Origin of the sequence: Flavobacterium amniphilum (assembly GCF_023634845.1) — a bacterium.
In the GTDB taxonomy this organism is placed as follows: domain Bacteria; phylum Bacteroidota; class Bacteroidia; order Flavobacteriales; family Flavobacteriaceae; genus Flavobacterium; species Flavobacterium amniphilum.
This window is the reverse complement of record NZ_JAMLJL010000001.1, coordinates 288,356-346,026: the sequence shown is the minus strand read 5'-3', so window position 1 is coordinate 346,026 and position 57,671 is coordinate 288,356. Positions and strand designations below refer to the sequence as shown.

44 protein-coding genes and 1 riboswitch (2 of these 45 running past the window's edge) are annotated in these 57,671 nt (G+C 38.8%); of the genes, 25 read left to right on the top strand and 19 right to left on the bottom strand.

The annotated features are described in order from the left end of the window. Window positions 1–862, top strand: the 3' portion of a protein-coding gene (locus NAT51_RS01500; protein WP_250594364.1) for a saccharopine dehydrogenase family protein. It extends 491 nt beyond the left edge of the window; only the last 862 of its 1,353 coding nucleotides appear in the window; its start codon lies off the left edge, out of view; it ends in the stop codon at window positions 860–862. A 45-nt stretch (window positions 863–907) separates the two neighbouring features. Here the strand turns inward: NAT51_RS01500 and NAT51_RS01495 are convergent, their stop codons facing one another. Then, window positions 908–1,516, bottom strand: a complete 609-nt coding sequence (locus NAT51_RS01495) for a tRNA (guanine-N1)-methyltransferase (RefSeq protein WP_250594362.1) — start codon at window positions 1,514–1,516, stop codon at window positions 908–910. A gap of 314 nt (window positions 1,517–1,830) precedes the next feature. Here NAT51_RS01495 and NAT51_RS01490 point away from each other — a divergent pair, with 314 nt between their 5' ends. Further along, window positions 1,831–2,301 carry an Lrp/AsnC family transcriptional regulator gene (locus NAT51_RS01490; RefSeq protein ID WP_250594360.1) on the top strand — a complete coding sequence of 157 codons (471 nt, stop codon included), beginning with the start codon at window positions 1,831–1,833 and terminating at the stop codon, window positions 2,299–2,301. An 86-nt stretch (window positions 2,302–2,387) separates the two neighbouring features. On the opposite strand, the gene NAT51_RS01485 is transcribed toward NAT51_RS01490, so the two are convergent. From NAT51_RS01485 to fumC, 3 genes are all read right to left on the bottom strand, one after another. Then, window positions 2,388–3,086 (bottom strand): zinc metallopeptidase, encoded by a 699-nt coding sequence (locus tag NAT51_RS01485; RefSeq protein WP_250594358.1) that lies wholly within the window; start codon window positions 3,084–3,086, stop codon window positions 2,388–2,390. A 345-nt stretch (window positions 3,087–3,431) separates the two neighbouring features. Then, the gene (leuS, locus tag NAT51_RS01480; RefSeq protein ID WP_250594357.1) at window positions 3,432–6,254 is read right to left on the bottom strand and encodes a leucine--tRNA ligase; all 2,823 of its coding nucleotides are present in this window, start codon (window positions 6,252–6,254) and stop codon (window positions 3,432–3,434) included. A 153-nt stretch (window positions 6,255–6,407) separates the two neighbouring features. After that, window positions 6,408–7,793 (bottom strand): class II fumarate hydratase, encoded by a 1,386-nt coding sequence (fumC, locus tag NAT51_RS01475; RefSeq protein ID WP_250594355.1) that lies wholly within the window; start codon window positions 7,791–7,793, stop codon window positions 6,408–6,410. Between the two features lie 148 nt (window positions 7,794–7,941). Between fumC and NAT51_RS01470 the strand changes: the two genes are divergently transcribed. From NAT51_RS01470 to NAT51_RS01445, 6 genes are all read left to right on the top strand, one after another. Beyond that, window positions 7,942–8,817, top strand: coding sequence for a cell division protein FtsX (locus NAT51_RS01470; protein ID WP_250594353.1), 876 nt, complete (start codon window positions 7,942–7,944; stop codon window positions 8,815–8,817). A 72-nt stretch (window positions 8,818–8,889) separates the two neighbouring features. Beyond that, window positions 8,890–9,123: a DUF3098 domain-containing protein gene (locus NAT51_RS01465; protein WP_250594499.1), complete on the top strand. Its 234-nt coding sequence runs from the start codon at window positions 8,890–8,892 to the stop codon at window positions 9,121–9,123. Between the two features lie 74 nt (window positions 9,124–9,197). Further along, a complete protein-coding gene (locus NAT51_RS01460; RefSeq protein WP_250594351.1) occupies window positions 9,198–10,007 on the top strand; it encodes an undecaprenyl-diphosphate phosphatase in 810 nt (269 codons plus the stop codon). Window positions 10,008–10,014: 7 nt separating this feature from the next. Next, entirely contained in the window at window positions 10,015–10,752 is a 738-nt protein-coding gene (locus tag NAT51_RS01455; protein ID WP_250594349.1) for a ceramidase domain-containing protein, read from the top strand. Between the two features lies 1 nt (window position 10,753). Next, window positions 10,754–11,473 (top strand): tRNA pseudouridine(55) synthase TruB, encoded by a 720-nt coding sequence (gene truB, locus NAT51_RS01450; protein ID WP_250594347.1) that lies wholly within the window; start codon window positions 10,754–10,756, stop codon window positions 11,471–11,473. Then, complete coding sequence (locus NAT51_RS01445) at window positions 11,463–12,077, top strand: hypothetical protein (protein WP_250594345.1); 615 nt, start codon at window positions 11,463–11,465, stop codon at window positions 12,075–12,077. Before truB ends, NAT51_RS01445 begins: the two co-directional genes overlap by 11 nt. Before the next feature lie 19 nt (window positions 12,078–12,096). Here NAT51_RS01445 and NAT51_RS01440 read toward each other — a convergent pair whose 3' ends face one another. After that, window positions 12,097–12,720, bottom strand: coding sequence for a thioredoxin family protein (locus NAT51_RS01440; RefSeq protein ID WP_250594343.1), 624 nt, complete (start codon window positions 12,718–12,720; stop codon window positions 12,097–12,099). A gap of 67 nt (window positions 12,721–12,787) precedes the next feature. Between NAT51_RS01440 and NAT51_RS01435 the strand changes: the two genes are divergently transcribed. The 10 genes from NAT51_RS01435 to NAT51_RS01390 all read left to right on the top strand — a co-directional run bounded on the left by NAT51_RS01435 (window position 12,788) and on the right by NAT51_RS01390 (window position 20,894). Beyond that, window positions 12,788–13,345, top strand: coding sequence for a DNA-3-methyladenine glycosylase I (locus NAT51_RS01435; RefSeq protein WP_250594341.1), 558 nt, complete (start codon window positions 12,788–12,790; stop codon window positions 13,343–13,345). Window positions 13,346–13,615: 270 nt separating this feature from the next. Then, window positions 13,616–13,712, top strand: a riboswitch (TPP riboswitch). 68 nt (window positions 13,713–13,780) lie between these two features. Further along, entirely contained in the window at window positions 13,781–13,987 is a 207-nt protein-coding gene (gene thiS / locus NAT51_RS01430; RefSeq protein WP_250594497.1) for a sulfur carrier protein ThiS, read from the top strand. A 204-nt stretch (window positions 13,988–14,191) separates the two neighbouring features. Then, complete coding sequence (gene thiC / locus NAT51_RS01425) at window positions 14,192–16,015, top strand: phosphomethylpyrimidine synthase ThiC (RefSeq protein WP_250594339.1); 1,824 nt, start codon at window positions 14,192–14,194, stop codon at window positions 16,013–16,015. An 86-nt stretch (window positions 16,016–16,101) separates the two neighbouring features. Continuing rightward, entirely contained in the window at window positions 16,102–16,668 is a 567-nt protein-coding gene (locus NAT51_RS01420) for a thiamine phosphate synthase (protein WP_250594337.1), read from the top strand. Further along, complete coding sequence (locus tag NAT51_RS01415; RefSeq protein WP_250594334.1) at window positions 16,641–17,396, top strand: hydroxymethylpyrimidine/phosphomethylpyrimidine kinase; 756 nt, start codon at window positions 16,641–16,643, stop codon at window positions 17,394–17,396. The genes NAT51_RS01420 and NAT51_RS01415 overlap by 28 nt, the downstream gene beginning before the upstream one ends. Continuing rightward, window positions 17,389–18,024, top strand: coding sequence for a thiamine phosphate synthase (locus NAT51_RS01410; protein WP_250594333.1), 636 nt, complete (start codon window positions 17,389–17,391; stop codon window positions 18,022–18,024). The genes NAT51_RS01415 and NAT51_RS01410 overlap by 8 nt, the downstream gene beginning before the upstream one ends. Continuing rightward, complete coding sequence (locus NAT51_RS01405; RefSeq protein ID WP_250594331.1) at window positions 17,999–18,769, top strand: thiazole synthase; 771 nt, start codon at window positions 17,999–18,001, stop codon at window positions 18,767–18,769. Before NAT51_RS01410 ends, NAT51_RS01405 begins: the two co-directional genes overlap by 26 nt. A gap of 2 nt (window positions 18,770–18,771) precedes the next feature. Further along, window positions 18,772–19,884: a 2-iminoacetate synthase ThiH gene (thiH, locus tag NAT51_RS01400; RefSeq protein WP_250594329.1), complete on the top strand. Its 1,113-nt coding sequence runs from the start codon at window positions 18,772–18,774 to the stop codon at window positions 19,882–19,884. 51 nt (window positions 19,885–19,935) lie between these two features. Beyond that, on the top strand, window positions 19,936–20,646 hold the full coding sequence (locus tag NAT51_RS01395; RefSeq protein ID WP_250594327.1) for a HesA/MoeB/ThiF family protein: 711 nt from the start codon (window positions 19,936–19,938) through the stop codon (window positions 20,644–20,646). 29 nt (window positions 20,647–20,675) lie between these two features. Next, window positions 20,676–20,894 carry a VF530 family protein gene (locus NAT51_RS01390; protein ID WP_250594325.1) on the top strand — a complete coding sequence of 73 codons (219 nt, stop codon included), beginning with the start codon at window positions 20,676–20,678 and terminating at the stop codon, window positions 20,892–20,894. On the opposite strand, the gene aat is transcribed toward NAT51_RS01390, so the two are convergent. The 4 genes from aat to NAT51_RS01370 form a co-directional block, all read right to left on the bottom strand. Further along, window positions 20,891–21,532, bottom strand: a complete 642-nt coding sequence (gene aat / locus NAT51_RS01385; protein ID WP_250594323.1) for a leucyl/phenylalanyl-tRNA--protein transferase — start codon at window positions 21,530–21,532, stop codon at window positions 20,891–20,893. The two genes, NAT51_RS01390 and aat, sit on opposite strands and share 4 nt — an antisense overlap. 107 nt (window positions 21,533–21,639) lie before the next feature. Then, complete coding sequence (locus NAT51_RS01380) at window positions 21,640–22,017, bottom strand: DUF3127 domain-containing protein (RefSeq protein ID WP_250594495.1); 378 nt, start codon at window positions 22,015–22,017, stop codon at window positions 21,640–21,642. An 11-nt stretch (window positions 22,018–22,028) separates the two neighbouring features. Continuing rightward, the gene (locus NAT51_RS01375; RefSeq protein ID WP_250594321.1) at window positions 22,029–22,904 is read right to left on the bottom strand and encodes a flavin reductase family protein; all 876 of its coding nucleotides are present in this window, start codon (window positions 22,902–22,904) and stop codon (window positions 22,029–22,031) included. A gap of 54 nt (window positions 22,905–22,958) precedes the next feature. Beyond that, entirely contained in the window at window positions 22,959–23,837 is an 879-nt protein-coding gene (locus tag NAT51_RS01370; RefSeq protein ID WP_250594319.1) for an SH3 domain-containing protein, read from the bottom strand. Window positions 23,838–23,902: 65 nt separating this feature from the next. Between NAT51_RS01370 and NAT51_RS01365 the strand changes: the two genes are divergently transcribed. The 5 genes from NAT51_RS01365 to NAT51_RS01345 all read left to right on the top strand — a co-directional run bounded on the left by NAT51_RS01365 (window position 23,903) and on the right by NAT51_RS01345 (window position 29,494). Continuing rightward, entirely contained in the window at window positions 23,903–25,048 is a 1,146-nt protein-coding gene (locus NAT51_RS01365; RefSeq protein WP_250594317.1) for a sensor histidine kinase, read from the top strand. After that, window positions 25,045–26,157, top strand: a complete 1,113-nt coding sequence (locus NAT51_RS01360) for an NAD(P)/FAD-dependent oxidoreductase (RefSeq protein WP_250594315.1) — start codon at window positions 25,045–25,047, stop codon at window positions 26,155–26,157. Before NAT51_RS01365 ends, NAT51_RS01360 begins: the two co-directional genes overlap by 4 nt. Before the next feature lie 2 nt (window positions 26,158–26,159). Continuing rightward, on the top strand, window positions 26,160–26,906 hold the full coding sequence (gene mtgA / locus NAT51_RS01355; protein WP_250594313.1) for a monofunctional biosynthetic peptidoglycan transglycosylase: 747 nt from the start codon (window positions 26,160–26,162) through the stop codon (window positions 26,904–26,906). Window positions 26,907–27,002: 96 nt separating this feature from the next. Then, on the top strand, window positions 27,003–27,863 hold the full coding sequence (locus tag NAT51_RS01350) for a DUF4349 domain-containing protein (RefSeq protein ID WP_250594311.1): 861 nt from the start codon (window positions 27,003–27,005) through the stop codon (window positions 27,861–27,863). Between the two features lie 2 nt (window positions 27,864–27,865). Beyond that, the gene (locus NAT51_RS01345; RefSeq protein WP_250594309.1) at window positions 27,866–29,494 is read left to right on the top strand and encodes a S41 family peptidase; all 1,629 of its coding nucleotides are present in this window, start codon (window positions 27,866–27,868) and stop codon (window positions 29,492–29,494) included. A 5-nt stretch (window positions 29,495–29,499) separates the two neighbouring features. Here NAT51_RS01345 and NAT51_RS01340 read toward each other — a convergent pair whose 3' ends face one another. From NAT51_RS01340 to NAT51_RS01300, 9 genes are all read right to left on the bottom strand, one after another. Further along, entirely contained in the window at window positions 29,500–29,946 is a 447-nt protein-coding gene (locus tag NAT51_RS01340; protein ID WP_250594307.1) for a GNAT family N-acetyltransferase, read from the bottom strand. 59 nt (window positions 29,947–30,005) lie between these two features. Continuing rightward, window positions 30,006–32,027 carry a LysM peptidoglycan-binding domain-containing protein gene (locus tag NAT51_RS01335; protein ID WP_250594305.1) on the bottom strand — a complete coding sequence of 674 codons (2,022 nt, stop codon included), beginning with the start codon at window positions 32,025–32,027 and terminating at the stop codon, window positions 30,006–30,008. A gap of 105 nt (window positions 32,028–32,132) precedes the next feature. Then, entirely contained in the window at window positions 32,133–33,320 is a 1,188-nt protein-coding gene (locus NAT51_RS01330; protein WP_250594303.1) for a phosphoglycerate kinase, read from the bottom strand. 24 nt (window positions 33,321–33,344) lie between these two features. Continuing rightward, window positions 33,345–34,310 carry a PorP/SprF family type IX secretion system membrane protein gene (locus NAT51_RS01325; protein ID WP_250594301.1) on the bottom strand — a complete coding sequence of 322 codons (966 nt, stop codon included), beginning with the start codon at window positions 34,308–34,310 and terminating at the stop codon, window positions 33,345–33,347. A 41-nt stretch (window positions 34,311–34,351) separates the two neighbouring features. Then, on the bottom strand, window positions 34,352–48,388 hold the full coding sequence (locus tag NAT51_RS01320; protein ID WP_250594299.1) for a T9SS type B sorting domain-containing protein: 14,037 nt from the start codon (window positions 48,386–48,388) through the stop codon (window positions 34,352–34,354). Window positions 48,389–48,495: 107 nt separating this feature from the next. Beyond that, window positions 48,496–51,810, bottom strand: a complete 3,315-nt coding sequence (locus NAT51_RS01315) for a PorP/SprF family type IX secretion system membrane protein (RefSeq protein ID WP_250594297.1) — start codon at window positions 51,808–51,810, stop codon at window positions 48,496–48,498. 1 nt (window position 51,811) lies between these two features. Further along, a complete protein-coding gene (locus NAT51_RS01310) occupies window positions 51,812–53,254 on the bottom strand; it encodes a T9SS type B sorting domain-containing protein (protein ID WP_250594295.1) in 1,443 nt (480 codons plus the stop codon). Between the two features lie 122 nt (window positions 53,255–53,376). Further along, window positions 53,377–54,657 (bottom strand): hypothetical protein, encoded by a 1,281-nt coding sequence (locus tag NAT51_RS01305; protein WP_250594292.1) that lies wholly within the window; start codon window positions 54,655–54,657, stop codon window positions 53,377–53,379. A gap of 48 nt (window positions 54,658–54,705) precedes the next feature. Then, the gene (locus NAT51_RS01300; protein ID WP_250594290.1) at window positions 54,706–55,143 is read right to left on the bottom strand and encodes a hypothetical protein; all 438 of its coding nucleotides are present in this window, start codon (window positions 55,141–55,143) and stop codon (window positions 54,706–54,708) included. A gap of 394 nt (window positions 55,144–55,537) precedes the next feature. On the opposite strand from NAT51_RS01300, the gene NAT51_RS01295 reads away from it, so the two are divergent. Together NAT51_RS01295 and NAT51_RS01290 are read left to right on the top strand one after the other, a co-directional pair. Further along, window positions 55,538–56,686 carry a DNA polymerase III subunit gene (locus NAT51_RS01295; protein WP_250594288.1) on the top strand — a complete coding sequence of 383 codons (1,149 nt, stop codon included), beginning with the start codon at window positions 55,538–55,540 and terminating at the stop codon, window positions 56,684–56,686. A gap of 4 nt (window positions 56,687–56,690) precedes the next feature. Then, window positions 56,691–57,074, top strand: a complete 384-nt coding sequence (locus NAT51_RS01290; RefSeq protein WP_250594286.1) for a DoxX family membrane protein — start codon at window positions 56,691–56,693, stop codon at window positions 57,072–57,074. A 44-nt stretch (window positions 57,075–57,118) separates the two neighbouring features. Here NAT51_RS01290 and NAT51_RS01285 read toward each other — a convergent pair whose 3' ends face one another. After that, window positions 57,119–57,671, bottom strand: partial view of a helix-turn-helix domain-containing protein gene (locus NAT51_RS01285; RefSeq protein WP_250594284.1) — the 3' portion only. Its footprint extends 1,712 nt past the window's final position; only the last 553 of its 2,265 coding nucleotides appear in the window; the start codon falls outside the window, past its right edge — the gene reads right to left on this strand; its stop codon occupies window positions 57,119–57,121.

Below are 57,671 nucleotides of genomic sequence, written 5' to 3'. Positions count from 1 at the left end.
ATCTGACAACAACTTATGGAATTATAAATTCACCTGGGCACCACGTAACGTTGTCTTGGCCGGACAGGGTGGCGCAGCCAAATTCATTCAGGAAGGTACCTACAAATACATTCCCTACAACAAATTATTCAGAAGAACCGAATTCCTTGAAGTGGAAGGCTACGGACGTTTTGAAGGCTATGCCAACCGTGACTCCTTAAAATACCGAAGTGTTTACGGATTGGATGATGCTTTAACCGTTTACCGCGGAACCATCCGCCGTGTGGGTTATTCAAAAGCATGGGATATGTTTGTGCAATTGGGAATGACCGATGACACTTATGTAATCGATGACTCAGAACACATGAGTTACCGTGAATTCATCAATTTATTCCTGCCTTACCATACTACTGATTCGGTGGAAATCAAATTACGCCACCAACTTAAAATCGATCAGGACGATGTCATGTGGGACAAATTGGTCGAATTGGATATTTTCAATCCGGATAAAATCATCGGCTTGAAAAATGCAACACCGGCTCAGGCGCTGGAAAAAATTCTTACCGATGCCTGGACTTTACAGCCTAACGATAAAGACATGATTGTGATGTACCACAAGTTCGGTTACATCCTTAATGGTGAAAAGAAACAGATTGATGCTACCATGGTTTGTATCGGTGACGACCAAACGTATACCGCAATGGCTAAAACCGTAGGTTTACCGGTTGCCATGGCTACTTTACAAATCTTAAACGGCAATATCAAAACCCCGGGGGTTCAACTACCGGTCAGGAAAGAAGTGTACGAACCTATTCTTAAAGAATTGGAAGAATACGGTGTAATATTCCAGGAAAAAGAAGTCCAATACAAAGGATATAACTAATAAATCAAAAAGCCTGTTACAGATAATTGTAACAGGCTTTTTTTCTTAGGAAGGCTTTATGGCGTTCCCCAGCTTTTGCTTGTTGAGCTCGTCCTGTAACTGACGGCTTATCTTTTGTTCTCTTTCAATCGATTTCCTTTTGTAATCTTGGTATTCTTCTTCCAATTCAGCTAAAACACTTTTCGAATGTTGGGTAACAGCATTCGACTTCCTGAATCTGAAGGCAAAAAAAGCAACTGCTCCAATCGATCCCAACAACAATACCGTAAATATCGTACTGAATAGTTTCTGATTGAAACTGATTCCCAAAAAAGTAACCGTTGGTCCTGAATTCGTATAAACCGAAAGCTCGGCATTGGTTTGCTGAAGCTTTGTTTGCAGTGCACTGATTTGTGATTTCTGCTGATTCAAAACCGATTTGGAACTTACCAATTCAGATTCGGTTCTGGAAATCGAACCCAACACATTTTCCTTAAGATTTTCAATCCATTTCTTCTTGACAATTTTCAAATCCCGGTAGCTTTCCGATTTCATTAAAATGTAATCAAACTGCGTTCCTATATTATTTGAAAGTGAGTTTTGTTCTTGGGCGCCAGCCTTAGTGATTCCTATCAAAGCAACCACCAGTAACAGTGTTTTTCGTAATTTATCCATTCCTTTTCAATTTGAGGATTAAACATAGTAGGTTGATAATGAAACGTTAAGAAGTCGTTTTTATTGTTTCATGAAAGAAATACTGTCATTTGTAACTAAAACAAACACTTTACTTATAATCCGGAGTAATTTTGTACATTTATCTGTCAAATTTTGAGTCATGAAAATAAACCACTTACAAATTGAAATTGACGATTTGATATTAAGAGGAAACCCGAGATTGAAAATCGAATTGTATGAAGCGATAGCGAAATAAATGTCCAGTGGACATTCGGTAAATATTTAATTATAAAATTGTTTTTTAATTTATTCCAATGAAAATAAATCACCTACAAATAGAAATTGATGGTATAGACAAAGAAATTCTTCGCTACCTGATGGAAGATGCCCGCAAGCCGATTTTACAGATCGCCAATAAGATCGGAATTTCCGGTGCGGCAATTCATCAACGGCTACGGAAATTAGAAGAAGCCAAAGTGATTTCGGGTTCAAAATTTACCGTAAACAATAAGGTTTTAGGATACAGTACAATGGCTTTTGTAGGAATCTATCTGGACAAAGCGGCCCGGAATCCGGAAGCAGTAAGGGAACTAAAAAAAATACCGGAAGTGCTGGAATGTCATTACACTACCGGAAACTGGAGTATTCTAATCAAAATCATCTGCCGTGACAACGAACATTTAATGAATTTACTGAACACTAAAATTCAGGCAATCGAAGGCGTTTCCAGAACCGAAACCTTCATCTCCCTTGACCAGCAAATTGAAAGACAAATACAGTTATAAAAAACTGAACAATAAAAAATCCCAAATTCCGCACTTCAACAAACTAAGTGACCGGGAATTTGGGATTTGTATTTTATAAATTATTTTTATTCTCTGCGCCCGAAAACCTGCATGGCCCAGTACAACATGGAAGCAACCGCTCCTATTGCAGCTACCAAATAGGTTCTCGCGGCCCATTTCAAAGCATCTTCGGCTCCGGCATACTCTTCCTGACCCAGCATGTTTTTATTTTTCAGCCAGGCCAATGCCCTGTTACTCGCATCATACTCTACCGGTAATGTAATCAGTGAAAAAGCCGTTGCAATTCCCATCATGATCAATCCGATGACAGCTATAATATAACCGAATGATAATCCTTTAGCTGCAATTCCCAATATCAAACCACCCATAATCAGCCATTGTGACAACGTGGAAGAAATCCCTACCAGCGGCACTAATTGTGAACGCATGGTCAGCCAGCTGTACGCTTTGGCATGTTGTACGGCGTGTCCGCATTCATGTGCAGCTACAGCCGCTGCAGCCGCATTTCTCTGGTTGTAAACCGCTTCTGATAAATTAACGGTTTTATCCGCCGGATTGTAATGGTCCGTTAATCTTCCAGGGGTTGAAATTACTTTCACATCATAAATACCATGGTCGCTCAGCATCTTTTCGGCTATTTCGGCACCACTCATACCGTTTCGCAAAGCAACTTTGGAATAATGGTCAAATTTACTTTGCAGCTGTCTACTGACTAACCAACTTACCAATGCGATTCCTCCGATTAATATATAATATCCTAACATCTTTTCAAATTTTAAATTAGACATTAAAACCGCAACAAACTAGTAACCAAGTTATTAAAAAATGACATTTTGTCCTTTAGATTTAACACAATTTTAGTTTGTATACGACAAAACGTCGTTTGTAGTCCATTTTTCACAGGAAAGAATTATCCTGTGTAACTTGACTTCAGAAATCAATTAAAAAGAATATATATGGAAAAAATCAAAAGAAATTACTCCCTCAGGGGGAGAAGTCCAACGAACTAAGGGATTTGACCAAGAAACAAATCCAAAAAACAAAAATCGAAATAGTATAATAAAAAAAGGCAGCTGTTAGAACTGCCTTTTTTTTTATGTATAAAGATATTATCCCACTAAATTGATAATCTTTCCGGGAACAATAATCACCTTATTTGGTTTTCTACCCTGTAATTGGTTTTGGGTTCTCTCATCAGCCATTACGATTTCTTCAATCTGTACAGCTGTTAAATCCAAAGGCAATTTGATCGTGAAACGCATCTTACCGTTAAAAGATACCGGATATTCCTTTTCAGATTCCACTAAGTATTTGGCTTCAAATTTAGGAAACACTACGGTCGAAATCGAACCTTCATACCCCAAAGCACTCCATAGTTCTTCAGCAATGTGCGGCGCATAAGGCGAAACCACTATGGCCAAAGGCTCTAAAATAGCCCTGTGGTTACACTTCTGCTGTGCCAGCTCGTTCACACAGATCATAAACTGTGATACTGATGTATTGAACGAGAAGTTCTCAATGTCTTCGGTTACTTTTTTGATGGTTTTATGCAACGATTTGTACATATCAGCAGTTGGTTCTTCGTCTTTAACAATCAAACCGTTATCGTCAAAATACAAACGCCATAGTTTTTTCAAAAATCCTGAAACTCCGGTAATACCTGCCGTGTTCCATGGTTTTGCCTGCTCAAGCGGTCCAAGGAACATTTCGTATAAACGTAAGGTATCGGCACCATAATCGTTACAGATGTCGTCTGGATTTACTACGTTGTATTTTGACTTGGACATTTTTTCCACTTCACGGCCAACAATGTATTTTCCGTTTTCCAATACAAACTCAGCATTGATATAATCTGAATACAACGGATTAGCTTTGAACTTTTCAATATCCAATTCGTTTGTAATGTCATTAATTACCGATAAATCTGCATGAATTGCATGTACTTTTTCACCAGCAATCAATCCTTTAGAAATTAATTTTTTAGAATCTTCCGTTCTGTAAACAAACGCACTATTCCCCAAAATCATCCCTTGGTTGATCAGTTTCTTGAACGGCTCTTCCGTAGGTGCAAAACCTCTGTCTTTTAAGAATTTATTCCAGAAACGCGAATACAACAAGTGACCCGTTGCATGCTCGCTTCCGCCAATGTATAAATCCACATTTTCCCAGTATTTCAACGCATCGGCTGAAGCAAAATAATCAGCATTGTGTGCATCCATATAACGCATCCAGTACCATGAGCTTCCCGCCCAACCCGGCATGGTGTTCAATTCCAAAGCAAAAACAGTCTTTTCATCGATCAGATCATTGGAAACAACAGTATTGTTTACCGTATCCCAAGCCCAAACGGAAGCATTTCCTAATGGCGGCTGTCCGTCTTCGGTTGGCAAGTATTTCTCCACTTCCGGCAATACAACCGGTAAATGTTCTTTGGCAATCATTTGTGGCATTCCGTTCACATAATACACCGGGAACGGCTCACCCCAATAACGCTGGCGCGAGAAAACCGCATCACGCAAACGGTAGTTTGTTTTCCCTTTTCCTTGCCCGATGTTTTCCAATTCGGCAATGATTTTAGCCGTCGCTTCTTTGTAATTCAATCCGTTCAGGAAATCGGAATTGGCTATAATGGTCGTGTTCTTATCATCAAAAGCGACTTCGGAAACATCCACACCTTCAAAAATATTTTTAATCGTGATATTGAAATGCTTCGCGAATGCATAATCACGTTCGTCACCGCACGGAACCGCCATAACAGCACCTGTTCCATAACCGGCCAATACGTAATCACCAATCCAAACCGGAATGGCTTCTTTCGTGAACGGATGCTCGGCATACGCTCCGGTGAAGACTCCTGAAATGGTTTTCACATCGGCCATACGCTCACGCTCCGAACGTTTTGCCGTTGCTTCAACATAAGCTTCAACGGCTTGTTTTTGGTCAGCAGTCGTGATATTGGCTACCAAATCATGCTCCGGTGCCAACGTCATAAACGTTACACCGAAAATGGTATCAGGACGTGTCGTAAACACTTCAATGGTTTCATTGTGGTCTTTCAGATTGAAAGTTACACTCGCACCAACCGACTTACCGATCCAGTTACGCTGTGATTCTTTCAGTGATTCGGTCCAGTCAATCGTATCCAGACCTTGCAATAAACGTTCAGCATACGCCGAAATGCGCATCGACCATTGGGTCATTTTTTTACGGATCACCGGATGGCCTCCACGTTCAGAAACTCCGTTTACGATTTCGTCATTCGCTAAAACCGTTCCCAATGCCGGACACCAGTTTACCTCAGTTTCTGCCAAATACGTCAAACGGTATTGCAATAGGATTCTTTGCTTTTCTTCTGAAGAAAAACCGTTCCATTCAGCAGCAGTAAATATTGAAATGTTATCGTCACAAACTGCATTCACGGTAGCATTCCCGTCTTTTTCGAAAATAGCCGTCAAAGTCGAAATATCTTCTGCTTTGTCTGTATTGTTGTTATACCATGATTCGAACAACTGGATGAAAATCCATTGGGTATGCTTATAATAATCCGGATTTGAGGTACGTACTTCACGGCTCCAGTCAAATGAAAAACCGATTTTATCCAATTGTTCACGGTAACGGGCAATGTTTTCTTTGGTAGTTTTTTCCGGATGCTGACCTGTTTGGATCGCATACTGTTCAGCCGGCAAACCGAATGAATCATACCCTTGCGGATGCAAAACATTAAATCCCTGATGTCTTTTGTAACGCGCTACGATATCGGAAGCGATGTACCCCAGTGGGTGCCCCACATGTAATCCCGCTCCTGAAGGATATGGAAACATATCCAATACGTAGTATTTGGGTTGATCAGAATCATTCTTGGCAGCAAATGTTTGTTTATCTGCCCAGTACTTTTGCCATTTGGCTTCGATTTGTTCGTGAAAGTATTTCATTTATGGTTTGTAGTTTATGGTTTGTGGTTTGTAGTTCAACACAATGAACTAAAAACCCTAAACAATCAACATTATTTTTGCCGCAAATTTACATTTATTATAAGAAACTGGAAATTTTGAAGGCATTAAGTTTGTGTAAGACAATCAACTGATTTACACCATGTCTTCCGGTTTTACCCAGGCATCAAAATCTTCCGCCGATACATAACCGAGACGAATGGCTTCTTCTTTCAGTGTTGTCCCGTTTTTATGGGCGGTCTGTGCAATTTCGGCAGCTTTGTAATAACCGATTTTGGTATTCAGTGCCGTCACCAGCATCAGCGAATTATCAACCAGTTCTTTAATCCGGGCATGATTGGGTTCAATTCCCTGTGCACAATGTTCATCAAACGATACGCAGGCATCACCCAATAACCTTGCCGATTGCAGGAAATTGGCCGCCATGACCGGTTTGAACACATTGAGCTCATAATGTCCCTGCATGCCGCCAACCGAAATGGCCACGTCATTCCCCATCACCTGAGCACATACCATCGTCAGTGCCTCGCATTGAGTTGGGTTGACTTTCCCTGGCATGATCGAAGATCCTGGTTCATTTTCGGGGATTAAAATCTCGCCTATTCCGGAGCGTGGACCCGATGCCAACATACGGATATCATTCGCAATTTTATTTAAACTGACAGCCAGTTGCTTCAATGCACCATGCGATTCGACTATGGCATCATGTGAAGCCAAAGCTTCAAACTTATTGGGTGCCGTTACAAAAGGATGGCCTGTAAATTCAGAAATATATCCGGCAACTTTTACATCGTAACCTTCCGGAGTATTCAGTCCGGTTCCCACAGCCGTTCCGCCCAAGGCAATTTCAGAAAGATGGGGCAAGGTGTTTTTAAGGGCTTTCAATCCGTAATCCAATTGGGCTGCATACCCTGAAATCTCCTGTCCGAGTGTCAGCGGAGTGGCATCCATCAAATGCGTACGGCCGATTTTCACTATGTTCTTAAACACATCGGCTTTTGCCTGCAGTGTATCCCAAAGCTTTTCAACTCCGGGAATAGTCGTTTCCAGAATCATTTTATAGGCCGCTATGTGCATGCCGGTCGGGAAAGTATCATTGGATGACTGGGATTTGTTCACATCGTCATTGGCTTTGATAAATTGCTCTCCTTCGCCTATTTGATGACCGGCCAGAACCTGGGCACGGTTGGCTATCACTTCATTGACGTTCATGTTACTTTGTGTTCCCGAACCGGTTTGCCAGATAACTAACGGAAACTGATCATCCAGTTTACCCGCAAGGATTTCGTCACAAACAGCGCTGATGGCATCTCTTTTTTCAATCGGAAGTACGCCTAAATCGCAATTGGCATAAGCCGCCGCTTTTTTGAGATAGGCAAAACCTTCAATTATTTCCTTTGGCATCGAAGCCGGATTTCCTATTTTGAAATTATTTCTCGACCGTTCGGTTTGGGCTCCCCAATATTTATCGGCAGGAACCTGTACTTCACCCATGGTATCTTTTTCAATTCTGTATTCCATTTTTCGTTTGTATTGCTTGTTTTTTAATTTTCCGGATATAAAACTTCATATAAAAGTACATTTATTATAAGAATCTCGAAACTTTGGACGTTATTAACTTCATATAAAGAAATTCTTTGTTATTTTTACCCCAAATAATTTATGTTGTATGAGTTCATCTTTTGAAAAATTTCAAAAACGCAGGTTAATTACGTCTTATTTTTCGGTGGTATTGAGTGTCTTCTTAGTACTTTTTATGTTGGGTTTACTGGCTTTATTTGTTGTAAACTCAAGGAAACTGTCAAATGATTTCAAAGAAGGTATTGCCATGTCGGTTTATTTCAAAGACGAAGCTCAGGATACCACTTTACAGAAATTCGGTGACAGCCTGAAAGCGGCAAAATTTGCCAAAACGGTTGATTTCGTTTCAAAAGACCAGGCAGCTAAAACCCACTCCGATATCATCGGGGAGGATTTTATGGAATTCTTAGGGGTAAATCCACTACAAAACTCGTTTGACATTCACATCAAAGCGGCTTATGTGGAAAGCGACAGTATCCTTAAAATCGAAAATAAACTAAGGGAAAATAAATTAATCTCAGATATCATTTACGATAAGGAATTGGTAAAACTGGTGAATGAAAACGTGAAAAAGGCCAGTATGTGGATCTTGATCATCAGTGGTTTCTTAACTGTAATTGCAGTTTTATTGATTAACAGTTCACTGCGTTTATCGATTTATGCCAATCGTTTCATCATCAAAACCATGCAGATGGTGGGTGCTACGAAAGCATTTATCAGAAAACCGTTCATCTGGAGAAGCGTTAAATTAGGAATGATCGGTGGAGGTATTGCCATCATCGCCTTATTAGGGGTTTTATTGTATGTAGACTCTAACTTCCCGAATTTAGGGATTTTAGACGACAAGTTTTCAATAACGGTAATCCTGTTGGGTGTATTCGGTATTGGTGTTTTAATCACTTGGTTGAGTACTCACTTTGCTACACAGCGTTTCCTAAACCTGAGAACTGACGATTTATATTAAAAACAGAAAATGACTCCGGGAACCTCAGCTAACTTTGCCTGTAGCTCCCGGAAACAACATAATTCATATCAGATGGACGATAAAAAACAAGAATTCCTTTTTGGTAAGGAAAACTATAAATTTCTTTTAATAGGTTTGGCTGTCATTGTTTTAGGCTTTGTCCTGATGGCCGGTGGCGGAAGCGACGATCCCAAAGTATTCAATCCTGAGATTTTCAATTTCAGAAGAATCAGACTGGCACCAACAGTTGTCTTAATTGGTTTTGGAATCGTTATTTTTTCCATTTTCAAAAAACCTTTAAAATAATATTCCTTCCAGTCACAGTTTTTTCAATATTTCGATGGTAACCGTGGCTGCTTAATGCAATTACTGACAAAGAAATGGATTTACTGCAAGCTATACTTATTGCCATTGTTGAAGGTTTAACCGAATACTTACCGGTTTCTTCAACCGGACACATGATTTTCACAAGTTCCTATTTTGGCATCCAGGAAGATGATTTTGTAAAATTATTCCAGGTTTCCATTCAGTTTGGAGCCATATTGGCCGTTGTGGTTTTATACTGGAAGAAGTTTTTTGATTTTTCCAAAATGACATTCTTCATCAAATTAGCCTGTGCCGTCGTACCCGCTCTTGTCCTTGGTAAGCTATTTGACGACAAAATCGAAGCGGTATTGGGAAATCCAATTCCAATTGCCATCGTATTGATCATTGGCGGTGTTGTCTTATTGTTTGTGGACCGCTTTTTTCAAAATCCTACCGTTACTTCTGAAGAAGATATCACCGTTAAAAAAGCGGTTACAATCGGTTTCTGGCAATGCCTGGCCATGATGCCGGGAACAAGCCGCAGTGCAGCCTCTATCATTGGCGGAATGCAACAGGGATTATCCCGTCACGTTGCAGCTGAATTCTCATTCTTTCTTGCCGTTCCTACCATGTTAGCGGTTACCTGTTATTCGGTATTTCTGAAAACCTACGAACACAGCCAGATGAAAGGGTACGAATTGATTGTACAGTCAAACGAAACCATCATGATGTTTGTCATCGGTAATATCGTTGCTTTTTTAGTTGCCGTTTTAGCCATAAAATTCTTTATCGGGATTATCAAACAGTATGGTTTTAAACCTTGGGGCTGGTACCGTATTGTAGCGGGTATCGCATTACTGGCTTATTTTTCTTTACACAAATAAAACCCAAATGACAAAACAACAACTGGTCGTTTTGTATGCTGTTTCAATTATAGCGGTTATGGCTGCTTTTTTTCTAAAGCCCATTACACAGGACCAAAATTACCATCAGTTTTCAGACAGCGTTACCCTTTTTTCGGTTCCGAATTTCTGGAATGTAATCTCCAATGTGCCGTTTATCATCATCGGAATCCTCGGATTGGTTAAAATAGTTTCCATCAAAGATTTTAGCCTGAAGACAAATTACATTTGGTTTTTTACCGGGATTCTTTTAACCGGATTTGGTTCGGGGTATTACCATTACAATCCGGATAATACCACTTTAATCTGGGACCGCTTGCCCATGACAATTTCTTTTATGTCGTTCTTATCGGTCATCATCGGTGAATTTATCAATGCAAGTGCAGGAAAGAGACTGTTATACCCAATGCTTATAACGGGGTTACTTTCAATCGCTTATTGGATACTCACAGATGATTTACGCTTCTATGCCCTCATCCAGTTTTTACCCATTTTAGTCATTCTGCTGATCTTGTTTCTTTCCAAAAAAGAACAACGCTATAAAAAGTATTTCTGGCTGATCATTGTTTCCTATGCAGTGGCCAAATTCCTGGAAGGCTATGATACAGCGGTATACCAAATTACGAATGAAATGATTAGCGGACACTCGCTTAAACATCTCGCAGCTGCCTTCGGCCCATTTCTTTTTTATAAATTTGCAGACCGAAAATTCAAACCGGAACACTAAAATGCAGGATATAAACCAATTCACAACCGAAAATATATTAACCGGACAGGTTTTACTGATTGACAAACCGCTGACATGGAGTTCTTTTCAGGCAGTAAACAAATTAAAATACATGCTGAAAAACCGTTTAGGCCTTCCGAAGAAGTTCAAAATCGGTCATGCGGGTACACTCGATCCGTTGGCATCGGGCTTATTGATTGTGTGTACGGGTAAATTCACTAAAAAAATCACCGAAATACAGGCGCAAACCAAAGAATATACCGGAACCATCCATGTGGGCGCCACTACTCCGTCTTATGATTTGGAAACAGCAATTCACGCAACCTTCCCTACGGATCATATCTCTGAAGAACTGATTCACGAAACAGTCAAACAATTCGTAGGGGAAATCGACCAGAAACCTCCTGTTTTTTCAGCAATTAAAAAAGACGGAAAACGGTTATATGAACATGCCCGTGCCGGTGAAGAAGTAGAAATAGCAGCCAGAAAAACAACGATACACGAGTTTGAAATTACCCGTATTGCCTTACCTGAAATCGATTTCCGCGTGCAATGCAGCAAAGGGACATACATCCGTTCGCTGGCATATGATTTCGGACTGGCTTTAAAATCAGGTGGCCACCTCACAGCTTTACGACGGACAAAAATTGGGGATTATTCAGTTGAAAATGCCTTAACTCCGGAACAATTTGACGCCTTAATCCCTAAAAATGAAAAATAAAGTCCTCTTTGCCCTTTTTTTAATCGCTACTGCAACTGTTTTTGCCCAAAAACCGCAAACAACATACACTACAGTCGAACATTACAAGCCTAAAAACGAAAAAGAAACATACGATTCGGGACAGAACAGCGAACGTTTCTTTCATAAATTCGACCTCAATACGTCCATCATCGGAAATACCAAAGCAGACGACCCAAGTACGTCTTACAACGAATCACGCCCTTGGTTTACCCTAAACGGTATCGGATTCAAATATGGTATTGGTGCCCACAAAGACAAATGGGTATCCGTAAGTGCACATACCGGTTTCGACTGGAAAGCTAACGAGCGTTTGGTGGCGGTTCCGGTTTATGGAAACGTGAGTCTCAACCCGTCTGTTAGTGAAGACATGCGTTTGATTTTGCAAACAGGTATCGGACATGGATTTGCTATAGGAAGGGGTAATATGCAGGGATTGTATCAAAGATACGCTTTGGGACTGGAAACAGATAACGAGAATACCGATTTTTCCATATTCGTGGAAGTTTCATCCTATAGATTCCACCTGCACAATGTTCAGGACACCTTACTGTTCAATATCGGCGGTTCTCTCAAAGTATTTTAATAGGCTTTAATCCGGCTATCTATAATTTCTGGTAGATCAGATGCTCCAAATGCTCCATTAAATCGGCTAATTCATTCTGGATACTTAAACCTTTGTCGTTCAGGTACCACATTTGCAGTTCGGTCTTTGCCGTTTCATCCACCACTCCGTATTGTGCCTTATAGCTTTTGATGAGGTGTGTCGCACCTTCCGGTCTTGGACCCCAGGTTGCTTTTACATCGTGTGTCTTGGCATCCAGGACAATTACTTTGGGAACCGATTTGCTGCCGTTTGTCAGGAAAAGATTCATCAGGGCTTCATTCTCGTCCCTGAAAACCAATTTCAGCGTGATTTTATCGCTTACCGAAGCTATCTTGAACAATACCGGAACAATTTGTGCCGCATCACCACACCATCCTTCCGTTAAAGTCAGCCAGATGTATTCCTTTTTTAAGGCTTGTATTTTCCTGATTACATTTTCATCAACATGAATCGTTTTGTCCAAACGGTTCATCCTCACTTCATTCAATTTGCTGTAGTGTAATAATTCTTCAGTCTGTTCATTTCCTGATGATTGGCCTGCCGCTAAAAGATCCGAAACAATTTTACGGTACTCCGGATAGCTGTGGCTGTTCAAAAAGCTGTGTGCAATTTCAGTTTTCATTTCATTAAAAATTTAGTGTAAATTTACGACTAATTCAAAATTCAAACTCTACTAAAAACTATAAAAAATGGAAAAAATACGTTGTGGCTGGTGTGAAAAAGATGATTTATACCGTGATTATCACGATAATGAATGGGGAAATCCCATATATGATGATGCAGCAATCTTTGAATTTTTAGTATTGGAAACCTTTCAGGCCGGACTAAGCTGGTACACCATTTTAGCCAAACGGGAAAACTTCCGTAAGGCTTTTGATAACTTCGATTACAAAAAAGTAGCGGCTTACGATGAGGCTAAAATGGACGCCTTAAAAGAAGATGCCGGAATTATACGTAACGGACTAAAAATCAAAGCTACCGTAACTAATGCGCAGGCTTTTATGAAAGTCCAGGAAGAATTCGGAACCTTTTCCAAATACATCTGGGACTTTGTAAACGGTAAACCCATCGACAACAATCCCAAAGCCCTGAAAGATGTACCCGCTACCACCGAAATATCAGACAAACTGAGCAAGGATCTGAAAAAACGCGGATTCAAATTCGTGGGTTCCACCGTCGTTTATGCCCACATGCAGGCTACAGGTATGGTGAACGACCACATCGAAGACTGCTGGAAAAGAAAATAATAAACACTCAACAGTGCTAAAATTCATCCATTATATTAATGTTTTTGAACCATTGATCAAAGTAAGAGATATAGCGTAGATATAGCACTGTTGTAGCACTGTTGTAGCACTCTTTTAGTACTATACTCACGGGCAAAGGTACTATAATATTCAAGTATAAGATTATCAGGAATTGAAGATAATCCCAACAACAATAAACCACAAACCATAAACTCCTTCAATCTTTTAATCTTTCAATCCTTCAATCTTTTAATAAAAAATCCTACATTTGTCTCGCTTTAGGGGTGTCTGCATCATGCAGGCTGAGATTTTACCCTCTGAACCTGATCTGGTTAATACTAGCGTAGGGAAAAGTAAGATGACTTCATATACAGTGCATTCATGCACGCATTGCAGCCATTCCTAAAGTATTGTTACATACTAAAACCAACAGGAATGGAACTGAAAATCAACAACCAACAGAAACAATTCGACGCAGCAACGCTCACTGTTCAGGCATTACTTGACCTTGAATTCCCCAACAAACAAAACGGTATTGCCCTTGCCATCAACAATTCGGTGATTCCTAAAAAAGAATGGGATACCACTTCCCTCTCCGAAACCGACGATATTCTCATCATCACAGCCACGCAAGGCGGATAATAAGGCTGCCTTCCGGGCTGTCCGCTGCAAGTCCGCAGTCAAAAGCCTCAAAACATGGCCTTGCAAGCCGCTTCCTCCGGTCGCCGCTTTCAAAACCTGTTTTTTACGGCTCTTGCCTTTACGGGCTATCCGCTTCCATCCCGGGCAGAAACCATCACTTTTAAGAACTTATAACTTATCATTCATAACTCATAACTAACCAACATGAATAACGAAGAAAAAATCTCCAGAAAACCCTTTCCCAATTCAACGAAAGTCTACATCGACGGTGAAATCCACCCGATAAAAGTCGCCATGCGTGAAATCACCCTACATGATACAAAACTATCCAACGGAGGTGTCGAAAAGAATCCTCCCGTAACGGTTTATGATACGTCCGGACCCTATACAGATCCAAATGCCGATATCGATGTACGCAAAGGATTGCCCCGCATCCGCGAACAATGGATATTAGACCGTAACGACGTCGAAGAACTAACCGAAATCTCTTCCGATTATGGTAAAAAGCGTTTACATGACGAAAGCTTAAACCATTTACGCTTTGAATACCTGCACAAACCCATGCGTGCCAAAGAAGGGGCTAATGTAACCCAGTTGTATTATGCCAAACAGGGCATCATTACACCGGAAATGGAATACATCGCCATCCGTGAAAACCAACGCATCGAACAATTGGAAACCGCACAAAAGGCCATGCAGTGCCAACATGTGGGAAACAGCTTTGGTGCCAATACGCCCAAAAGCAAAATCACTCCTGAATTTGTACGCAGTGAAGTAGCCGCCGGACGTGCCATCATCCCGAACAACATCAACCACCCTGAAAGCGAACCCATGATTGTGGGACGCAACTTCTTGGTTAAAATCAACGCTAACATCGGAAACAGTGCCGTAACCTCATCCATCGAAGAAGAAGTGGAAAAGGCAGTATGGGCCTGCCGTTGGGGCGCCGATACCATCATGGACTTGTCAACCGGTAAAAACATACACGAAACCCGCGAATGGATTATCCGTAACTCTCCGGTTCCCATTGGAACTGTTCCAATCTATCAGGCTTTGGAAAAAGTAAAAGGAATCGCTGAAGACTTAACCTGGGAGATCTTCCGTGATACGTTAATCGAACAGGCAGAACAGGGTGTTTCTTATTTTACCATTCATGCCGGGGTTTTATTACGCTACATCCATTTAACGGCTAACCGTGTAACCGGAATCGTTTCCCGTGGTGGTTCCATTATGGCCAAATGGTGTTTGTTCCATCATAAAGAAAACTTCTTATACACGCATTTTGAAGAAATCTGCGAAATTATGAAGCAGTATGATGTGGCATTCTCCCTTGGTGACGGTTTACGTCCGGGATCTATCGCTGATGCTAATGACGCTGCCCAATTTGCCGAGTTGGAAACTTTAGGGGAACTGACAAAGATTGCCTGGAAACATGATGTTCAGGTGTTCATCGAAGGTCCTGGACACGTCCCAATGCACATGATCAAGGAAAACATGGACAAACAATTGGAACACTGCGCCGAAGCACCGTTCTACACATTAGGCCCTTTAACCACTGATATCGCACCGGGTTATGACCACATTACCTCAGCCATCGGTGCGGCCATGATTGGCTGGTACGGAACCGCCATGCTCTGTTATGTAACACCAAAAGAACATTTAGGCCTACCGAACAAGAAAGACGTAAAAGACGGTGTTATCACGTATAAAATTGCAGCCCATGCCGCCGATTTGGCCAAAGGGCATCCCGGAGCACAATACCGTGACAATGCACTAAGTAAAGCGCGATTCGAATTCCGTTGGGAAGATCAGTTCAACCTGGCACTGGATCCCGATACCGCAAGGGAATTCCATGATGAAACTCTTCCGGCTGATGGTGCTAAAGTTGCCCATTTCTGCTCGATGTGCGGCCCTAAGTTCTGCTCCATGAAGATCTCACAGGAAATCCGTGATGTGGCTGCCGCTGAAGAAGGTATGAAAGCCAAATCAGAAGAGTTTATTGAAACCGGTAAGGAAATCTATATTTAGATATGAGACAAGAAAAAGAAAGAATTCAAGAGGTAGTTTTCTCTAACTAATCACTCATAACTTATAATTCATAACTCATCATTAAAATGATAGTAATCACAAATCCGGTGGCTGTTCACAATGAAATAAGCATCATCCGTTCCCTTTTTGAAAGTGGATTGGAGTTACTACATATCCGCAAACCTGACTATTCAGAAGCGGAAATGATTTCGTTATTAACAGCCATCGGAAGTGATTTCAACAGTCAGCTGGTTTTACACAGCCACCATCATCTGTCAGGTTCCTTCGGAATAAACCGCTTACACAATCCGGAAGCAGAAATTGAAAAGGCAAATTTCGCCCTTTCCGCTTCAACACATTCAATTGCCGAATTCAATGCTTTGGAAAACAATTATGGCTACGCTTTTTTGAGTCCGGTCTATCCCAGTATTTCAAAACCGGGTTACCATTCGGAAATTAATCTTCTGGAGTCAGTAAAAGAACGGACCAATTTCAACACAAAACTGGTGGCTTTGGGCGGAATATCACAGCAAAACATAACAAAAACATTAAAAGCCGGTTTCGATGAGGTAGCGCTCTTGGGAACTATCTGGAACAGTACAAATCCACTGGAAAACTTTAAACTATGTCAGCAAACCGTCCATTCGTTTTAAGCATCGCCGGATTTGATCCTTCGGGAGGCGCAGGTATATTGGCCGATATCAAAACATTCGAACAGCATCGGGTGTATGGTTTGGGTATTCTCACCGGTAATACCATTCAGACGGAAGACGCATTCTATAGCATACAATGGACCGATTTAGACTTTGTACTGCATTCGATAGATAAACTCTTTGGTACCTACACTATCAAAGCGGTTAAAATTGGCATCGTCCCTTCATTGGATTACTTGAAATACATTATCAAACAAGTCCGGAATCATTCCGCTGAAGTCAAAATCGTTTGGGATACGGTTCTAAAATCAACTACGGAATTTGAATTTGCAACCGTTGAAAATCAATCGGTTTTAATTGATATTTTAAAAGAAACCACTCTGATTACGCCAAATTATGATGAAATCAGACAGTTAAATCCGAATCATTCTTCCATTGAAGAAATGACAACCGAATTGTCAAAATACTCTGCCATCTTACTCAAAGGCGGGCACCATCCCACCGAAAAAGGCACAGATTACCTCTATTCCGGAAATAAAACAACAACATTAAAACCGACAGTCAGTTTCATTGAACAGAAGCACGGTTCAGGTTGTGTACTGTCTTCAGCCATAGCATCTAATCTTGCATTGGGCCTTTCTATTGAAAAGGCCTGTCAACAATCAAAACAATACATTGAAAACTATTTAAACACAAACAACACACTATTGGGGTACCATCATGCTTAGCAAATTACAATACATATCACAGGGAAACTGCTTTGAAGAGCAGACTTATAACATCCGACAGGCTTTAGACCATGGCTGCGACTGGATACAATTACGTTTTAAAAATGCCCGTAAAGATGAATTCCTGGAACTCGCCGATACAGTAAAACTGCTTTGTGACACTTATTCGGCGACATTTATCATCAATGACCATGTCGATATCGCTTATGAAATCAACGCAGACGGTATTCATCTGGGACTAACCGACATGAATATAAAAACAGCCAGGGAAATTCTTGGCGGGGATAAAATAATCGGGGGAACCGCCAACACACTGGAAGATGTTTTACAAAGGGTTGAAGAAAAATGTGATTACATAGGTTTGGGTCCGTTCCAGTTCACCACAACTAAAGATAATCTCAGTCCGGTATTAGGATTGGAAGGTTATGAGAAAGTGGCTTCAAAGCTGACTTCAAAAAGAATCAAAACCCCAATTTTCGCCATTGGAGGAATCCAATTAGAAGATGTAAGACCCATTGTAAAAACAGGTGTTTACGGCGTTGCCGTTTCAGGATTACTGACACAAAACCCACAACTAGTGCCACAACTCAACTCAAAATTATATGACAACATTAAAACTCGCCGATAAAGAATTCAATTCCCGTTTATTTTTAGGAACAGGAAAATTCGGTTCCAACCTACAAATGGAAGAAGCAATTCTGGCCTCCGGAAGCGAATTGGTAACCGTTGCATTAAAACGCATCGATTTAGAAACAGAAACCGACGCCATCTTATCGCACATCAACCATCCGCATATCAATTTATTACCCAATACTTCGGGTGCCCGGAATGCCAAAGAAGCTATTTTTGCAGCACAATTGGCCCGGGAAGCCTTGGAAACCAATTGGCTCAAACTGGAAATCCATCCCGATCCAAAATATCTCCTACCCGATCCTATCGAAACACTGAAAGCTACTGAAGAATTAGCCAAACTTGGCTTTATCATCTTACCCTACATTCACGCTGATCCTGTTTTGTGCAAACGGTTAGAAGATGCCGGAACCGCTGCGGTTATGCCTTTGGGATCACCCATCGGAAGCAATAAAGGATTAAAAACCGAAGACTTTCTGGAAATTATTATTGAACAAAGTAAGGTTCCTGTGATCGTTGATGCAGGAATCGGTGCGCCATCCCATGCAGCCCGCGCCATGGAAATGGGTGCCGACGCCGTTTTGGTCAATACTGCCATTGCTGTTGCCGGAAACCCTAAATTAATGGCAGAAGCTTTTAAAGAAGCTGTCGTTTCAGGCAGAAAAGCCTATGAAGCACAATTGGCGCAAACCATCAACCGAGCGATTGCCTCAAGCCCGTTAACAGCCTTTTTAAACGACTAAACATGAACACTTTTGCATCGGTTTTTGAAAAACACAATTGGGATGAAGTTCAAACCCTGATTTACAGTACAACTTCAAAAGAAATTGAATTAGCGTTAACTAAACGCAAAAGAGATTTAAATGATTTTATAGCACTTATTTCACCGGCTGCACAACCCTATTTGGAACAAATGGCACAGCAAAGTCATCAACTGACCAAAAAGCGCTTCGGTAAAACGATACAGATGTATGCACCGATGTATTTGAGCAATGAATGCCAAAATATATGTACGTACTGCGGTTTCAGCCTTGATAATAAAATCAAACGCAAAACCCTGACCGATAAAGAAATCGAACTGGAAGTGGCTGAACTTAAAAAGGCAGGATTTGACCATGTGCTTCTCGTAACCGGCGAAGCCAATTATACCGTTAACATCAACTATTTCCTAAAAGCAGTGGCACAGATTAAAAATGATTTTGCGAATATTTCTGTGGAAGTACAACCTCTTTCAAAGGAAGAGTATGAGGAATTGCATCAAGTCGGAGTCCATACTGTTTTGGTTTATCAGGAAACCTATCACCGTGATGTGTATAAACAATACCATCCGAAGGGAAAAAAATCCAATTTTGATTACCGTCTTGAAACTCCGGACCGCATCGGTAAAGCCGGCATCCATAAAATTGGACTGGGCGTTTTGTTGGGCTTGGAAGACTGGCGTACGGACAGTTTCTTCAATGCCTTGCATCTGGATTATTTACAGAAAACCTATTGGCAAAGTAAATATTCTGTTTCATTTCCACGATTACGCCCGGCAGAAGGCATCATCGAGCCTAACTTCATCATGGAAGACCGCGATTTACTACAATTGATTTGTGCTTACCGCTTATGGAATGAGGACTTGGAGATTTCAATTTCAACCCGTGAAAATGAAAAATTCCGTGACAATATCATACCAATCGGAGTAACATCAATGAGTGCCGGTTCCAAAACCAATCCGGGCGGTTATGTTGTAGATCCACAATCATTGGAGCAATTTGAGACCAGTGACGAACGGTCGGCAAGTGAAATTGCAGAAATAATAACAAAAAAAGGATACGAACCGGTTTGGAAAGACTGGGACAAAATATACATGTGATAGTTTTAATTCCAATATCAAAATTCCAAAAAACTTAATTAAAAAAACACAATGCTGACAATAACTGATATCTTACGTTACGGAAAACCTATGCTTTTGCCTGAAGTGGGTGAATCCGGCCAACTAAAACTAAAGAATACCAAAGTACTGGTCATAGGAGCCGGCGGATTGGGTTGTCCTGTTTTACAATATCTGGCTACTTCGGGAGTTGGCACCATCGGAATTATTGATTTTGACAAAGTGGAACTGCACAATTTACACCGTCAGGTTTTATATTCCGAAGAATCTGTTGGGTTCTCAAAAGCCGAATGTGCTAAAACAACTTTACAACGTTTGAATCCGAATGTAAACTACCCTGTTTTTAATGAAAAGCTAACGATTGATAATGCAGAAAAGATTCTATCCGGCTTTGATGTAATCGTTGATGGTTGTGATAATTTTACAACACGTTATTTAGTAAATGATACTTGCGTCAAACTCGACAAACCTTTGGTTTACGGAAGTATTTTGAAGTTTGAAGGACAGATGGCTGTTTTTAACCATAAAGGCTCCAAAAATCTCCGTGATATATTTCCACTAGCACCCAACCCCGAAAATGTCCCAAATTGCAGTTTAAATGGTGTTTTAGGCACATTCCCCGGAATTATCGGAACGATGATGGCACAGGAAACATTGAAGTTAATTATGGACTTGCCCGTACTTGAAAACGAATTGGTACTTTTTTCTACACTGAACTGGCAATTCACCAAGTTGAAATTTTAATACCTTTGCATACAGGTAAACCAATTGATATGAGTAAAGATCCGCTACATGGCGTTACATTAAAAACCATCGTTGAAACTTTGGTTGATTTTTATGGCTTTGACACTTTGGAAGAACTCATTCCGATCAATTGCTTTAAAGTAAACCCGTCGGTAAAATCCAGCCTGACTTTTTTGAGAAAAACCGATTGGGCCAGAAAAAAAGTAGAAGAATTATATATCAAAACCTTACCGAAATTAAACGCTTAGGATTGTTCTTTCAGAATATCCAAAAAATCTTCCCGGTCAATTTCACGGCATCCCAAACTGGCCAAATGATCATTATAAACCTGACAATCAAGCAATTTATAGTTATTGGTCTTTAAATATTGTACCAAATACGCAAATGCCACTTTTGAAGCATTACTCACTTTCGAAAACATACTTTCTCCACAAAAAACGTGTTCCATATCCACGCCGTATAATCCGCCAACCAGTTCATGGTTCAACCAGACTTCCACTGATTTTGCCCGTCCTATTTCATGCAGGAAAGTATACGAATCAATCATTTCATCTGTGATCCAGGTTCCGTATTGATCCGGACGGTAAACCTGTTGGCAATTTTCCATGACCTGCTTGAAACATTTGTTCATGGTCACTTTAAAAACTCCTTTATTGATGAGGTTCCGCATATTTTTTGAGGGCTTGAATTCTTCCGGAAACAACACCATGCGGTCAGCCGGACACCACCACATTATGGGATCACCGTCATCAAACCAAGGGAAAATTCCACTTTTATAAGCCAAAAGCAGTCTTTCAGGAGACAAATCGCCTCCAACGGCCAATACGCCTTCTTTTGAAGTTTGTTCTACTGGCGGGAAATATAATTCCTTATCGATTAGGTACATATTCTAAATCTATAAATGCAAAATCCCAAATTTCAATTTTATGCAAAAGCACAATCAATTGAAATTTGGGATTTGAAACTATTTCTTGTAATTCCTTTTAATTCTTATTAGAAAGGAAGATCATCGTGCTCTTCTTCATTGAAAGATGTAGCCGGTTCAAAAGCCTGTGCAGCCGGCATTGGAGGCATTTGTTGCGCAGCCGGTGCTTCTTGCTGTAAACGCTCGATTCTCCAACCTTGAATTGAGTTGAAATATTTAGTTTCACCTTGAGGGTTTGTCCACTCGCGACCTCTTAAATTAATAGAAACTTTAACCTGCTCACCTACTTGGAAGTTATTCAAATCATCCACTTTTGCCTGAGTAAATTCAATCATAATGTGCTGTGGATACTGCTCATCAGTTGTAACCACTAACTCTCTTTTCTTGAATGATGCGCTAACGTCCTGTGTAGGGTTAATTACTTTAATTCTTCCTGTTACTTCCATATTCTCTAAATTTATTGCTTTGCCAATAATACTTTCCATGCGGAAAGTATATCTTGTTTGTTTAAATATTCTTTAGCTAACTGATTGACTTTCTGTCGGTCATCAGCACTCAAAACCGCTTTCACGGTAAAATTTTCCTGGACAAAGATAGCAATTTCTTCTTCAGTTGGCAATGCTTCTATGTTCCCTAACATACCTAAATCATTTCCGTTGAAATCGCTGCTTTTCTTAATAAACTCTGGTATAGAATCTACCCCTACACCCAGTGTTACCAAGGGTTTTGGCACTTCAAACAAACCTTGGTTCGAACGCGAATACCAATTTCCGCCCAGACGTGAAACCAAATCAATTTTATGTTGGTCAATCACACCGTTTTCATCCAAAACATCTTCATTCACGTGTACACGCACCACTTCGCAGATAATCAGGTTTCCGGCACCGCCTTCAGTTCCCAAATGTATAATTTCATTCACTTTACATTCAAATTGCACAGGTGATTCGGCTACACGAAACGGTTTTACAACATCTGAAGGAATTGCGGTTAAACCTGACTTTTCGAATTCGTTGACACCTTCGGCATATTCGGTACTTGATAGTGACATTTGCTGAACAATATCATAATTCACTACATTGATCACTACTTCTTTTGTTGCAATTGCATTTTCCAAAGTGTGCTTGGTTGTGTTTCCCCTCACTCTTCTGGCCGGAGAAAAAACCAAAATTGGAGGATTTGCACTAAATACATTGAAAAAACTGAAAGGTGACAAATTGGGTCTTCCCTGTTCGTCCATCGTACTGGCAAAAGCGATTGGTCTTGGCGCAATGGCACCTTGCAAATAACCTTGTAATTGAGGTGTTGGTATATCTTTTGGTGAAAAACTTTTCATTTAAATCAGATTTTGAACAAAAGTAAGAAAACGATTTTGTTATCGGAAAGATTATTAATCTAACGTTTTTCTGAACTTTTTAAATTTCTGGGTTTTGATTAAAGTTGCCTTTTTACCGTCCCAAGTATAGGTTTCCTTTGATTTTGAAATATCATACAGCTCCGAAGTATCATCGACTGCTTCAGCATCTTCAATGTCTTTGAATATAAAATTTGGCTTTCCTCCCGGTTCTTTGGGAAACAAAAACGTTTCCGAATGGTAAAACACACCGGCATCTCCTACTTCCATTTTCTCAGGCAATTCAATTAATTCTTTGCCATTCCATCCAAAATAAAAGTAATAACTCGGCACGCCACATGCCTCTCCGTTAAAACTGATACGGTAAATATTACTCAGATTGTCCATACCCAAACCGCCTATTGCTTTGCTTTGGAAATAACGGCTCTCAATAACATTCTTTGTAATAACCTTTTCGGCTAGAACTTCATTTTCAGGATTGAGTACAGTTGTAGCGATATGGAAAATATTTTCGGTGTAATTATCTTTGTTTGTCTTTTGTGTTATTTTAGCAATAGTAGTCAAATACCTTTCTTCTCCAACAGATACAAAACCCAATGCCAAAAATCCTTTCCAGATATAACCCAACTTCAAATCTCCTCTTGATGTTCTATATTGTATTTCAGCCCAATTCGTATTAATCCCTTTAATTTTTTGGAGATTTTCGGTAGTCCTAAGAATTTTAACTTTACTTCCCATTTGAAGTGAATCCAAAAGCAATCCGGAAGTACTTGGTTCGCTTCGTATGTAACAATTTTTAACCCCGACAATAGTTTCTTCATTTTCTTGTGGCCAATAGCCACTATGATTAAATTCCTCCTGTGAATAGCTTAAACATTGGCACAACAGAAAAAAGAACATAAGTTTTATTTTCATTGATACTGGTTTTTTACAAAGATAGCAATTGCATTTTTACTATATTTAACCACTCAATTGATTCTATGAATTTTTCAGACAGAAGTAACACCACGCGCTGGATCCTCATACTCGCTTCTTTCCTAATCACTGTGCTGATTTTGTGGAATACCTATACCTTCTTCCAAATATTCAAAAACGAAGAGCGTAACAAAATGGAGCTTTGGGCAACGGCACAAAAAACACTGCAAAATGCCAGTGACAATACCGATGTTGACTTACCCTTACAGATTATCACAAACAATAGTACCATCCCAAATATCCTGACAGATGCAAACGACAGCATTCTGGGTGCCAGTAACATTGATGATGAAATCATCAATGATCCGAAAAAAATAAGAAGGCTTTTAGCAATTTATAAAGGTTCTAATAACAAAATTGAAATTGAGTATGATAAAGGTAAATTCAGATATCTGTATTATGCCAATTCCCCTTTGCTGACCAAATTAAAATATTACCCGATCGCCTTGTTGCTCATTATTTTGCTTTTCGGAGGATTGGTCTACAACTACTACAAAGCCAGTAAAGTCTCTACCGAAAATAAACTTTGGGCGGGTATGGCGAAAGAAACGGCTCACCAAATCGGAACACCGTTATCATCATTGATCGGTTGGCTGGAAATCATGAAAGCCGACAATATTGATCCTGTAATGGTTGAAGAAATCGAAAAAGACATCGATCGCTTACAGCATATAACCGACAGATTCTCCAAAATTGGTTCTGAACCCATACTCGAAATCAAAGATTTGGTTCAGGAAACAAGACATTCTTACGACTATTTGCAATCACGTTTTGCCGGTCAGGTCGAATTTACTTTTACCGCTCCCGATTATGAAATCCCAATACGTGTGAATCACACTCTACATGGATGGACAATCGAAAATCTGGTTAAAAATGCCATAGATGCGATGAGAGGCCGTGGTAAAATTGACATTAGGATCGAAGACGACGGAAAAACAGCCAAAATTAAAGTCACAGATTCCGGAAAAGGAATTCCAAAAAATCAGTTTCGGACCATATTCGAACCCGGTTTCACAACCAAAAAACGAGGTTGGGGACTCGGTCTTTCCTTAACCAAGCGTATTGTAGAAGAATATCATAAAGGAAAAATTAAGGTTTTGCATTCAGAAATCGGAAAAGGAACAACATTTCAAATTACATTTAGAAGATGAATTTAAGTTACTGGGAGTTAAAAAATTGGTTTACCAATGTTGATTATACTATTGTGGGTAGTGGCATTGTGGGTCTACATACCGCGATAGCACTTAAAGAAAGGTTTCCGAATGCCAAGGTTTTAATACTTGAAAAAGGAATTTTGCCTGAAGGCGCGAGCACAAAAAATGCCGGTTTTGCCTGCTTTGGAAGTTTATCTGAAATCATTGATGATTTGAAATCACACACCGAAGAAGAAGTTATAGAACTAGTCAAAAAAAGATGGTCGGGTTTACAATTACTCCGTAAAAATTTGGGTGATGAAGCAATCGACCTAAAACCATATGGCGGTTACGAATTATTTTTGGAAAGCGACGACAGCACTTATAACGAATGTATTCAGAAACTACCCTTTATCAATGATATTTTACGTCCGTTATTCAAAGCCGATGTTTTTGAAAAGAACGTAGACCGTTTCGGATTTAAAAACATAAAAGAATATACCATTTTCAATCCGTTTGAAGCACAGATCGACACCGGAAACATGATGCAGGCGTTATTGAAAAAAGCACAAATGCATGGTGTACAGATTCTAAACCAGCAAAATGTAACCCACTTTACCGATTCTGGAAGTGAAGTTGAAATCCAGGTCAATGACTTCAGTTTTAAAACAAAAAAATTATTGTTTGCCACCAATGGATTTGCAGGAGAATTGACTCATGGCGAAGTTAAACCGGCACGGGCACAGGTTTTAATCACAGAACCCATTCCGGGTTTAGACATCAAAGGAACATTCCATCTGGACAGAGGTTACTATTATTTCAGAAACATAAACGACAGAATATTGTTCGGAGGCGGAAGGAATTTAGATTTTGAAGGTGAAACCACCACAATTCTTGACCAGACAGAATTAATCCAAAATAAACTCGAAGAATTATTAAAAACTGTAATTTTGCCATCCACAGATTTCACCATTGCCCACCGATGGAGCGGTATTATGGGAGTTGGTGCCCATAAAAAACCCATTGTCAAACCACTTTCGGAAAATGTATACTGTGGTGTCCGCATGGGAGGAATGGGAGTCGCAATAGGAAGTTTAATCGGACAGGAATTAGCAGATTTAGTATAGTAATGGCATCAAAAAAAACAGCACCCAAACCAAAACCTAAAGCAAAAACCAAGACACAACCGACAACCTTTTGGGGAAAAGTCAAGCGTTTTCTGTTCAAGGCATTCATCTGGTTCAATATCATTTCAATTGTACTTGTTTTATTGTTCAAATTTGTGCCGGTTCCTTTCACACCGCTTATGATCGCCCGTTCGATAGAACAGAAAATGGCCGGTAAAGAAATGGTCTGCAGTCATGACTGGGTTCCTTTGGAAGACATTTCAATGAATTTACAAAAAGCGGTTGTAGCCAGTGAAGACGGTATGTTCCTGAAACATAACGGTTTTGATTTCAGCGCCATGAATAAAGCGATGCGTAGCAACATGAAAGGTAAAAAATTAAAAGGCGGAAGTACAATTTCACAACAAACCGCTAAAAATGTATTCCTTTGGCAAGGTCGTAGTTATATCCGAAAAGCTTTGGAAGCTTATTATACCGTTCTAATCGAGTTAATTTGGGGGAAAGAACGTATTATGGAAGTTTACCTGAACAGTATTGAAATGGGCGACGGCGTTTATGGAGCCGAAGCAGCCAGTAAACACTGGTTTCACAAAAGTGCCAATAATCTGACCAAATACGAAGCGGCATCGATCGCGGCAATTTTACCGAGTCCCAGAAAATACAAAGCTGTGGGTTCATCCAACTATGTGGAACGTCGTAAAAATAAAACCTTACGCGTAATGCGTCATGTGGGTAAATTAAACTATTAAAAAATAAATTAGCTAAAGAATACAAAGACCCCATATTTTTTGGCTAAGTTTTTGATATAGAATTTTGTAACTTAAACCTTATAAATTCTATATCTTATGCGTACACTATTTATCCTGCTTTTAGCAGCCAGTACATTTTTTTCCTGTAAAGAGGAATATGCAGAATCGAAAAGTGAAGCCATAATGGCCGTTGATTTACAAAAGCCTTCCTCTGCCTCATATGACAGTGAAGAAGCTGCTGCCAGTGAAGCTGTTGCTGTAGACTCAGCCGCAGTTGCAGTCAGTGCCCCTTCACCACAAACGCAGACCAAAATCATCAAAACGGCCGATTTAAGTTTTCAGACTCCTGATTTGAATGCTTCATACGAAAGTCTGAAAACCGGTATTACCAAATACAAAGCCATTGTCCAAAATGATGAATCAGGAAAAAACGATGAATCAGTATACCGCAATTTAACCATACGCATTCCCAGCCAGCATTTTGACGCATTCATTTCCGATATCGGCAAAGGCGTAAAACATTTTGACCGTAAAGAAATTTCCCAACAGGATGTCACCGAAGAATATGTGGATACTGAATCCCGCATGAAATCCAAAAAGAAACTGGAGGAACGTTATTTACAATTATTGGCAAAAGCTTCTAAGGTTTCCGAAATGCTTGAAATCGAAAAAAAATTAGCCGAAATCCGTGAAGAAATCGAAGCAAAAGAAGGCCAGCTCAAATACATGCAAAACCGTGTTTCGATGAGTACAGTAAATATTCAAATGTATACTTACAATGCCTCTGAAAGTGGTGCCACAGTATCCTTCGGAAGCAAAATCTGGAACTCTATCAAAGAGGGTTTCAACGGTTTATCCAATTTTATGTTAAGTATCATCAGTATTTGGCCCTTTATTCTTATTTTCGTAGGACTGTTTGTCTTCATTAAACGAAGATTCTTCAAGAAAAAAGGATAGTTATGTTAGCTTCAATCAAGAAAAGGTATGTACTCCCTGTTTTAGCAGGTGGTTTTTTATTTGTGGGTGTCAGTTTCAAGGAAGATTTCTTTGAAATTGCCAAACAGATCGAAATTTTCACAACGCTTTTTAAAACCGTGAATATGAATTATGTGGATCAGACCAATCCGGCAGATTTAATGGATAAAGCCATTAAAAGCATGTTGAATGACCTGGATCCGTATACGGTATATTTCAATGAAGGCGATGTTGCCCGGTTTAAGATCAACAGTACCGGCGAGTATACCGGTATTGGAGCCATGATAGCAAGAAAAGACGGAAGATTGGTTGTCAGGGAAGTTTATAAAAATTACCCAGCCGATAAAGCCGGATTGAAAGCCGGTGACGAAATCATCCAGATTGGCGATGTCCTTTTATCCGATTTCAAAGATGACGCCTCCCAATTACTGAAAGGAAGCCGTAATACGAAAATCGACATCAAATATAAACGATACAGCGAAACAAAGCAGACACAGCTTCTTTTGGATGAGGTGGATATTAAGGCCGTTCCTTTTTTTGGAAAGGTAGATGATAAAACCGGTTATATTGTTTTAACCCAATTCAATGCCAAAGCTTCGCAGGAAACCAAAGATGCACTTGAAAAACTGAAAGAACAGGGAGCAACACAGATTATTTTGGATTTGAGAGGTAATCCGGGTGGATTATTGGGTGAAGCCGTAAACATCTGTAGTTTGTTTGTACCAAATGGTGAAGTGATCGTGACCACAAAATCGAAAATACAAAAGCATAATAATACCTATAAAACTACCAGAAACCCAATCGATACCAACATTCCTTTGGCAATTCTGGTGGACGGGAAAAGTGCTTCGGCCAGTGAAATTGTGGCAGGTGCATTACAGGATTTAGACCGTGCAGTAGTAATTGGTTCCAGAAGTTTCGGGAAAGGATTGGTACAACGTCCTTTGGAACTAACGTATGGAACACAACTTAAAGTAACCATTTCCAGATATTATACGCCATCCGGAAGATGTATCCAGGCTTTGGATTATTCCAAAAAAGATGCTAACGGCAAGGCCATAAAAACCGATGCTAAAAATTACAATGCGTTTAAAACACGTGCCGGACGTACCGTTTATGATGGTGGTGGAATCCAACCCGATGTTGAATTGGACGAAAGCAAGAAAAGTGCCGTAACCGAAGCCTTATTGAGAAATGATGCCATTTTTGAATATGCCACACAATGGATTTCAAAAAATCAGACTTACAAGGAAGTTGGCGATGCTGATTTTAGCCATTTTAAAGCGTATTTAAAAGGCAAAAACTTCAGTTTCGACACCAAGACCGAACAATTACTGAAAGAAACTTTAGAACAGGCCAAAAAAGACAAATTAGACGCCACAATAAAATTACAGTACGATCAATTGATGGCCGCTATTCAGAAAGCCGAAGAAAGCGAATTGGACAAAAACAAAACTGAAATCCTGAACCAGTTAAAAGATGAACTGATTCTTCGTTTTCAATACAAGGAAGGTTTGTATCAAAATTATCTGAAGAGCAATTCGGAGATTAAAAAAGCCACACAGTTGTTGGCCAATACTACCGAATACAATAAAATTTTGAAGAAGCAATAGTTAACCTATTGCTTCTTCATTTCTATATGCGGGATATCATCTTCCAGGTACATTTCTGAAGTTTGTACAAATCCATGTCCTTCATAAAATTTCTGTAAATATTGCTGCGCCGAAATCGTAATATTGGTTTGGTTGAATTCCTTTGCAACGCTGGCTATGGCAACCTGCATTAAATCATGTCCTAATTTCTTATCACGGTGCTTCGGGGAAACGATTACCCTTCCTATCGAGGCTTCATCAAAGTATCCTCCAGCATCAAACAAACGGCAATACGCTGCCAAATCATCTCCAAGATAACCCAAAACGTGAATTGCTTTCTGGTCTTTCCCATCAATATCCTGATAAACACAATTTTGCTCCACTATAAAGACTTCACTTCGTAATTGTAGCATTTGATACAACTCGGCTGTAGAAAGCTCTTTAAAACGCTTTATTTTGAATTCTAATTTCATAATTGAAGTTTCCAACAAATTTAAAATAAAAAAGGGAATCTTCCGACTCCCTTTGTTTATTAGATTTTCAGCTTCATTCCAGGCTGTAAATCATTTTCTTTTATGTTATTTTTCTTTTTGATTTCAGCTACAGTGGTGTTGTGCTTTTGGGAAATTTTAAATAATGAATCTCCTTTTTGGACAACATATAACTTTTGCTCTTCGTATTTGTTCACCTTTTTCTTAGTATTCTCGACAACAACTTCCTGGCTTTTTTCGATTTTCAATTGATCGCCCACATTGATACTTGTAGTGGTCAAGTTGTTCCAGTTAAGAATTTCATCAACTCCAACTTTGTATATTTTTGCAATCTGGAAAATATTTTCGCCCTTTTTAACCACGTGTACATTTTCAGTATTTTGAACAGCAGCAATTGCTTCTTCTTTTTGTTCTGCAACAATTGGTTCAGCAGAATACTTCAAACGCAACTTGTCTCCTACTTTGATGTTACCGTCTTTCAGATTGTTGAATTTCTTCAAATCGGCTACATACATCTTGTGTTTTTTAGCAATTGTCACCAGAGTTTCTCCTGGTTCAACAGTGTGTTCTGCAACAGCTGAAGTATTTTTAATAACCGCTTCAGTATTTGTTTCTTTAACTTTAAGTGATTTTTTATCAGTTGCTTTCTCGGCAATTGCCTCTTCTTTAACAACCAAATCATCACTAACTTTAATTTTTAATTTTCTTCCTGCCTGAAGATTTGAAGATCGTAAGTTATTCCAATCTTTAACCTCTTTCATACTTACACCGTATTTGCTGGCAATCACGGCAAGATTATCTCCTCGTTTAACTGTATGGTATTTGGTACGAAGATTTGACTTTTCATTTGATGCCACCGCTTCTTCAAGAGGATTTTGTGTTAGAGTATCGCGGACGATTCTGGTTTTAACCTTAGGCGTTGGCACAAAACGTTTTTCACGTTTGCTTTCCTCATAATCCACATAAGCATACAATTTGTTTTCATTAGAAGCGAAAATGGCAATTTTCTTCTTCGGTAAAGTCACAAAATTAGTTTTCCCCGTTACGTATGGAACGACTTTCATTTTGTATGACGGATTCAGGAATTCGATATCAGAAGTTGGTATATCCAATAAATCTGATAATTGCTTAAATGATATTTTTCTTTTTACAGCAATGGTATCAGTTTCAAAATGATTAGCAACCGGTTTTTGCGGAACGATTCCATGTTCTTTGTGGTATTCGAAAATATACATGGTTGCTAAGAAAGCCGGCACATAACCTTGCGTTTCTCTTGGTAGTTTGTTTTTGATGTTCCAGAAATTCTGGTGACCTCCTGAACGGCGGATTGCTTTTGAAACATTTCCTGCACCTGAATTATAAGAAGCAAGTACCAATTCCCAATCTCCGAAGATTTTATACATACCAGCCATATAACGTGCAGCAGCATCCGAAGCTTTATATGCATCACTACGCTCATCAACATACGAATCAATTTTTAGTCCGTACTGTTTCCCTGTTTCATACATGAATTGCCATAAACCGGTAGCACCCACGCGTGAAACTGCTTTAGAATTTAAAGCTGATTCAACAATTGCCAGGTATTTGATTTCCAAAGGGACGTCATAACGTGCCATTGCTTCTTCAAACATGGGAAAATAAAATTGGGACAACCCCATTAAACGCTCATATGAACGTTTACGGTTTTTAAGAAAACTCTTTACAAGGTTTTCTAATTGTGGATTATAATCAATATTGAATGGAGATTTTTCATCCATTAAACGCAATCTTTCTTTGAAAAGCTCAGTTGGTAATTCATAATCAACCGGTGCGTTTAAATCCAGGGTTTTGATATCGGCTATTAAACCGTCAAAAATTTCCTGTGTAGAAGATAATTCTTTTATATACTGACTTTCAATACAATCAGTTGTAGCATCAACTACGAAAGTCTTCTTAATCGAATCAAGGTAAGATAATTTAATTACCGGTTTCACAATTGAATCCTTTTGTGAAACTTCTTGTGAAAAACCGTTATAAACCGGTAAAAGAACAAGCAAGGCTAAGGCAATAATCTTTTTAATCATAAGCTTATTTTTGTAAGTGATTATGAATCAGTTAATTGTGTTACGAATGCAAACATACTAAGTTTAAACGTAAAACATCGATAAAAGTTGTTAAAAATCGGATAATTAACACATTATTGCTGAAATACCAGGTAAATTCTTACCTTCTAGCATCTCTAACATTGCACCTCCGCCAGTAGAAACATAGCTCATTTTAGGTTCAAATCCGAATTGTTTTACAGCTGCAACACTGTCACCACCACCCACAAGTGAAAAAGCGCCTTTTTGTGTAGCTTCTGCAATAAAATTACCTAATTCAATGGTACCATTTGAAAAAGAATCCATTTCAAATACCCCAAGCGGGCCGTTCCAAAGAATAGTTTTGGAGTTTAAGATTACATCTTTAATTTGTTCCAATGATTTTGGTCCTGCGTCAAGACCTTGCCAACCATCCGGAATAGCATTTACATCCACGACCTGTGTTTCGGCATCGTTAGCAAAAGCATTTGCCGCCACAACATCAACCGGAAGATGGATTTGTACATTTTTTTCTTTGGCTTTAGCCAGAATATCAAGCGCTAATTCTAATTTATCATCTTCACAAATCGAATTACCAATCTTGCCACCCAAGGCTTTAATAAAAGTAAAAGTCATACCTCCACCGATAATCATATGGTCAATTTTGTCCAATACATTTTCGATTACGGTAATCTTTGAAGAAACTTTACTTCCGCCTAAAACGGCAGTAACCGGTTTGACGCTATTATTAAGCACTTTATTCAAACTCTCAATCTCTTTTGCCAGCAGCAATCCAAAACATCTGCTTTCAGGAAAAAACTGTGCTATAATTGTTGTAGAAGCATGTGCTCTATGAGCCGTTCCAAAAGCATCGTTCACATAGATATCACCAAGTGAAGCTAATTGTTTGGAAAATTCAATATCTCCGGCTTCCTCTTCTTTATAAAAACGAAGGTTTTCCAATAAAAGAACTTCCCCCTGTTTTAAATTTTGGGATGCATTTTCAGCAATATGACCAACACAATCCGAAGCAAATGTAACAGGCCTGCCGAGAATCTCGGCAGTTCTGTCAACTATATGTCTTAATGAAAACTCATCCTGAACCCCTTTAGGACGTCCTAAATGCGACATTAAAATTACACTTCCGCCATCAGCAAGAATTTTATCGATAGTTGGTTTAGCAGCTTCGATACGGGTTGCATCCGTTACTTCAAATTTATCATTCAGCGGTACGTTAAAATCAACGCGGATTATGGCTTTTTTGTCTCTAAAGTTAAAATCAGTCAAGGTTTTCATTTTGGCTTTTAAAAGTTTAAATTATTAATCTTCTGCTACAGCAGTTTGTGTACAAGGACAGTTGCTGATACCCTGGAAGAAATCCCATCCTAAGGTAATCATATGTGTTCCTGAAGTGTAAGCTTGGATTTCACTGGTAAATATCTGATAGGAATAACCCATATAGAAACCACCTTTCTTCAAACCTAACATTGGTCCGATGGATAAAGGCTTAAAAGGCTGATCGTTCAACATACGGTAAGTGACACCACCCCAGAAATAACCTGTTTTCTGATAATCCAACCAACGTGCCTTGATATTAACATCTGTAGATGAACGTCCGTCACTTTCAAATAATTGAAAGTAAGCTGACGGTTCAAATTCAACTCTGCTGCTTCTGTTTCCTCTGAAAGTATAACCTGTATATATTTGGTAATTTCTTAACAAATTAGGCTCATTCAAAGTGGTAGCAAATTTCTTGATGTCTTTGTTAACCAAGTTACTTGCATTGAAAGCTGCAAAGAAACCTCCTCTGCGGTAAAGTATACTCGCATCAAAGTTCGTATTTGATGTATAACGGTCGTTAGTTACACTTGGATCGACAGTATTAAAATTTGGATCAATCCTGAAATTATTCACATTTAAGGACATACCAAAAGATAGATACTGTTTAGTAGGATAATCCAGGATAATATGGTGAGCAAACGAGACTTTACCTCCCGTTTGCTGCGTGTTACCATTACTATCGTTATACAAGTTGATTCCGACACCAGATTGGTCAAAAATCCTGAAATCTGCATATAAGGCCTGATTTGCCGGTGCATCATCGATTCCGACCCATTGGAAGAAACCATTTACTCTTGTTCTGAAATTGTCACCAATACCGGCATAAGTAGGAGATATCACATAAGGATTATCTGCTAGATATTGAGTTGCCGCAGGTAAATTTAACTCTTGAGCAAATCCATTCGAAAATGAAGCCATTACAACTGCAATAAAGAGTCTTTTCATTTGGGGTATTTTAAATTTAAAGTTCATAGCTCTGAGTTATATTATCTATACAATGTAAAGTGACCAACGTACTCTTTATCATCATTACCATTAATCTTAATCACGTACCAGTAATCACCTGAAGGCAATTCATTTCCTTCATATGTACCGTCCCAAGTCTGACCAACTTTCAACTCAGCAATCTGACGTCCATAACGATCGTAGATTCTAGTTTTTAGGTTTGGATAGATCTCTGAACAACCAGGAGTCCAAGTATCATTGTTACCGTTTCCATCCGGTGTAAACACATCAGGAATACACAATGGTATGAAAGTTACCGGTAAAGATGCTGTTGCACTACATCCAGAACTGTCAGTCGCAACTACTGTCAACACACCAGATTCAAGGTAAACAAATGTACCCGGAGATGTTTGATCACCACTTACACCAGAGAATGTATAAGTATATCCTCCACTTCCGCCTGATGCTGTTGCAATTGCTGTATTGATAGTTGTAGGTGAAGGTACTAAAGTAACGCTCACCGGAATAACTGGATTAATTGTAAAATTACGTGTGTCTTTCGAACAACCGTTAGGACCTAAAACATTGATTTGGAATGTCCCACCAGCTAGTAAAGCCGCACCGTAAAACGGATTAGTCGATTCGAATACCGGACTTGTTTGAGGAGGATAAGCTCCAAGAGTAAACGTATAACCAGCACCGAAGTTACCATTTGGATCAAGTGTATTAACTACTGTTATTTTTACACCTGACAATCCATCAGGATCACCAACAACATCATAACACATCGCTTCAACCAATACATCAGGATTAAAGTTATCACCGCTACCGATTATTTGATCGATATTAGTGGCACATCCGTTAGCATCAACAACATACACTGTGTAAACACCACCATTAAGACCAGTAAATTGGTAAGTAGTAGTTCCTAAAGGTAAGTTAACTGTTGATCCGATTACCGGTGTTGTTGTACCAGGGTAAACAACTTCATAATGTACAGCATAAGGAGCAGTACCACCAATCATTGAAACATCAATACTTCCAAGATTCTGTTCAGCACATTCCTCATCCATATAATTAGTTACATTAACATTTAATGAAGCCAATGGTTGATTAACTGTGATTATAGCTTGAACGTTACATCCAAAATCCTGATCAATAACATTCACCACATAAGTAACACCTCCATATAAACCAGTGATTACATATGGCTGAGCAGGGTTAGTCACAGTAAATGTTTCAACTGGATCTGTTGTTCCTTGTTGACGGATATTGAATTGGACTGTTCCTCTGTAACCAGAGAAGACCATAGTAATAGTACCTGTTGGCTCTCCGAAACATCTAGCATCACTAGGAGTAAACACTACGTTGAATGGCTGTGAAGGCTCAGTGACAGTAATATTAACAGTTACAGGAGTACAGTTACCACTAGTAACACTTACAACATAATTACCCGCAGTCAAGTTAGGGAAATCACCGTTTGTCTGTGGTCCAACCGGTCCGCCAGGACCAGTTAATGTATACTGATATCCACCAATACCACCAGATGCCATTACATGGATGCTTGCATCATTACCACCAAAACAGTTAATAACTGAATCTGTAGAAGAAAGAACATTAAGCGTTAACGGTTGTAATTGATCGATTTTAACTTCATTCGAAACAAAACTGATACATCCGTTAGCATCCTGAACATAATAACTGTATGTTCCAACCGATACATTAGTCAATGTAATAGAAGGATTGAAAGATCCGGCAAATGGTCCAGAAGCCGATGTACTATAACTATATGGAGCCACACCGCCAGTTGCTGTTATTGTCAACGAAGCTGAACTATCAGCACATTGCTGTGAATTTGCCACCATTGCAACTGTCGCCTGAACTTGTGTTCTTGGCAAAATAGTCACAGGAATAGGATTAGAAGCACAACTCCATCCGTCATGGATGATAACTTCATAAGTACCGGCACCTAAATTATTAAATACATTAGATGCTTGTGGCCCTGAAGAAGCAACAACAGGAGTCAATGTATTCAATGTATAAGTATAATTTGATCCCTGGCCACCTATTGCACCAGTAACCGTGATCGACATATTCTGATCACCGAAACAGTTAACAGTTTGCGTTGCAATAGCATTAGCTGTGATTGGTGTTGGATTAGTCAAAATAACATTTTCACTATAAACACATCCTCTTACATCACGTACATATACTGTATAAGTACCTTGTGTCAAATTATTGAAAACTGAGTTTATACCATAAGGAACAACTACAGTCGCACCTAACTGTAATTGATATTCATATTGTCCATTCCATCCACCAGTTGCTATAGCTGTAATTGATCCGTCATTGTTACCAGCAACACAAGTAATCGGGGCAGAACTTAAATTTAAATCAAGAGCTGCAGAAGGCTGATCAACTGTAAATGAAATAGTAGCTGGGCAGTATGGAGAATTAATTAATGTAGCCGTTAAAGTGTAAGTTCCGGCAGTCAAATTGTTAATTACAAGTGGACCGGCACTTGGAGAAGTTCCAGGTGTAGACACAGCTGTTGTATTATTAACCAAAACATAATTAAATGCTCCAGCATCATTTGTAGGAACTAAATTGTTATCCACAAACTGAACAATAACTGAACCGTTATTTCCACCAAAACAAGTAATATGACTGGTCACATTAGCCTGAATATCAAAACTGTTAGGATCAAAAACATAATGGATTTTTTGTGAACTACAATTTGTATCAGGATTAGTCACAGTAATCATATAATCACCTATCGTTAATCCAGTAAACAATCCTGTTGTATTTGTTTGAGTAAATCCTGCAGGTATTGAATCAATTGTATAAATTAAACTTGATGGTGTACCTCCAGTAGTTGTTACACCAACCTGAATCGTTTCAGGATTTGTACAAGTAATAGGAGTTACAACTGTGATGTTAGGTTCTGAAATCGAAACATAAGGGATTACATTTACAGTTGCCGTTCCCAAACATCCATTAGTATCATAAACATTAACTGTGTATGCTCCACCAGCTAAATTCGTAACATTATAAACATTGCTTGCTCCACTCTGAAGAACTGTAGCACCTTGAAGGAATTCATAAATATTATAAACTCCAGTACCGCCCGTTACACCATTAACAGTGATAGTAGCAAAATTGACATTATTAGTGTTCGCATTACAATTGAAATTAACAACAATAGGAGCTGGTACATTTACAGCTGCCGGTTCGTTAACCGTTACATTCAATGTAGCAATACATCCTCTTCCAGAATTAACCTGAACAGTGTAGTTACCTGTAACAAGACCAGTAAATACGTTACTGTTTTGTGCAGGGAAAGTAACAGGTCCAGCGATAATCGCGTAAGTATAAACTGGGTTATCATTTCCAGCGTTTAATGTTACTGTAATTGTACCATTATTTCCACCGAAACAACTAACCGGAGTACTAGCCAATGTGAACGTTACCGGAGTTGGTACCCCTAAAGTAACCGTTGCATTTGTTGTACATAAAGTAGTTGCATCCGTAACTGTAATTGTGTATGTACCAGCAGGTAATCCAGAAATTACATTACCAGCAATTATACCGGCAACAGGAGCGATACTATAAGTATAAGTACCTGAACCTCCACTTGCATTGATTGTAATTGTACCATCATTATTTGCACATGTTGGTAACGCTGTAATTGAAGTCGTTACACCAAGAGCAGGGTAAATAGTGATTGTATCAGTAGCCGTACATCCGTTAGCATCTCTCACTGTAACAGTATACGGAGTCGCAGAAGCAACTACAGTAAATGTAGGACTGCTTTGGAAAGCACCACCAATACTATAAGTCAATGGAGCAACACCAGTACCTGTAACCGTGAAAGTATAAGTAGCACCTGTAGAAGTACATTGGTCAGCAGCTAAAGTCGGTGCATTAACTGTTGGCATTGGATCAGTAGCAATAGTAACATCTAACATCGCTCTACATCCGTTAGCATCCTGTACCCAAACATCCCATTGTGTATTAGTTGCTGGGTTCAATGAAGCTGTATTTGAAGCTGTGAAATTAGCAGGAATTGGAGCAACACCATTTTGCATGAATGCATAGGTATAACCTGGTGTACCGCCTGTACCGATTACAGTAACCTGTGCATTCGCTGTACAGTTCGCATTGATATTTGATACTAAGTTGATACCAACAGCAGTTGCAGGCGTTGTTACACTGATTACACCTGTAGTATCCTGACAGAAAGGCGAAGCAACTTCAGTAATTTGTACTGTATAATTTCCGGCAGGTAAACCTGTTGGAATTGTGAATGGATTAGTAGAAGTGTTACCAGCACCACCGGCAACAGGGTTATTGCTTGCATCAAATACTGTATAGTTGTAAGCACCTGTATATCCAGTCACATTAATTGAAATTGATCCATTAGTTCCTCCTAAACAAGATACTCCATTAACTAATGTTCCTGTAACATCAAGGTTGTTGAAAGGATTAACTGTATATGTAGCATCAATAGAACATCCGGTTGTAACATCAACTACATGTATAGTATATGTACCAGGAGCCGGTAAGTTGAATACATTAGAAGCTTGTGGAGTTCCTGAAGGCATTAATTGATAAGTGAAAGTTCCAGAACCGCCCGATACAGTAACATTCACCACTTCAGGGTTAGTACATGTAATTGCAGTTACTTGGTTGATTGTAGCAGAAACCAATCTAGGTAAACGGTTAATTGTTACCGTGTTCGTTCCGATACAACCATTATTGTCTTTCACATAAACCGTAAATGTTTGGTTTACGTTTGTATTCACAATTTGGAAAGTATTTCCTGTGAAATAATTTGTACCATCAATACTGTAAGTATATGGAGTAGTACCTCCACCGCCAACTACAGTAATTGTTGATGTATTTTCTGAATTATCAGGAGCACACGTAAATGCCGTTGCTGATGCCGTTGCTGTAACAACAGTCGGTTCATTAACTACAAAATTTTGTTGAGCTGAACATCCTCTACCTGAATTTACCTGAACAGTATATGTACCAACCGGTAAACCGGTAAACACGTTAGAAGTTTGAGGTGCTACAACAATTGGTGCCAAGATTTGATATGTATATACAGGATTGTTATTACCTGCATTTAATGTAACAGTAATTGTTCCGTCTGAACCACCATTACAGCTCACCATTGTTGATGAAGCGGTAAAAGTTACAGGAGTTGGAGCTCCTAAAGTTACCGGAATATTGAATGTACACAATGTAGTGGCATCTGTAATGGTAACTGTATAAGTTCCTGCCGGTAAACCTGAAATAGTAGCAGGATTAGTACCTGAAATAGTTCCGGCAACAGGAGAAATTGAATACGTATAAGTACCAGAACCTCCACTAGGTGTTACAACGATAACACCGTCATTATTAGCACAAGTTGGTAAAGCTGTAGTAGCACTTGCTCCTGAAAGTGGAGTTAAAATAGTAATATTTACTGTTTCACCACAACCATTTACATCACGAACCTGAACAGTGTGGGCACCAGAAGACAATCCTGTAATCATGTGAGGGAAAGTAACTGTTTGGAAAGCACCACCATCAAGACTTAATGAATAAGGAGCGACACCTACTGTATTCAATGTTACGTTAAGCGAGAAGTTACCTTGAGCCGCACAAGCGTTAATTAATGTCACATCGATATCAGGAGTAGCATCAAGGTTAACTGTTACTGATGTACTTACGATACATCCGTTAGCATCTCTTACATATACTGTGTATGTTCCAGATTCAACATTAAATGTATTTGAAGCTCCATAAGTAACACCATCAATACTGTATGTATATGGGGATGTTCCGCCTTGACCAGTAGCAGTGATAACACCTGCATTAAGATTACAATTGTCATTTTTAATTGAACTGGCAGTAATTGTTAATGGTGTTAAAGATTCAACAACGTTAAATACAGGAGTTGAAACTGAACATCCATTATGAACACCACTTGTTTCAGTTAATAAAACAAAGTATGAACCTGGAGCCAATGGACCAATATTATTAATAGTAAATGGTCCACCCGGTAAACCAGCAACGTTAGTTGGTCCAACAACAGGTGCTAATGTCGCAGAATTATAAACAGTCCACAAAACCGAAGTTCCGCTATAATTATTGATTGTCAAACTAACATTTGCATCAGCACTTCCTCTACACGTCACGTTATTCACAACATTAATTGATGTTGTCATTGTCGAGTTAGAAGCAGTACTAGTATCAGCCTGTGCATAGTAATAACAGTTAGTTGCTTGATCCCAAACAACAAACGAATAAGTAACACCAGTTAGTAAGCCTGTAAAGGTTGATGTTCCTGAACCAGCAGGCATTTCCGGTTGCCATCCAGCACCAGCCGGAGGAAGAGTTGAAGTTGGATACAATGAGAAGTAGTAAGGACCGCTTGACCCAAATGTCGAAACAGCATCTACAACAACTGTTGCACCAGATAAACAGTCACCCGGAGGTAAAACTGTTGCAGTAATATCTAAACCAGATACAGGTGAAGCAATTGCAATATTGCTATTAGTGATTTTACAACCATTAGCATCAGTAACGCTTAAGTCATAGAAACCGAAATCTAAGTTAGTAAAACAGTGATTAATACCAGCTGTTGCAGCATTAAATACCTGTGGAGGATTTCCATTTGATAAATCAATCAAAGTATATACGTAAGGAGCAACTCCTCCAGCCACACTTTGAACACAAATCTGACCTAAAACAGTACCTCCGGCAGTACACTGAATAGGAACTACACTGGTTGTGAAAGTAATTTGAGGATTTTGTGTTATTGATATTGAACCTGAAACCGTACACATTTTTGTATCTCTAACAATATATGTATAAGTTCCTGCAGGTAAATTTGAATATGTAAAGTTAGAAGTGAAACCACCTCCATTGAAATTAATTTGGTAAGGACCAACACCACCACCAGGTGTAAATGTAACTGAACCGGTAGCATCACCGAAACACAATACATTAACTTGTGTAGAAGTCACTGTAACCGGAACCAAAGGTGGAACAGTAATAGTTCCTGATTGAACCGTACATCCTCTTACATCCGTAACCAAGAATACATATGTACCAGGATTTGCTGTCAACACTGTATGATTAAATGTAGAACCTGCTACAGCAATCGGAGCACCAAATCCACCACCATTATAATTCACCTGATAAGTATAACCTGGATATCCACCGCTGATAGTACCGGTAATAACTCCATTTGGAGAAGCCGTACAGTCAAAATCTTTAGTTAATACTGTATTTAAAGTTAACTGTGGATTAATCGTTTGTGTGAAAGGGACAGCATTTGTACATCCGAATGCGTCTCTTACACTGATTGTGTATGTTCCCGGAGCTAAGTTCGGGAATGTATGACCATTAACCGGCGTGTTACTTGGTGCATAAGCTCCACCATTGATACTGAACTCATAAGGTGCAACTCCGCTTGCAGCTGTAACTACAAGTGTAGCGCCATTAGTTGTATCATAACAGAAGTCGGATGTTGCATTTAATGTCAACGTTGGTTGAATTGGAGCAGCAAGCGTAAATGGTCTTGTGATAGAACATCCGTTTGCATCTACAATTGTAATATTATATGATCCGGCTGGTACATTTGAGAACGTGTTACCAGACTGTGTACCTGCAACCGGTGAAATAGCATAAGTGTAACCACCCCAACCGCCAGATGCGTTAACCGTAACCGAACCGTTAGCAGCACATGTAACAGGTGAAGTTGTTAAAGTAGCAGTCAGTGGAGTAGAAGGTGCACTTATTGTTACCGAAGTAGTTGCTGTACAAGCGGTCGTAGGATTTACAATGTTGATTGTATATGTACCTGCAGGTAAGTTATTTACAGTAACTGATGGTGTACCCACGTTAGTTCCTGAATCACCAGGGAAACCATTCGGAGTAATCGTATAATTATAAGTTGGGCTAAATCCTGAAACAGTAAATCTGATTGATCCTGTTGCACTGCCCACACATTGAATATTATTATTCACAACCGCACTAACTGTTAAAGCAGCTAATGGATTGATTGTGAAAGATTCTTGGTAAGAACAATTTCTTCCATCTGTAACTTGGAAAGTGTAAGTACCAGGTGCAAGATTGTTATATACATGACGGTTAGGTGGTAAATTACTTGCCTGAATTCCACCAACAAATGGTGCAATAATTTGGAAAGTCATCGGTGTTGCACCACCTGTAACAGTTAATGTTACATTAGATGTATTTCCAGATGTACAAGTTACCGGAGTTGCACTGAATGTAATATCTGTAGGAGGTGTTAATGCTGTTACAGTAACAGTTGTTGTCGCTGTACATCCATTTGCATCCCTAACAGTTATAGTGTATGTTCCTGCGCTACTTACAGAAAATAAGTTAGATGCTTGAAATGTTACACCGTTTATACTGTATGAAAGTACGCCAGTACCACCTGAAGCAGTAACCGTAATTACACCATTCGAAGTACAAGTATACTGCGTTGTCAATGTTGCAGAAACAGTTATTGCAGTTGGTTGAGTAATTGTTACTGAACCATTGAAAGTACATTGTTTTGCATCACGTACAATATAGTTATAAGTACCTGCAGCTAATCCGCTATATGTAGTGGTAGCTGTGAAAGGACTTCCGTTGAAGCTGATTTGGTAAGGGGCTGTTCCTGATGAAGGTGTTATAGTAACACTTCCATTTGAAAGACCATTACAAGTAACATTTGTTACTGTATGAGTAGCTGTAGGATTAACTCGAGCAGGAATAGTAATCACTCCCGAAGAAGCAATACAGCCTCTTGTATCAGTCACTTGGAATTGATACGTTCCCGGATTTGCAACAGGAACAGAATAAGTAAATGGATTACCTGCCGGAGCCGGTGCTATGGCAACATAACCTCCGCCATTGTAATTTACCTGATAAGTATAACCAGGATAACCTCCTGCAGTTGTAACAGAAATTGTACCATTAGGTGAAGCCGTACAATCAAAATCCTTAGTTAATACAGCATTAATTGTTAACTGAGGATTAATTGTTTGGGTAAATGCAGCTGCATTAGTACAACCGTAAGCATCTCTTACAGCTATTGTATATGTACCAGGTGTTAAACCATTAAATGTATGTTGGTTAGTTGGTGTATTACTTGGTACAAACGCTCCCCCATTGATACTGAATTCATATGGGGCAACTCCATTTGCAGCTGTAACTATAAGTGTTGCAGCATTAGTTCCATCATAACAGAAGTCCGATGTTGCATTTAAAGTTAATGTTGGTGAAGCAGGAGCTGTTATGGTAAGTGTTGAATCTGTTGGATCAGTACATCCATTTGCATCCCTAACGGTAACCGTATAAGTTCCCGGAGGCACGTTTGTAAATGTCCCTGATGACTGGTATGCAACTGTATATGGTGCTCCAAGTGCAGTTGTACCTGATAATTGATAGCTATAAGCAGGTGTACCACCTACTGCAGTAGCAGTAACAATAGCATTAGAAGAACAAGTAGCAGGTCCAGCAGTTGCGCTTGCAACTAATGGTGCTGGAGTCGATATAACTTGCGGTAATGTAAAACTACATGATGCTACAGGAGGTACACTGGCATATCTAACCAATACATGTCCCGGATAACCAGCCGGTACATTCACAGTAATTGGTGATGTCAATTGTGCTGTTGACCATGTTACTCCATTATCCATTGAATATTGATAACCAACTGATCCATAATTTTGAGCAGCTATTGTAATTGTTCCATCATTCAATCCTGCACAAGACACATCTCTGTGACCAACAATTTGCGCTGAAAATGCCTGATTACAAGGTAAATTTAAAGGAAAAGTTCTTGTAGTCAAACAAGCAACCGGTAACTGATAAACCTCAATATCATCAATAACCACATCATTACCACTAGTGACAGCGATATTTGATCTGATAACAAAGCTCAAACTTGTGTTAGCACCTGGATTTAAAGATACATTATAGTTTAACCACGTATTTGATTTAGGTATATCTCCTGTATTTGCTGTTGCAATAATTGTTTCTGTCGGTAAGCCAAGATTTCTAACCAACTGAATTGTTAAATTCGGCGGACTTTGTGTATTTGAAGGATCAATTCGAAGCAAATTTCCTGCCCATAATGAAACTCTAATATCCTGATTAGGGATGATGTCATTGATTGGCTTTGTATATAAAATACCGCCAACACCTGCAACACCACCAATATTAATTGCTAAAAATCTTCCATTAGGGTTTGCTCCATTTGAAGTATGGTCAGCATAATTATGCCATGCCCCAAAAGGAAATAAAATTCGTTTTGTTACAGAGTAGTCACCATCGTTAATTTGTGCACTTCCTCTACACCAGCTTGCTGCACTATTAATTTGTCTTTCAAAGCAATAGTTAGTATTGATACCTGGTGAAGTGGTATCGTCTCCCTGACCGAAATCTTCTCTTAAAAGATTACTGAAAGTAGGAGGTGACACCAATGTATAATTAACCGTAACTGTTGGATTTCCACATGGTACGTTAGTAAATACATTTGAATTTGGATCATGTGGCGGAACCAAAGGTGGATTAATAGAATATGTATAAGTATAACTGCTACCGGCATTATTTACTGTTACTGTTGATGTTGATGTTCCATCACAATTGTAAGATGGGTTACTAACAGTAATAGTTGGTGCAGCAGGAATAGGATCAAGAGTTACCGTCATGAAATACTCACAAAGGTTAGCATCTCTAACTGAAATTGTATAAGTCCCAGGAGGTAAATTAGCCTGATTCGAATTTTGATAACCAGACCCAAAATTATACTGGTATAAGTTTGGTGCCGGATATGGAGTTCCACCTTGTACGTTAGTAATTCTTACAATACCGTTACCTCCGTTAGTGTCACATGCTACCGCTGCAACTCCGCCTGATGCAATCAATGGATTAGCCGGTTCTGAAATAGTTACTGTTTGTGGAGTAGTAGTACATACTGCTGTTCCAGTTGTGTATTGAACAACTGCTGTATATGTTCCAACACCTAATCCGGTGAATACATTTGAGTTAGACCAAGTTGTACCATTATTGATACTGTACTGAAGTGCATTACCATTAGCGTTAGTAACATTGAAAGTAATGGTTCCGTTGTTTGCACCATTACATAAAATATTTGTTGATGCTACCGTATAAACAGGAGGTTGTACCTGATTTACAACTATTGTCGTAACTGCCTGACAGTTATTTGCATCAACAACAGTTGTTGTGTAGGTTCCTGGCGTACTAACCGTTACGGTATTAGTTGTTTGGAAAGCACCTGCCGGAGGTGTAGTATTTACATAATATGCATATGGAGGTGTTCCTCCGGTTACATTAATAGTAATTTCACCCGGATTACAAGACAATGGTCTTGTTAAAGCTGATGTAGCAACTAATTGGGTAGGATTATTAATAGTGAATGTAGCATTTTGTGTACATCCATTATCTGTTCTTACTACCCATGTATAAGTTTGTCCCGGAGTTAAATTCGGGAATGTATAAGTATTCGAAGCTTGAGGCCCAGCGCTGGCAACTAAAGGTCCGGCCGGACTTGCACCTGAATGCAATTCAAAATAATATTGAGGGTTTACGTCATTAATACCTAATGTAATACTTCCTCTGTCACCAAAACATAACGGTTGGGTAACGTTAGCAGTAACCGTAAAGTTTCTTTGACGAACCTGAATATTTGGTACAGAGAATAAACATCCGTTAGTAAATCCTGTTTGTCTGATAAACACAGTGTAATTTCCTGCAACAGTGATATTACAGAATACATTACTTGCTTGCCAAACTCCTGTTGCTGCTCCAGCAGGTGTTGATAAACTGAATTCATATCCTGAAGAAGGAACATTATTCACAGTTATACAACCCGGCGTAGTACATATAATATCTGTAGCAACTACCTGAGGATTCAGTAAGTTTTGGGAAACGTTAAAATAGAAAACACTTGTACAGTTCCCCGGATATCTAATGATAATCTTATATTGTCCGGCTGCAGTTACAGTATAGGATGGTCCGGTGAAAATACTAGTCCAGGATGAGTTACATGCAGGATTAGTATTTGCACAAGTAACCGGAAGACCCGAATTACAAGGACTTGTCAGTTGGTACCATTCGATTGAAGTTGCATCAGCAATATTTGTTGTGATGGTTTGTGTATCAGTAGCACCACATAAATATATATAAGGTAACTGTACTCCATCATTCGGACAAATAACGATTTCATCTGCATAAGGAATAACCGGATTTGTTACACCAGTACCAAAAGTAATTACGTTGAAAGTAATTGGAATATCGATACATGGATCCGGAGCATTACATAAAACAGTATATGTTCCCGGTTGGGTTACTGTAACTGTTTGTCCTCCGGGAGGTGATACCGGACCAGGTCCGCTCCAAGTATAAGTTGTATATCCGTTTGGCGCTGTTAACTGCACGCTGTTTCCACAAAGAATTACATTTTGTGAAAACACACAGTCATCAATATTACCGATAAAGTTAGTAGGTGAAGGAGTTCCTAAGTTACAAGCTGTAAAAGTTGATAAACTCGGGTCATCAGTAACAGGAGTTGTATTGATAACACCTTGGTAACTTGCGAAAGCCTGATTAATAATTCTGTTTTCACAAGCATCAACTAATTCATAACAGTTTTCAACTACACGAACCCTGATTCTTATTACACTTCTTGGATCACCAACGTTTACAATCGTCGGATCTACATTAAATCTAATCTCTCTTGTTCCGGCATTGTAAGAAGCTACAGTAACTCCCGGAGGTAAAATTAAATCAGTAGGGTGATTGTAAATGATATTAACAGGTAAAACGTCACGGATTGTAACGTTAGTAGCATCGTCATTTCCAATATTCTGAAAACCGATGACATAAGTAAGGTATTGTCCTAAGTTAACAGCAGATCCGTCAGGTATTGGATTTCCGGCACTGTCTTCAACTGTTTTGGTCAATACAATCTGAGGTTCAATAATATCTACGGCAAAAGCGTTGAAGAAATAAAAATAAACGTCTTGCGTACTTCCCAATCGGATAGTAGCTGAAGTAGCATTATTACCCAATACGGAGTTTCCTGGGTTAAAATTTGTTACAATTCCGGCATCAAATCCCAACGTATTATCACTGGCCGGATTTCTCGAAGCAGCAATACCATTTACATCAGTTATGGTACTGTTAAAGAAGTTAGTGGTTGTTCTGGGTCTTGTACCTGCTACTGTTGAAATTGTGTTACCATTAATTCTAAGGTAGTCTCCTGTAATATCGTAATCCCCTTCCAAACATGAAAAAGCAAATTTTGCTCTTACAGGTCCGGCAGGAATAGTTCTAAATCCAGTAATTGGGATATCTAGAGTAGTCGCTCCGCCAATTCCACTGAATCCGTCGAAGGAAACAATCGATTTAGCCGGCAAAAGAGGATCTTCATAAACAATAAAAATGGACCAACCAGCACTTAATCCGGTCCCTCCATTACTTCCTGTACTTGACATTACGTTTGCTACGGTATATGTTCCTTGTGGATTTGCTAGCCCTGTCACAAGAGAAGTTATATCGTAATAACATGCATACACTTTATTCTGATCAGTACCGATAGGTGCACTAGGATCATCATGAACAATCGTTCCCGTTATATTGGTATACGTGGAAGATCCGGGCAGTTTCAATTTAACCTGATCGATTCCAGTACGGGTGTTGCTCTGCAAAATACCTGCCCAATACAAACCTGCATACCTGATGCGGTAACAGCTTGCACTTGTAGGTGGTATTGTCAAATCGGCGCTGCTTGAACTAAAAGTAGAAGCATCTGAATCGATATCGATATAGGCCATTGTGGCACTTCCGTTTTGTCCGGTTCCGTTATAGGCGACGTTGGGACCATTACTTGAAGTAGTTCTATTGATCGTATTATTTCCAATCAATAAAATATCTCCCTTCAAATCCTGGTCAAACCGGGGCGTGAACGGCTTTAAATTTTGTGCAACGACCGAACTGCAAAAGAGCAGTAGCACGGTCAACAGTGAGTAGATTTTTAACTTCATAGGGCTAGGTTTTTCTTTATTTAATAAAGGTATTCAATTTTGGTCAGTTAACATTTCTTTAAGAATATAAAATCGATATTATGCATGGTCCTTAACGAATTTACTTATTATTTTTCAACTTTAACAACTACCATTTTTCCGTTAAATGGTTTGTTTCCTTTAGTTCCCATTGCTGTATTGGCATCGCCAATTTCATCAAATTTCTGATAGTAGATATAGTATGAACTCGTCGCTACATTGTAGAAGAAATCTATATTGGTTTGACCAGCCTGAATTGCCTTTCTCAGGAATTCATCACGTTTAGCAGGATCTTTGTGAACTGCTAATACCAGATAGAATCCAGGTTCTATATTTTCTACATTCTTAACAATCTGCATATTTGCCTGATCTTCGTCACCATAGTTGAAATCTTCCGGTTTGAAAGTTTGTCCAGTTGGCGACGTTGTCTCTTTAATTTGTTTCAGAGACGCTCTGTCTTTCAAGTACTTGTCTTGATTACTGTCGAATTGAGCACGTTTGATTCTACGTTTTTTCTCAACCTCGATATCCGCTTTAATTTGATCCAATCTTGATAACAATTCAGCATTTTGTCTGTCTGTAACCGATTTTTCAGCTTTTAATTTAGCCAATGCTTCTGCATAGTTTTTATTAACCAAATCGTTTTTGCTTGGAACTGTTTTCAGTCTTGCTGCTGCCAAAGTTTCAAACTCTTTGATGAAACGATCCTGTTCCTGTGTGCTTTGTGCAATTTCAGCTTTCAAGCTTTCAATTGCTCTGTTCGCTGCTGCTGAACTTTGGAATTCTACTTCTTTAGGCTGTGTTACAACTCCTTGTTCAGACAAGTCGTTTTCTTTTCTCAACTCTAATAATTCACGTTGTTTAGCATCAACCATAGACTTAAATTTATCTACGTTTTCAGTCTGTATTTTCTTAGAGTCGTCGATTACCTGTGTTAAATTGTCAATTTCTTTATCTTCAGCTGTCTTAGCTGCTTCTCGTTTAGCTCTTTCCGCATCTTCCTTCTCTTTACGTAAACGTTCAGCTTCTGCATCTGCTTTTGCTTTTGCATCAGTCTCTGCTTTTAAACGAGCTGCTTCATCTGCCTTAGCTTTTGCATCTGCAGCTTCCTTCTCTTTACGTAAACGCTCAGCTTCTTCATCTGCTTTTGCTTTTGCATCAGCTTCTGCTTTTAAACGAGCTGCTTCATCCGCTTTCGCTTTTGCTTCAGCCGCTAAACGAGCCTCGTTTTCAGCTTTAAGTCTTGCTGCTTCTTCTTTCGCTCTTGCTTCAGTCTCTGCTTTTAATCTTGCTGCTTCATCTGCCTTAGCCTTAGCTTCAGCCGCTAAACGTGCGTCATTTTCAGCTTTTAGCCTTGCCGCTTCTTCAGCTTTTGCTTTTGCATCTGCCACCTCTTTCTCTTTACGTAAACGTTCAGCATCTGCTGTTGCTTTAGCTTTCGCATCAGCTTCGGCTTTAAGTTTTGCAGCCTCATCAGCTTTCGCTTTTGCTTCTGCCGCTAAACGTGCATCATTTTCAGCTTTCAGTCTCGCTGCTTCATCAGCTTTTGCTTTTGCATCAGCTGCTGCTTTTTCTTTACGTAAACGTTCTGCTTCGGCTGTTTCTTTTGCTTTCGCATCAGCTTCTGCTTTAAGTTTTGCAGCCTCATCAGCTTTCGCTTTTGCTTCTGCCGCTAAACGTGCATCATTTTCAGCTTTCAGTCTCGCTGCTTCATCAGCTTTTGCTTTTGCATCAGCTGCTGCTTTTTCTTTACGTAAACGTTCTGCTTCGGCTGTTTCTTTTGCTTTCGCATCAGCTTCTGCTTTAAGTTTTGCAGCCTCATCAGCTTTCGCTTTTGCTTCTGCCGCTAAACGTGCATCATTTTCAGCTTTCAGTCTCGCTGCTTCATCAGCTTTTGCTTTTGCATCAGCTGCTGCTTTTTCTTTACGTAAACGTTCTGCTTCGGCTGTTTCTTTTGCTTTCGCATCAGCTTCTGCTTTAAGTTTTGCAGCCTCATCAGCTTTCGCTTTTGCTTCTGCCGCTAAACGTGCATCATTTTCAGCTTTTAATCTTGCCTGTTCTGCAAGACGTGCTTCATCTGCTTTGCGTGCTGCCTCAGCTTTTGCTCTTGCTTCAGCTTCAAGACGTGCTCTCTCAGCTGCTTCTTTTTCACGTCGTAAACGCTCAGTTTCTGTTAATGCTTTATTCTTATCAGCTTCGGCTTTTGCTCTTGCTTCAGCTTCGGCTTTAGCACGGGCTTCTGCCAATGCTTTTTCTTGTTCTGCTTTGATTCTTGCTGCTCCTTCCTGTTTCGCTTTAGCTTCTGCCAATGCTTTTTCACGAAGCAATCTTTCTCTTTCCAAGCGATCTTTCTCCTGTTGTGCTTTCAATGCTAAAGCCGCTTCACGCTCTTTCTGAAGTTCAGCAAGTGATTTTTTCTTAACCGGTGTTGCTTTAACCGCCGGATTTGTTTTCTTGGTTGCTCTTACAATAGGTTTATAATCTTCATAATCACCATATCCTTTAAGCTTATAAGCTAGCGTGATTTCATGTGATAAACCAAAATCCGTAAAATTCCCCAAGCCTTTTTCCACTGTATAACCAATGGATATTTTTTTAGCCAGGACTACTCCCAAACCTCCGGAAACACCATAAACCGAATTATATCCGGCTTGTGCCCAGACACCTTTCGGTGCATAAAATAAAACTGATCCCGAGAAAATAGTTTGGTCTTTTGCCATTTCACCCCTTAAAATGGTCGAAAATTTAGCATTTTCAAAAAAACCGTTATTGTACATATATCCAGTATACATCACGTGACCTGAGATGCTTTTCAGCGGGTCATCGGTAACCATACCGGAATTATTAAAATTGTAGTAAAAAATGTTGTTTGCTGTAAGTCCCAAATCAATCATTCCTGTGCTGTAATTGATACCGGGATTAACAGAAATCAATGAATTCTTAGCAATATTCTGAAGTGACGGATCTGGTTCGTTTGTAATGATTTTACCTTCATTCAAACCACTGTTTACATAGGCCAAATTCAATCCGAAAGTAAAATTACTATCACGGTTGATTTCAATGTTGCGTGCAAAGTTTCCAACAACACCAAATGAAGTCAAAACTCCGAAATTGCGTTGGAAAGCACCGAAAGCTAAACCATTCTGCTCTCTGAATCGCCCTGAATAACTGAAAAAATAAGAAGTAGGTGCATCTTCAAATCCCATCCATTGTCTTTTATTCAGAAAAGAAATAAATGATTCATCTTCCCTGACAAAACTGAAGGTTGGGTTAATTAAGAATTTATTGAATTTCAACGAATTTTTAGCTGGTACATCAAAAGAAGTCACTCCATCGCCAGTTTGGGCGTATACTACACCAAACGAACTAAAAACCAATAAGACACCTAATAATCTTCTTTTCATGCTACTTTATTACTGTAATAGATCCTTTTTTAACGGGGCTTCCTCCTTTAGAAATTACATAGTAGAAAATTGGATTTACTGACTTGAATTCAATTTCATTTTGGGGCCAATCGTTTTGATAATTTTTGACTTTAAGAACCTCTTTTCCAAAAGCATTGGTAATTAAAATCTCATGCTCTGTAGTTAGGTATTCCTGTGGTATTTCCCATAAGTCATTTGTTCCATCATTATTTGGGCTAATGGTATTTGGAATTTTAGTAGGGTTAACTCCAATTTTAACTTTGAAAAATATTTGTTTTGGAAACTGACATCCAGTGGTTTGTTTAACAACCAATTTATACTCACCAGCTATAGGGAGATTTGTACTAAAAGTGTCTGTTGTATTAATCGGTGTTAATCCACCTGGGTTATACCACTCATAAGTTGGATTTGATGCGGTAGTAGTAACTGTTACTGTAAAAGTTTCATTTTCCTGAATGATATTTGTATCCGGAGATTGTAGGGCTGGAAAATTAATATCAAAATCCAAAGCATTAACCTGAATACTGTTAGTAAAAAGCTTAGGGGAACAAGAACCTTGATCTACTTCTACTTTATAACTACCTGTAACAGCCGTTGAGTAGCTATTAGCGGTTGCTCCAGCTATTTCTATGTCATTTCTGAACCATTTGTAACTGTAACCAGGTGTGGTACTCAATATCGTTGGATTTGAAGGACAAATATCATTTGGCGGATCTATACTTGAAACCAACGTAAATGATGTATTAGTTTGATTGTTAACCGTTATTACTTGTGATTTTTCAATTTGTCCTACATCAAAAGTAGAACAGGATCCATAATCGATAAAACATTGATAATCTCCAGGCGAATTAACCACTAAAGAAGTACTTGGTCCGCTAGCAATTTGAACACCGTTTCTATACCATCTATATACTATATTCGGTATTGAAACCGGTGAAGGTGCAGCTGCATCAATAGATAATGTAACAGTACTTCCAGAACACATTGGTATACTCATTACTTTTCCATTTAACCAAAATTCCTGATCATATGGCTGGTAATAAGCCGGAAATGCTGCAGACATGCTCCCGTTTATTGCCGGTGAGCTGCCCACGACTCTTAATTTGAAACCTTCACCTCTCATTAATGCTGTTGTAGGAACAGCAAAAGTAAAACTACCAGGACTTGTGGTTGTTTGTGATGAAAGAATTGTGATACCGGTTGGATTGGCAAAATTGCCCGAAGCATCGGACATTTTTAACGTATAAGTATTCGGTCCGGTAAAACTGAAATTCACCGTATATGTATTAAAGCCCGGACTGGCACAAATTTTTGTAAAAGCATATGTTGGTGCGCTAATTTGTGCGAAAGCCCCGTCATGTATAAAAAACGGAACAATCAGAGCCAAAAATAACCTTAATTTAAATGGTATAGTTCTCTTCATATTAACTTTTACTTAACACAAGATTGTTATAACGAGAAAGTGAAAATATTATTGTATAAAAATCCAGAAATCCATTAAAAGTTTTACCCTTTAATGGATTGATTCTGGTTTATCATACTAAATTATTTTGAAGCGGTAATTTTACCGATTTTAACTCTGTAGTCAGGTGTTTTAGCTTCCCAAGCAATAAACATCTCAGTGTTAGGAGTAGTTTCGTAAAGATTAGCAAACTGTGGATTTCCGTAGTAATCTTCTAAATCTTCGTTATTTGTAGTGTTTTCAACAAAAATATTCCCCTTACAGTTATTGAAGTACATTTCCTCTAACTTGATTTTTTTAAGTCCTCCAGCTTCCGGTTTGATTTCATCATCTAAAACCACAGCAGGGCTGAATCCTGAAATAACACTTTTCTTTAAAGTAAGTCCTGAGCTTTCAGCAACATAAACTGATTCTTTTACTAATCCGCTTGCTAAATCTCTGTTCAAATCATCAGTAGAGTTTACTAATGTACAGTTTGTAGCAACAACATTGGTTAAAGCTTTAGAGAAATCTGCTTCATCTTTTTTCTCGTAAGAGTTAACATTCAAACATCTAGCTCTTGTTGAACCTGAAGAAAATGAGTGTCTTACAGCTAATGAATTGTCTAATTTGGTTTGTGAACCTTGAGAAAATCTGAAATCATCTCCTGTAGCACGTAAAGTAACCATATTTTTCATCGCAAGGTCTCCACCTAAGATTTCAAAGGCATTTCCCGCAGAAAAACTAGACATTACATTTTCTATAACTGTTTTATTTCCAACAGCTGCTAAAGATACAGCATTGTAATCTTTGTATCCTTTGATTTTTTTTCCGGCAAACTCTACCCTTAAAAATCTCAAAACACCTGAACTGGCAGTAGGATTTGTTCCTCCATAAATTGTTTGTGACGGATCTCCTTCAAAATTTAAAGAAGCTGTACCACCGAATTTATTGATTGGAGCATCACCTAAGATTACCAGTCCTCCCCAGTCACCTGGTTTTCTTTGAGCACTGTTAGATGTGAATACAATTGGGTCAGTTTCAGTACCTTCGGCCATTATCTTAGCACCTTTAGTAATGATTAACGCACCATTTGTAGCATTATCACCCTTGATAACTGTACCTGCTTCAATGGTAAGGGTAGCTCCGTTAGTTACATATACAGGTCCTTGAAGCAAGTAGGTATTCTTCTTGAACAACGTTGTATTTGTTGTAATCTTTCCGTACAAAATCTGATTCGTTTCATTGTATTCAACCTTTTTCGGGTTAAATTCAGTCCAGTTGTTTAACCAGTTGCTAGCACCAATTATACCTTTTTCCTGCTGTGCACTTGCAGCGAAGGCTACAAATAGAGCAATCCATTTTAAGTTAGATAAGTTTTTCATGGGGATTGGATTTAGAAATTATTAACTAAAATTAAAAAATATTTTTAATTATTCATTAAAACTATTCAATTCTTTTAACATTGATTCATAATATAAGATTGAAGAAACAAGATTTCCTTTGTCTGCATACGGTGTCATTAATCTTTGAAACTCTACTGTAGCAGTTAAGAATGTTCTTGTGTTTTCCTGTTGAGCGTCAAGCGCCTTGATGTTCTCCGAGTTGTCAGGAATACCAACATCCTGCATTGTGATACCCGGTTTGTGTGTTAAAGCAATATACGGAAGTGTATTTACTAAAGAATTAATTCTTTCGATGTATAACTCAAGTAATTGACCTTTTTGCATACCCTCCAATTCACTCTTTTCGTGAAATTTTCGGATTCCAGCATTCGTGCTGATGATGCTTTTAGGCTTCCCTTTAGCCTGAGCATTAATATTACCTACAGCAAAAAGCATAAATAGGCCTAAGAAGATAATTTTTTTCATGGTTGATTCAAAATTTTAGTTTAACTCTAATTATTCAAAAATATGTTTTTAAATTTAATTGACAAGTTTTCCATAACATTTTTGCGAATATTTGTATAATCTCATCTTTTTGATTTAAAAACTTTAACAAAAAATTAATGCATTCATTTTTTATCATCCATACCAAAAGCGTGCCAAAGTTTTGATGCGAGTTAATTTTTTGTGAATTTTATTTGAAAAACCCTTAAAAATAAAGCTTTTATAAAATTTCATTCGTGAGCAAAAATATTAAAATATTTCTAATAAAAAATATTTATCAACAATATTTGGTTAAAAACTTGCATTTTTTATCGATGAACAACATCAAATTAAAATCAGATACGGTTTTAAAAGCCAGATATTTTATATTTGCAATATGCATTTTAAACAAATTATTGGTCACGATCATTTAAAAAGCCACTTGATAAGAAGTGCTTCATCCGGAAGAATTCCTCATGCACAACTATTTGTGGGACCGGAAGGAAGTGGAGTCTTACCACTGGCCATAGCCTATGCTCAATTTGTTTTGTGCAGCAATACCGGAAACGAAAATACCGGAGGGAATGAAGCCTGTAATTTGAAGTTTGAACATTTCGCGCATCCTGATTTGCATTTCATTTATCCGACAGTAACAACCGAAGAAGTAAAATCCAAACCTAAAAGCCTTGATTTTTTAAATGACTGGCGTGAATTTTTACTGGAACAACCTTATGGTGGGCTATTTGATTGGTACAAAGTGCTTAATGTGCAGAACAAACAAGGAGAGATCAGGGTTGAGGATGCACAGGAAATCCTACGGTCACTTTCCCTGAAATCCTATGAAGGTGGTTACAAAGTCATGATCATCTGGATGGCCGACAAGTTGAATGTTGCTGCATCAAACAAATTATTAAAGCTTCTGGAAGAACCTACCGATAAAACTTTATTCATTTTAATAACTGAAAATGAAGAAGATATAATCCAAACGATCCGTTCACGTTGTCAGGTACTTCATTTTTCGGCCTTAAGTGAAGAAGCAATCGCAAACCATTTGATTGAATACAAAAGTATTGAAGAAAAGAAAGCCAAACTGATCGCACATAAAGCACAGGGAAATTACAACATTGCATTACGTTTGTGCGACGATAAAAATGATAATCAATCATTTGAAGAATGGTTTGTTACTTGGGTACGCGCAGCTTTCAGGGCAAAAGGGAATGCTTCGGCCATTCAGGATTTAATTTCCTGGAGTGAACTCATTGCCGGTTTGGGACGCGAAACACAAAAGAAATTTCTACATTTCTGTATTGAAATGTTCAGACAGGCTTTATTACTTAATTATCAGGCAGATAAATTGGTTTATTTTGAAACCGGCATTGCTAATTTCAGTCTGAATAAATTTGCTCCCTTTGTGACGGGAAACAATATTACCGAAATTTATAAAGAAATCCAGGACGCTATTTACCATATTGAGCGCAATGGTAATGCAAAAATTATTTTAACCGATTTATCAATAAAACTAACACGTCTAATACATAAAAATTAAACTTATGCACAATTTAGCAGGATTAATGGTATTGCTTTTTTTAGCAATTACTTTTTTACAATCAGGATACGATAAGTTTACTGATTTTCAGGGTAATTTAGAATGGCTTAAAGGTCATTTTTCAGGAACTGTTTTTGATGGTAAAGTAAATTTAGCCTTAAAAACGTTATTGGTTTTTGAATTAATTGCCGGATTATTATGCATTGTTGGAATCATAGAAATGTCAGTAAGCGGCGGAACAGTCTTTGGAAAATATGGTGCTGCGGTTTCATGTATCACATTGTTGATGCTTTTGTTCGGACAGCGTGTTGCCAAAGATTATGATGGAGCCAGAACAATTGCCATCTATTTTGCTTCGGCTGTTTTTGGCGTTTATCTTTTACAATAGAATAGGTGAGGAATACAATTGAAAATGTATTCCTCACTTTTGTTTTATTTACCGGATAGAATGTTTGCTCTGTACATCTTTAATTCATCCCAGGTAAATTGGTCTCCGTATTTTTCTTTCAGCGGATTCAAAGTATCTTCTTGATAATCTTCGAATGCTTTTTCAAGTTCTTTGATTTTGTCATCCGGAAGTAATTCCAGTATTGAAACCTTTCCGGCTTCAATTAACTTAACCATATGTCCAATAATGGTTTGCATGCTGAATTTTCTTATAACCGCTATATCTTTGAGCGAATTATTTTCTTTCCATAATTCAAAAGTTATCTCAGTAGTTGATTTTTTGGCTTCTTTCTCTTTTTTTGATTTTTTTGAGTAACGGTTTTCATCAACAGAGTCATCTATCAAGCTGTGATTAAGTTTTTTAAACTCATTACGAACTAATTCTAACTTGTTGATTTTATAAGATTTAATCTTATCAGAAGTCAGATTTTCCTTAGAAATTATTTCTCCGGAGGCAATATTCCTAATCAACAAAACTGCCTTCATCAAATCCAAAACCGATTTGATCTGAAATTCTTCCAAAACCAATAATTCTTCA

Bases quoted from the DNA above. Each gene is read 5' to 3' on its own strand.
- NAT51_RS01495 (WP_250594362.1), bottom strand. From the start codon at position 1,516: ATGGATAAATTACGAAAAACACTGTTACTGGTGGTTGCTTTGATAGGA.
- NAT51_RS01490 (WP_250594360.1), top strand. From the start codon at position 1,831: ATGAAAATAAATCACCTACAAATAGAAATTGATGGTATAGACAAAGAA.
- NAT51_RS01485 (WP_250594358.1), bottom strand. From the start codon at position 3,086: ATGTTAGGATATTATATATTAATCGGAGGAATCGCATTGGTAAGTTGG.
- leuS (WP_250594357.1), bottom strand. From the start codon at position 6,254: ATGAAATACTTTCACGAACAAATCGAAGCCAAATGGCAAAAGTACTGG.
- fumC (WP_250594355.1), bottom strand. From the start codon at position 7,793: ATGGAATACAGAATTGAAAAAGATACCATGGGTGAAGTACAGGTTCCT.
- NAT51_RS01470 (WP_250594353.1), top strand. From the start codon at position 7,942: ATGAGTTCATCTTTTGAAAAATTTCAAAAACGCAGGTTAATTACGTCT.
- NAT51_RS01465 (WP_250594499.1), top strand. From the start codon at position 8,890: ATGGACGATAAAAAACAAGAATTCCTTTTTGGTAAGGAAAACTATAAA.
- NAT51_RS01460 (WP_250594351.1), top strand. From the start codon at position 9,198: ATGGATTTACTGCAAGCTATACTTATTGCCATTGTTGAAGGTTTAACC.
- NAT51_RS01455 (WP_250594349.1), top strand. From the start codon at position 10,015: ATGACAAAACAACAACTGGTCGTTTTGTATGCTGTTTCAATTATAGCG.
- truB (WP_250594347.1), top strand. From the start codon at position 10,754: ATGCAGGATATAAACCAATTCACAACCGAAAATATATTAACCGGACAG.
- NAT51_RS01445 (WP_250594345.1), top strand. From the start codon at position 11,463: ATGAAAAATAAAGTCCTCTTTGCCCTTTTTTTAATCGCTACTGCAACT.
- NAT51_RS01440 (WP_250594343.1), bottom strand. From the start codon at position 12,720: ATGAAAACTGAAATTGCACACAGCTTTTTGAACAGCCACAGCTATCCG.
- NAT51_RS01435 (WP_250594341.1), top strand. From the start codon at position 12,788: ATGGAAAAAATACGTTGTGGCTGGTGTGAAAAAGATGATTTATACCGT.
- thiS (WP_250594497.1), top strand. From the start codon at position 13,781: ATGGAACTGAAAATCAACAACCAACAGAAACAATTCGACGCAGCAACG.
- thiC (WP_250594339.1), top strand. From the start codon at position 14,192: ATGAATAACGAAGAAAAAATCTCCAGAAAACCCTTTCCCAATTCAACG.
- NAT51_RS01420 (WP_250594337.1), top strand. From the start codon at position 16,102: ATGATAGTAATCACAAATCCGGTGGCTGTTCACAATGAAATAAGCATC.
- NAT51_RS01415 (WP_250594334.1), top strand. From the start codon at position 16,641: ATGTCAGCAAACCGTCCATTCGTTTTAAGCATCGCCGGATTTGATCCT.
- NAT51_RS01410 (WP_250594333.1), top strand. From the start codon at position 17,389: ATGCTTAGCAAATTACAATACATATCACAGGGAAACTGCTTTGAAGAG.
- NAT51_RS01405 (WP_250594331.1), top strand. From the start codon at position 17,999: ATGACAACATTAAAACTCGCCGATAAAGAATTCAATTCCCGTTTATTT.
- thiH (WP_250594329.1), top strand. From the start codon at position 18,772: ATGAACACTTTTGCATCGGTTTTTGAAAAACACAATTGGGATGAAGTT.
- NAT51_RS01395 (WP_250594327.1), top strand. From the start codon at position 19,936: ATGCTGACAATAACTGATATCTTACGTTACGGAAAACCTATGCTTTTG.
- NAT51_RS01390 (WP_250594325.1), top strand. From the start codon at position 20,676: ATGAGTAAAGATCCGCTACATGGCGTTACATTAAAAACCATCGTTGAA.
- aat (WP_250594323.1), bottom strand. From the start codon at position 21,532: ATGTACCTAATCGATAAGGAATTATATTTCCCGCCAGTAGAACAAACT.
- NAT51_RS01380 (WP_250594495.1), bottom strand. From the start codon at position 22,017: ATGGAAGTAACAGGAAGAATTAAAGTAATTAACCCTACACAGGACGTT.
- NAT51_RS01375 (WP_250594321.1), bottom strand. From the start codon at position 22,904: ATGAAAAGTTTTTCACCAAAAGATATACCAACACCTCAATTACAAGGT.
- NAT51_RS01370 (WP_250594319.1), bottom strand. From the start codon at position 23,837: ATGAAAATAAAACTTATGTTCTTTTTTCTGTTGTGCCAATGTTTAAGC.
- NAT51_RS01365 (WP_250594317.1), top strand. From the start codon at position 23,903: ATGAATTTTTCAGACAGAAGTAACACCACGCGCTGGATCCTCATACTC.
- NAT51_RS01360 (WP_250594315.1), top strand. From the start codon at position 25,045: ATGAATTTAAGTTACTGGGAGTTAAAAAATTGGTTTACCAATGTTGAT.
- mtgA (WP_250594313.1), top strand. From the start codon at position 26,160: ATGGCATCAAAAAAAACAGCACCCAAACCAAAACCTAAAGCAAAAACC.
- NAT51_RS01350 (WP_250594311.1), top strand. From the start codon at position 27,003: ATGCGTACACTATTTATCCTGCTTTTAGCAGCCAGTACATTTTTTTCC.
- NAT51_RS01345 (WP_250594309.1), top strand. From the start codon at position 27,866: ATGTTAGCTTCAATCAAGAAAAGGTATGTACTCCCTGTTTTAGCAGGT.
- NAT51_RS01340 (WP_250594307.1), bottom strand. From the start codon at position 29,946: ATGAAATTAGAATTCAAAATAAAGCGTTTTAAAGAGCTTTCTACAGCC.
- NAT51_RS01335 (WP_250594305.1), bottom strand. From the start codon at position 32,027: ATGATTAAAAAGATTATTGCCTTAGCCTTGCTTGTTCTTTTACCGGTT.
- NAT51_RS01330 (WP_250594303.1), bottom strand. From the start codon at position 33,320: ATGAAAACCTTGACTGATTTTAACTTTAGAGACAAAAAAGCCATAATC.
- NAT51_RS01325 (WP_250594301.1), bottom strand. From the start codon at position 34,310: ATGAAAAGACTCTTTATTGCAGTTGTAATGGCTTCATTTTCGAATGGA.
- NAT51_RS01320 (WP_250594299.1), bottom strand. From the start codon at position 48,388: ATGAAGTTAAAAATCTACTCACTGTTGACCGTGCTACTGCTCTTTTGC.
- NAT51_RS01315 (WP_250594297.1), bottom strand. From the start codon at position 51,810: ATGAAAAGAAGATTATTAGGTGTCTTATTGGTTTTTAGTTCGTTTGGT.
- NAT51_RS01310 (WP_250594295.1), bottom strand. From the start codon at position 53,254: ATGAAGAGAACTATACCATTTAAATTAAGGTTATTTTTGGCTCTGATT.
- NAT51_RS01305 (WP_250594292.1), bottom strand. From the start codon at position 54,657: ATGAAAAACTTATCTAACTTAAAATGGATTGCTCTATTTGTAGCCTTC.
- NAT51_RS01300 (WP_250594290.1), bottom strand. From the start codon at position 55,143: ATGAAAAAAATTATCTTCTTAGGCCTATTTATGCTTTTTGCTGTAGGT.
- NAT51_RS01295 (WP_250594288.1), top strand. From the start codon at position 55,538: ATGCATTTTAAACAAATTATTGGTCACGATCATTTAAAAAGCCACTTG.
- NAT51_RS01290 (WP_250594286.1), top strand. From the start codon at position 56,691: ATGCACAATTTAGCAGGATTAATGGTATTGCTTTTTTTAGCAATTACT.